Source organism: Streptomyces sp. TLI_55 (assembly GCF_900206255.1).
Taxonomy (GTDB): domain Bacteria; phylum Actinomycetota; class Actinomycetes; order Streptomycetales; family Streptomycetaceae; genus Streptomyces; species Streptomyces aquilus.
Genome location: NZ_OAOJ01000001.1, coordinates 620,127 through 677,797, shown reverse-complemented (window position 1 = coordinate 677,797; position 57,671 = coordinate 620,127). Strand labels below are relative to the sequence as shown.

Here is a 57,671-nt window from a genome sequence, read left to right as displayed (position 1 = left end):
TCCTCGACAACTTCCGCGCCTGGAACGACCGTTCCCGCCGCAACCTCGGCGTCGACCGCCTGGACCTGGTGCAGCTGCACTGCCCCCCGACCCCCGTCTACTCGAGCGACGAGGTCTTCGACGCGCTCGACACCCTCGTCGCGGAGGAGCGCATCGCCGCGTACGGCGTCAGTGTGGAGACCTGCGAGGAGGCACTCACCGCCATCGCCCGGCCGGGCGTGGCGAGCGTGCAGATCATCTTCAACGCCTTCCGCATGAAGCCGCTGCGCAAGGTGCTCCCCGCCGCCCAGGAGGCAGGCGTCGGCATCATCGCCCGGGTGCCGCTGGCCTCCGGTCTGCTGTCGGGCAAGTACACCAAGGACACCGTCTTCCCCGAGAACGACCACCGCACCTACAACCGGCACGGCGAGTCCTTCGACGTCGGCGAGACCTTCTCCGGCGTCGACTACACGACCGGCGTGGAGGCCGCCGCCGAGTTCTCGGCGCTCGCCCCCGAGGGGTACACCCCGGCGCAGCTCGCCCTGCGCTGGATCATCCAGCAGCCCGGCGTCACCACCGTCATCCCCGGCGCCCGCAACCCGGAGCAGGCCCGCGCCAACGCGGCCGCCGCCGCGCTGCCGGAGCTGTCCGCCGAGACGCTCGCCGCGATCCAGGACATCTACGACCGGCGGATCAAGGACCAGGTCGAGAGCCGCTGGTAGCGCCGTGGGGACGGGTGATCCGGCCGTTTGAACGATCAGGTACCGGGTTACCCGTCCCGCATGGTGCAGGCAGCGGAGAGGCGTACCGGCAGAGACGAGACCGCGGACGAGCGAGCCGACCGCATGTGGGGCGAGCTCATGCAGGAGATCCGCGTCGCCCAGATGGGCGTGCAGATCCTGTTCGGCTTCCTGCTGACCGTGGTGTTCACCCCGAAGTACGCCCACCTCGGCGACACCGAGAAGACCATCTACATCGTCACGGTCGTCCTCGGCGCCACCGCCACCGGCGCTCTCATCGGGCCGGTCTCGCTGCACCGCCTGGTCTCCGGGCGGCGCATCAAGCCACGGGCGGTGGAGTGGGCCTCCAGGCTGACCTTCATCGGCCTGGTGCTGCTCCTCGTCACCACCGCCTCCTCGCTGCTGCTGATCCTCCGGGTCGCCACCCACGACGCGTTCGTGCCGTGGCTGGTCACCGCGGTAGTGGCGTGGTACCTCGTGTGCTGGTTCGTCGTCCCGCTGTGGGTGCGGCGCCGCTACACGACGAAGTGACGTCCGGGCGCGGGAGCTTCGCCAGCTGACGGTCGTGCACCCGGGCCAGCATCAGCACCGACACGGTCGCCCCGACGAGCGCGCAGAACATGTCCCACTGCGTGTCCCACACATCCCCCTGCGTCGCGAGGAAGGCGTCGGCCGCCTGACCGCCGACCACCGCCGCCAGCCACTCCAGCATCTCGAACACGGCACTGAAGGCGAGGCACGCGCACACCGTCAGCGGCGCCAGCCAACGGCTCCCGCGCAGCGGCGAGGTGCGGCTGAGCAACTCCCGTACCAGCACGGCCGGTACGAAGCCCTGCATGAGGTGGCCGAGACGGTCGTACGGATTGCGCTCCAGGCCCAGTTCGTCGCGCAGCCAGTTCCCGAGCGGCACCTGCGCGTAGGTGTAATGGCCGCCCACCATCAGCACCACCGCGTGCACGGCCAGCAGGCAGCACAGCAGGCCCGTGAGCGGGAAGCGGCGCCAGGTCAGCACGATCAGCGGCAGCCCCACCAGCACCCACACGGTCTCCAGGAACCAGGTGGCGCGGTCCTTGGGGGCCCACGCGGAGACGACCATGCCCACGACCACGGCCCCCGCGAGGAGGGCGGGCAGCGGGCGGCGGACTGCTGTCATGGTCAGGCTCCTTTTCGTCGGAGCCCCATCGTGCTGGCCCCGTGCCCGCCTGACATGAGTACGGCTACTCAGCCCGGTCCTGTGCGAAGAGCTCGGCGAGGAACTCGTCGACCCCGGTCCGCTCGCTGCCCGGCGGGACCAGTTCCCGCGTTCTGCGCAGGAACGTGGTCACCGCCGGGGCCCACGCGAAGACCACGGCGTGATGCCGGCCGCCGTCGGGGTGGGGGTCGCCGAGGAACTCGATGCGCAGCTCGTGCCCCATGCCCGTGGACACGGGGCGCATGCGTACGTCTCCCAGTCCGACGGGCTTGACCAGCCCCTCGGCGAGCATGTCGCGGTCCAGCCGCCAGCGGGCCAGCACCCGGCCGTCATGGCTGAACACCGCCGTGACGGCGAAGGGGTCGGAGGCCTCGTACGACAGGTGGGCGAGCACCGGGAAGCGGTGTGTGACGCCGGCCTGGAGCTGCACGACCAGGGACTTGTGCACGAGGGGGTTCACCTGAGGGCCTCCGGGGAGAACGGGCTTGGCTCCCTCTAGTACCCCTGTCGCGCACAAGATGCTCACTCCGGAGAGTGATTCCCGTGGGCTCCGCGCAACGCGGTGATGCAGGCGCCGATGGCCTGCTGCAATTCCTCCAGCTGCTGGACCATGTCGTCCTCGTAGAAGTCCTGCGCATCGTCGAAGGTCAGCTCCTCGAAGACCTTCGTCGCCTTGTGCAGGCTGTTGTAGAACTTCGTCCGCCGTTCCTGGACGCGGAGTTCGGGATCGGCCTCCACAGCCTCGACGACGAGGGTCTTCATGGTGTCGTAGGCCTCGGTGGCCCACTCGCCGGTGTCCTCGTCGTCCTCCAGCTCGTCGAGGAGCGAGAGGTGGCGCTCGGCCTCCTGGCGGAGGTCGGCGGGCGCGTCGACGGTCTGGCCGGCGGGGGTCTTGATCTGGCCGGACTCGGCGATCTGGCGGACGTAGCCGATCCGGTCGGCGGCCCGGCTCTCGGTGGCGACGGCCTTCTTCAGATCGTCGGTGCGCACGACGTCCCGGGCCAGCTCGGACTGGAGTTCCGGGTCCTCGCGCACCCGGTCCAGGAGCGCCTGGCGGGCGGCGCGGGCGGTGGAGGGGTCGGCGAGGATCGCGGCCCGCAGCGCGGTCGGGTTCTCGGCGACCTCCAGCGCCTTCGTCGGCCGGATGCCCTCCGCCTCGGCGGCCTCGGCGATGGCGGTGCCGCGCTCGGAGGTGGCGCTGTTGCGGGAGACGTAGTAGCTGAGCCACACGTCGGCGTCCGGCAGCTCCACCTCCTGGCCCGGCGCGAGCGCCTCGAAGTGCGGGACGAGACCGTCGTCGGCGGCCCGGTCCCATGCCTTGTAGTAGCGCATGACACGGTCGGCCGAGCAGCCGGCGAGTTCGGCGAACTCCTTCGCCGACACCTTCGGCCTCTCGTCCGCGCCCTGCCCGCCGGGCCGGACGCTGCGCGCCACCATCAGGCCGAAGGCCCATCCGCCGGTCCGCGCGTAGACGCCGAACTCACGGGCGTCCCGCGCCACGAGGTCGGACAGCGGTGCGGGGGACGTCTCGGCCGACGCCTCGGACGGATCGATCGCTAGGGTCACAGGTGTCTCTCCTGAGCAGGGGCTGAAGGGACTGCACACGTGCAGACCGGCAGCCTATATCGACCCATTGGCGATGCTTTGGCAGACCCTGTGTGTCTAGTCGCCGAAGGCGTCGCGCAGTGCCGGGAGCAGGGTCTTGTCCGCCCAGTCCAGGTACGCCGGCTGCGACTCGCCGCCGATCTGTACCAGGGCGATCTCCGTGAAACCGGCCTCCGCGTACGGGCGTACGGCCTCGACGAAGTCGTCCGGGTCGTCGCCGCACGGGATCGACGCGCTGACGTCGTCCGGCGTCACGAACTGGGTCGCCGACTCGAACGCGTCGGGGTGCGGCAGCTCGGAGTTGACCTTCCAGCCGTTGCCGAACCAGCGGAACTGCGCGTGCGCCCGGTGCACGGCCGTGTCCCGGTCGGGGTCGTAGCAGACCGGCAACTGACCCACGCGCGGCTTGCCCGCGCCGCCGTGCCGGTCGAAGGAGTCCAGCAGGCCCGCCTTCGGCTCCGTCGCGATCACCAGGTCGGCGAGCCGGCCCGCGAGCGCGCAGGACTGCTCACCGGAGACGGCCACACCGATCGGCACCGGCTCGTCCGGCAGGTCCCACAACCGGGCCGACTCCACGTCGAAGTGCGTGCCCCGCCGGTTCACATGGCCGCCCGCGAAGAGCGCCCGGATGATCTCGACCGCCTCCTCCAGCATCTCGTGCCGCACGTCCACGGACGGCCAACCGCCGCCCACCACATGCTCGTTGAGATTCTCTCCCGAGCCGAGCCCCAGCCGGAACCGGCCCTCGGACAGCAACTGCATCGTCGCCGCCTTCTGCGCCACGACCGCCGGGTGGTAGCGGAACGTCGGACATGTCACGTAGGTCATCAGCGGAATGCGCGAGGTGGCCTGCGCGGCGGCGCCGAGCACACTCCACGCGTACGGCGAGTGACCCTGCGAGCGCAGCCACGGAAAGTAGTGGTCCGAGGTCACCGAGAAGTCGAACCCCACCTCCTCGGCGCGCACCACATGCTCGACCAGCTCACGGGGCCCGGCCTGCTCGGTCATCATCGTGTATCCGATTTGCACCATACGGCGCGAGTCCCCTGACTGGGCCACCGAAAACGGCCGACCGACATCTGGATCATGGCGGGGCCGTCGGGGGAGGATGCCCGCATGAGTGTTCGCCCCATGCCCACGAGCACCCCGTCCGCCCAAGGCGTCGACGCGTCCGGCGTCCACGCCTTCCTCGACGCTCTGGAAGCCGCCCCCGACATCGAGCCGCACAGCCTGATGCTGCTGCGCCACGGCAAGCTCGTCGCCTCCGGCTGGTGGGCGCCGTACACCCCCGACCGCCCCCATCTGCTGTACTCCCTCAGCAAGAGCTTCACGGCGACGGCCGCCGCCTTCGCCGTGGCCGAGGGGCTGCTCCGGCTCGACGACACCGTGATCTCGTACTTCCCGGAGTTCGACGCCGACATCACCGACCCGCGCAGCCGCGCGATGCGCGTCCGGCATGTCGCGACGATGGCCAGCGGGCACGCGGCCGAGACCCATGAGCGGGCACTGGCAGCGGACCCCGAGGAGCCGGTGCGCGGCTTCCTGCTGCTGCCGCCGGACGGCGACCCGGGCACGGTCTTCGCCTACAACCAGCCCACCACCTACACCCTCGCCGCGATCGTCCAGCGGGTCACCGGCCAGACCCTCACCGACTATCTGCGCCCCCGCCTGTTCGACCCGATCGGCATCGGCGACGTCGCCTGGCTGACCGACCGGACCGGACGCCAGCTCGGCTTCAGCGGACTGCACGCCACCACCGACGCGATCGCCCGCCTCGGGCAGCTCTACCTCCAGGACGGTGTGTGGGAGGGCGAGCGGCTGCTGCCCGAGGGGTGGGTCGGGGAGGCGACCCGGCCCCACATCGCGAGCGGGGACGAGACCTGGTCGGCGGACTGGCGACACGGGTACGGCTACCAGTTCTGGATGTCCCAGCAGGGCTATCGCGGCGACGGGGCGTACGGGCAGTACTGCATCGTGCTGCCCGAGCACGACGCCGTGATCGCGTTCACCGGGGCCACCGACCAGATGCAGGAGGTCCTCGACCTGGTCTGGCGGCATCTGCTCCCCGCGTTCGGGCGGACGTCGCCGGACGCGGACGCCTCGCTGGCCGAGCGCATGGCCGGGCTCGCGCTGCCGCCGGCCGCGGGCAAGCAGGTCCCGTCGGAGGACGCCGTCACGTTCACGCCGTACGGCGGTGGCTGCGCGGCTCTGCCGAAGCTGACGGCCGTGGAGGTCGCCGCGGACGGCCGGCGGGTGACGTTCGTCGAGGACGGGCAGCGGCTGGAGCTGGGGTGCGGTGAGGCCGGCTGGACGGTCACCGAGGGCCCGGTGCCGGCCGCGGTGAGCGGAGGCCGGACCGGCGAGGACACCCTCGTGCTCGACGTGGCGCTGCTGGAGACGCCGCACCACGTCGACGTGACCTGCTCGCTCACGGACCGGACGTTCACCGCGAGTTGGCGCACACGGCCCCTGCACAGCTCCCGCATCGGGGCGATGCGCGCACCCCGCCCCTCAGTCTGACGGCACCCTGAAGGTCCGCAGGATCGTCTCCAGGGCCTTCTGGTTGGCGGCGTCGTCCCAGTCGGCCGCCGGGGTCGTCCAGCGCAGCGAGTAGCCGCGGCCGCCGCCGATGAGGAAGCCCCGGCCCAGGGTCTGCACGCGGGTGCCGTCGACGGTGGCTAGCCACTCCATGTCGGCGGCCTCGCGGCCCTGGTACGTGGTCGCGCGGATGTCCCCGACGCGCTGGTAGTCGCCGTACTGCTTGAGCGACGGCTCGACGTCGTCCCGCCAGACGGCGACCGGGTCGTCGCCGACGCGCGTGCTGTAGGTGACGGCGAGCGTGCGGGGGTCGCCCTCGGCGCCGAGGATGACCCGGTAGGCCAGGTCGTCCTGCGTCTTCGTGCTCAGCACCTTCCAGCCCCGGGGGAGCGAGACGGAGAAGCCCTGAGGTGCGGTGTAGTGCTGGAACTCGGGGGTCGGGGAAGGGGTCGCGCCGGTCGCTTCGACGGTGGGGGTGGGTGTGGGTGTGGGTGTGGGAGTCGCCGTCGGGGTGGGGGTCGGCTTCGGCGACGGCTGGGCCGGCTGTCCGCCGGGGGCCGAGGCCGTGGGTCTGACCGGCGGGGCCTCCGCCGCGGAGTTGTCGGAATCCGTGGCGAATTGACCGGTCGCGGCGAGGACCGCGGCGGTGACGGTGGCGACGGCCAGTACCGTGCCGACGGCCATCGTGCGCCGGCTGCGGCCCGGTCCGGCGGTGTAGAGGCGGCGCAGCCGGGAGGCGGGGGGCTCGGCCGGCGCGGCGTCCGGGTCCTCGCTGACGACGCGGGCGAGGGCCTCGCGGACCAGCTGACGGCTGAGCCGTTCCCGGGAGTTCTTGCGCAGCAGCCCCTGCACGGTCGGGGTGAGCGGTCCGGCCCGCACCGGGCTGCGCAGCGGCAGCCGGTCCACGCCCTTCAGCGTCGTCGACGGGCTGTCCCGGTCCAGGAACGGCGGCCGGCCCTCGACCATCGTGTAGAGCATCGCGCCGAGCGCCCAGAGGTCCGCGGCCGGACCGATCCGCTCGTCACGGGCCTGCTCCGGAGAGGCGTACGAGGGTGCGCTGACCCGGGGGGCGAGGGTCGCCCCGGCCAGCCCGAAGCCCGTGACGACGAGGGGGCCGTCGTCCCGCACGAACACCTGGCCGGGACTGAGCTCGCCGTGGGTGATGCCCTCGTTGTGCCCGGCTTCCAGCACGTCGAGCAGCTCCAGGCCGATCCGGGCGGCGCGCGCGTAGTCGAACGTGCCCTGGCGTTCCAGGAGTTCGCCCAGCGGGGTGCCGTCGATCCACTCGGTGACGGTCCACAGGGTGCCGTACTCCTCGACGGCGTCGACGACCGCGCCGACCCGGCCCGGGCAGAGCCGGCCCATGGTCTCGGACATCCGCACGACCCGGGCTACGGCCCGGCGCGCGCCCTCCCCGTCGGGGTCGGGCGGCAGCCCTATCTGGGTGAGGAGACAGGGGCGGCCGGCCTCGACGTCCTCGCCGGACCAGCAGACACGGTTGGTCTCGCGGTGGAGGACCTCCAGGAGCCGGTACCGTCCGGCGACCAGCTCTTGTGTGGAGACGTGCGCCTCGCCCATGCTCATCCCTCGCTGAACCCTGGCTCTCACCTTTCCCACAGGTACGAAGGGCGCGACCGGGTGCGTTCAGCCGAAGCGCAACTGCTTTCCTGACATGCGGTCACCGGGCCGGAACTGACGATCGGTCAACGGAGGGTGACGCATGGTCAGAGAAGGCCGAATCGTTCCGCCCAGGCCATGACGTCCCCGGTCGTCGCGTTCCCGCCGCAGACGACCAGTCCCAGCCGGGCGCCGTCCCCGACCCGCTCCAGCACGCGCCGCGCCGCGGGCAGCAGACAGCCCGCGGCGGGCTCGGTCCACACCTTCGCGTGGTCGGCGAGCTGGAGCGAGCCCTGCACGGCCTCCCGGTCGGTGACCACGAGCACCTCGTCGACCAGCGCCGACACATGGTCGTACGTCAGCTGCGAGACGGCAGGGGCGCTGAGCGTGGACACGATCGACGACAGCGCGACCGGCACCGGCCCGCCCGCCGCGAGCGCCTCCGACATGGCCGTGGCGCCCTCGGTCTCCACACCCCAGATCCGCACCCCCGGACGCCGGGCGCGCAGCGCCGCCGCGACCCCCGCGATCAGCCCGCCGCCCCCGATGCTGACGAGGACGTCCGTGAGTTCACCGGCGTCCTGTGCGAACTCCAGGCCCACGGTGCCCTGTCCGGCGATGACCAGCGGGTCGTCGAAGGGGTGGACCAGCGTCAGCCCCTCGTCGCGCAGCCGGGTCACGAGCGAGAACGCGCCGTCCATGTCCTCGGTCAGCCGCACCGCGGCACCGGCCGCCTCGGCGATCTCCACGGCACGGGCGGGCGCCGAGCGCGGCATGACCACCGTGGCCTTCACATGGAGGTCGGCGGCCGTCATCGCGAGCGCGATGCCGTGGTTGCCGCCGCTGACGGCGACCACACCGGCGGCCCGTTCGGCGGCGCTCAGCGAGAGCAGCTTCGCCGTCGCGCCGCGCGCCTTGAACGAGCCGGTGCGCTGGAGGAGTTCGAGCTTGGCGGTGACCGGGGCGCCGAGCAGCGCGGACAGGCCGGGGCTCGGCACGGTGGGGGTACGGACGACGTGTCCGGCGATTTGCTCGGCCGTGGCTTCGATCTCGGAGATCCCGATCAAGGCAGTCACCCTTCCTGGTACGGACGTCCCGCACCGCTCCGACCCTACGTGGCGCGCACCGAGCCCCGCGTCTGCGACCTGATCCGCCGGACGGGCGCTAGTGCTGCTGCGGCTTGTGCGGGGTCGTCTCGCTCGGGCGTACGACGACGTATCCCTGGCCCTGGAGCATCAGTTGGACCGCTTCCCCCGACCCGCCGCGCAGCATCGAGCCGATGGACTGCGAGCGGTGCAGGGAGGTCTGGAGGCCGGCCGTCCAGCCGACGACCGCGTCCGTGTCGACGTACACCGGGAACTGCGCCGAGACCGGGATGACCAGCGGATTGCCCTCGCAGACCAGGCCGAGGCGGCCCTGCCCGGTGAAGACGCTGTTGAACAGGCCGCCCCCGCTGATCCCGGCGCCCTTCACCGTCGCGATCCGGTACGACAACGAGGCGTCGAAACACAGGACGTTGCGCCCGTTGACCGTGAACTCGTCGCCGGGGTCGACGTCGACGACGAAGCAGTTCTGCGCCTCCTGCGCGAACCAGGCCTCGCCCTGACCGCGCACGGCCATCAGCGGCAGGCCCTCGCCGGTGACCGCACGCTTCAGCATGCCGCCCACGCCCTGGCCCTTGCGCTCGAACTGGAGATTGCCGCGATAGGCGATCATCGAGCCCTGGCGGGCGAGCATCTCACCGTTGACCGCGTACCTGATGCACTTGGCGTTCTCGACCGTCATGCCGGGCGCCGTGGCCGGCTGGACCATGTGCTCACTGGAAAACAGATCACCCTTCATGAGGGCATGGTGTCCCGGACGGTTTGGTTCCGTCACGGGGCCGGGGGTGGTGGCGTGTCGGGATCAGGCGCCGAAGAGCTGGGTCCAGTACGTGCCCGCCGGACCGCCGCCCGCGAAGCCGATCCCGATGTGGGTGAAGTCCGGCTTGAGGATGTTGGCGCGATGGCCGGGGCTGTTCATCCAGCACTCGACGACCTCGGCGGGGGAGCGCTGGCCGCAGGCTATGTTCTCGCCGATCGAGCGCCGGCTCGCGCCCGCGGCGGCGGCCCGGTCCCAGGGCTTGCTGCCGTCCGGTGCGGTGTGGGAGTAGAAGGCGCGGGCGATCATGTCCGTGCTGTGGGCCTGGGCGGCGGCGGTGAGACGGGGGTCGACGGTCAGGGGCGGCAGACCGTGGCGGGTGCGCTCGCCGTTGGTGCGGTCGACCACCTCGGAGGCGGTCCGGGCCAGTTCGGCGGGGGTGAGGGGGCGGGCCCAAAGGGCGGTCCAGTAGAGGTCGCCGGAGCGGTGGTCGGCGGCGTACGCCAGACCCGCGTGCGTGAAGGCCGGGTCGCGCAGGGTCTGCCGGGGCTGGGCGGTGCGCAGGCAGTGGTCGACGAACTCGGCCGGGCTGCGCGGGCCGGAGACGAGGTGCTCGCCGACGGTGACGTACGTGAATCCGGTGGCGGTCAGGCGCTGGTAGACGGAGACGCCGTCCGGGGCCTCGACGCCGAGGCGGCCCGACGCGGCCATCGCGGAGGCGTGGGCCTGGGCGGCGGAGGTGAGCCGGGGGTCCAGGGCGACGGGCGGGGAACCGGCGGCGGCGCGGGCGGAGTTGACCAGGCCGAGGAAGCCGGCGGGGGAGGGGGAGGGGGACAGGGATAGGGATGGGGCGGCCTGCGGCGCGGTGGGCGGGGGCGTGTCGTCGGCGACCTCCACGCCGAAGTCCCGTGCCAGACCGGCCAGTCCGTCGGCGTACCCCTGGCCGAGGGCGCGCAGCTTCCAGCCGGGGCCGCGCCGGTAGACCTCCGCGAGGAGCAGGACCGTCTCCTGCCGTGGCCGGGGCGGGGCGAAGCGGGCCAGGAGGCGGCCGCCGGGACCGGTGACGTCGAGGACGGGGGCGGGCAGCCGGCCCAGGGGAGTGCCGGGCTCGGCCGGGCTGACGACGACCGTGACCTTGGCGGCGCCGGCACGCAGTCGGGCCGGGTCGAGGGTCAGGGTGTCGGAGGTGAGCCGGGCTCCGGGGGCGGCGGGCTGGTTGTAGAAGACGAGGTCGGCGTCGCCCCGGACCTTGCCGTCCTCGTCGGTGATCAGCGCGGACACGTCGAACGGGCCGGGAACCCGGACGGTCACGATGCCGCCCGGGAGGGGCAGATTGCCCCCGGGAACCAACTCGGTCATCGGCCGTCCTGCTGGTGTCGAGGTGCGGAGCCCCGGGAGGGGGTGTCCGGACAACGTCCGCCCAACCGCCCCGGTTCCCGCCGACGTGGCCCTCCGGCGGGGTTCCGGCCGACGTGGCCCTCACGGTGGGGTTCCGGCCGATGCGGCCTTCACGGTCCGGTCCAGCCGATGCGGCCGGCGGGGCCGGGTTCTCGCCGATGCGGCCCACGGGGCCCGGTTCTCGTCGACGCGGTCTGCGGGGCCGGGTTCCCGCCGACCCGGCCCAGCTGCCCTGGTTCCCGCCGCCCCGGCCCTCCCGTGGTGCCCGGCTCCCGTCGGCTCAGTCCCTGAGCACCCCCGGCGCGATGTCCTCGTACCGCTCCACCCCCGCCGCCGAGCCGCGCAGTACCTTCGCCCGCTTGCCGCAGAACGCCGACTCCAGGGTGCCGAACATCGTGTTGAGGACCGTCCCGTTGTTGGAGGTGTTCACGGCCGCGCTGAGGCTGCGCTTGCCGTCCTTCGAGGTGAACGCGTACGTGTAGTAGCCCTGGACGGCGCCCGTGTGGCCGTACACCGACACCCCGCAGGACAGCGTCCGGCGGCGCAGCCCGAGGCCGTACGACGTGTTGCTGTTCACCTTCCACCAGCGCTGCATCTGGTCCAGGCTCGCGGCGGACGTCAGCTTTCCGCGCAGCAGCGCGGACAGGAACGTGTTGAGGTCCTTGGCGGTCGAGATGATCGAGCCCGCGCTCTGCGCCCAGGACGTGGTCTGCCGGGTGGCGTCGACCAGGGCCGCGCCGGGCGTGTCGGGGGTCAGATAGCCACGGGCGTAGCGGCCGGGGAGCTTCGTGTCCGGGTGGACGTAGAAGGTGTCGCGGAGTTTCAGGGGCGCGAAGATGCGGTCCTGGTACGCCGTCCGCACCGACTGGCCGGTCAGCTTCTCGATGAGCATCCCGGCGACTACGAAGTTGGTGTTGGAGTACGAGTAGGCGGCGCCGGGCCGGTTGGTGCGGGCGTGCCGCAGCGAGCGCTTGACCAGGTCGCGGTAGGTGAAGACCTTGGTGCGGACGGCCTCGAAGCCCGGGACCGTGCTCGCGAACATGTCGTTGGTGTAGTCGTACAGCCCGCTGCGATGGCTCAGGACGTGCCGCACGGTGATGCCGTCGTCGGGCAGCAGGCCCGGCAGGTAGTGGTTGACCGACGTGTCGAGTGCGAGCTTCTTCTCGTCGACCAGCTGGAGCAGCACCACAGCGGAGAAGGTCTTGGTGACGGAGCCGATGCGGAACCGGTCGAGCGTGCTGATGGTGCGTCCGGTCTTCCGGTCGGCGACCCCGGTGACCGCCCGGTAGACCGTGCCCTGGTCGTCGATCCGGGCCAGTGCGCCGGGCGCACCCTGCCGCCGGGCCGTGCGCAGCACCGCGCGGACGCCTTCGAGGTCCGGCGTCGCCAGGGCGGCGGTGCCGGGGGAGCCCGTGGACGCGGTGTCCGCCGTGGCGTGGGCCGGTACCGCCAGCAGGGAGAGCAGTACCGTCCCCGACACCGTTGCGTTGCGCAGCATTTGTGATGACATCCGACTGTTTCTCCCGTTTCTGGCGGTGAGCCCTCGATGCGAGATCGGTCACACGGACGCCGGGCAACCTTCTCGCATCCCGTCACATCTCCACAGCCGACGCACAGTTGGTCACCCACTGATCACTGCGCGGTGCGGATTTGCAAAGTATTGCCATGAAAAGCCAGAAAACCGATGATTTGGGCTTTACGTGGACATGACTCATCCGTAAGGGTTGCGAACCGGGGCCCGACCAGCCCCCATGGCGCCCAACCGCGCCATGTCTCAGGGCGGTTGGTGATCCCGGCCGCCTTCGCACGAAGGAACCCTCAATAGTGCGTAGACCCCATATACGCAGCCTGGCCGTCGCCGTCACGGTGGCGACGGCCGCCACGGGGCTCGCGGGTACGGCCTTCGCCGGCCCGTCCACGGGGAAGCCCGAGCAGGCCGCGGCCGTGACCGCCGCGACCGTCGTCGACGCGGCCCGTGCCGCCGCCTTCGCCCACGCCTCCGCCACCGGAGTCGCCCAGGGCGACGAACTCCACGCCCAGGACGTGCTGATCGACCCGGAGGGCGCCCGGCACGTCCGGTTCATCCGGTCGCATCAGGGCATGCCGGTCCTCGGCGGCGATCTCGTCGTCCACCTCACCGAGCGGCTGACCTACGCGGGTGTCACCCGGGCGGCCGACCACAAGGTCGCCCCCGAAGCCACGCACGCCCGGCTGAGCGCCGGACAGGCCGAGGAGAAGGCCGCCGCCGTCGCGAAGGGCGACGCCGGACCGGCCGAACTCGTCGTCGACGCCCGCGACGGCGCGGCGGCCCTCGCCTACCAGGTGCGGGTCACCGACAGCGGCACCGTCGAGGCCGGCTCCCGCACGGTCGTCGTCGACGCCCTCACCGGCAAGGTGCGCAGCAACACGCCGGACAGCGACGAGTTCCTGTCGCCCAAGCTCATCGAGACCCTGCGCGAGCGCGGCGAGACGCTCGACCCCGCCACCGGCACCGCCCCGCAGACCTCCGCGCTCGCGGCGACGGCCTCCGGCACCGGGAACTCCCTCTTCGCCGGCAAGGTCCCGCTCACCACCACCAAGACGGGCACCCGCAGCTACCTCCTGAAGGACCCCACCCGCTGGGGCACCGAGACCCGCGACGCCAAGGGCCAGGAGCTGGAGAACTTCGCCCGCGGCAAGAAGTTCACCTCCACCACCAACAAGTGGGGCAACGGCGCCGTCTCCAACCGGGCCAGCGCCGCCGTCGACGCCCAGTACGGCGTCACCAAGACCCTGGACTTCTACAAGAAGACCTTCGGCCGCAAGGGGATCGCCAACAACTCCAAGGGCGCCAAGGCGATGGTCCACTTCGGCAACAAGGTGGCCAACGCGTTCTGGGACTCGTACTGCGGCTGCATGCTGTACGGCGACGGCGACGGTGACTTCTTCAAGAAGCCGCTCGTCGTCCTCGACGTCACCGGCCACGAGCTCACCCACGGTGTCGTGGACGCCACCGCCCGCCTGGAGCCCACCCGGGTCGACCAGGACGGCAACCAGTACGGCGAGGCCGGCTCGCTCAACGAGTCGCTCGCCGACATCTTCGGCTCCAACGTCGAGTTCAGCGCCAACAACCCGAAGAACCCGCCGAACTACCTGCTCGGCGAGAAGCTCGGCCTGGACCAGAAGTTCCTGCGCCGCCTCGACAAGCCGTCCCTCGACGTGCTCGAAGGCGCCATCGACTACTGGTCGCCTGCGGTCTACGACGCCGAGGTGCACGCCGGCTCCGGTGTCTCCTCGCACGCCTACTACCTGCTCGCCGAGGGCAGCGGCCGCAAGACGATCGGCAGCGTCACCTACGACTCGCCGACCTTCGACGGCCTGCCCGCGACGGGCATCGGCCGCTCCAAGGCCACGGCGATCTACTACCGCGCCCTGACCCGCTACATGGTCTCCACGACCGACTTCCACGACGCCCGCGTGGCGACGCTGAAGGCGGCCAAGGACCTCTACGGCGCGGGCAGCACGGAGTACAAGGCGGTGGACCGCTCCTGGGCCGCCGTCAACGTGACCCCGGCGAACGCGCCCGCGGCACGGCACTGACCCACCCCGGCCGCCGGGCACCTCTCGCCCGGCGGCCGGCGTCTCGCCGCGCACCCGTGTCGCCGACCGGCGCGCCCTCTTCGGCGCCGGGACGGGGGCGCGGGGCGGTTTCGGCGCCGATCTACGGTGGGGGGATGGGAAACCGAACGAGGCACGGGTACACAGCGTCGGCGACCGCACCACGACCGTGGAGTTCGGGGGGACGAGTCGCCCGGTGACCCGGCTACGCCGCCCGGTGGCAGCCGTGTTGCTGGCCGCGGTCCTCCAGGTCCCGTCGGCGTCGGCCGCGGAGATCCCGCCCGACGGCGTCATCACCTGGGGCGCGAGTGCCGACCGCACGGGCGAGGCCGTCGCCGACCGCGGCTACCGCATGGTCGTGCACACCAGCGTCGCCGGCCGCGATCTGCGCATCCGGCTCTCCAACGCCTTCGGCGACCGGCCCGTGACCTTCGACAGCGTCTACGCCGGGCTGCGCAAGGAGGGCGCCGAGCTGGTCCGCGGCAGCAACCGGCGGCTCACCTTCGCCGGTGCGGACTCCGTCACCGTCCCCTCCGGGACCAGCGTCTACAGCGACCCGCTGCCCGGGAAGCTGCCCGCCGGCACGGATCTCGTGGTCAGCATCCACAGCCCGGACGCGGCCGGCCCCGCCACCGGCCACTGGATGGCCCTGCAGACCTCCTACCTCACCCAGGGCGACCACACCGCCGAGGAGAGCGGCGCCCGGTGGACCGCGTCGACCGGCTCCTGGTTCTACCTCGACGCGGTCTCCGTGCGGGCCCCCGGCATCGGCGCGGTCGTCGCGCTCGGGGACTCCATCACGGACGGCTGGCACTCCACGGCCGACCTGAACCGCCGCTGGCCCGACTATCTGGCCCGACGCCTCCAGAAGTCCCCGAGCACGGTGAGGGGCGTGGCCGACGAGGGCATCGCGGGGAACAGAGTGCTGACGGACGGCCCCGGCCAGAGCGCCCTGAACCGACTGGACCGCGACGTGCTCTCCCAGCCCGGCGTCCGCACGGTCTTCCTCTTCGAGGGCATCAACGACATCAAGCACCACGCCGGTGCCACCGCCCAGGACCTGATCGACGGCTACCGGCGGATCGCCGACCGGGTGCACGCGGCCGGCAAGTGCCTCGTCGTCTCCACCGTCGGCCCCTTCAAGGGCTGGGCGGGATGGGACCCCGCCACCGAGGCCGTACGACAGGAGGTGAACCGATACCTCAGGGGCAGCCGGGAGTTCGACGCGGTCACCGACTTCGACCGCGTCCTGCGCAGCCCCTACGACCCCGAGCGGATGCTGCCCTTCTTCGACGGCGGGGACCACATCCACCCCAACGACAAGGGCATGCAGGCGATGGCGGACGCCGTCGACCTCGACAGCCTGCAGTGCACCGAGAACTGACGAGTCGTCACTCGGGGGCGATCAGGCCCTCGCGGTAGGCGACGGCCACCGCCTCCGTACGGCTCGCGGCGCCCAACTTGGCCAGGATGTTGGAGACATGGACGCTGGCCGTCTTGCCGCTGATGAACAGCTCCTCGCCGATCTGCCGGTTGCTGCGGCCGAGGGCGAGGAGCCGCAGCACGTCCTGCTCACGGGCGGTCAGCGGAGAGGGCCCGTCCGGTGCCGTCGGTGCCGCCGACAGCCTGCCCCGGCGGATCAGCGTGTCCGTCTGCTCCAGCAGGAGCGTCGCCCCCAGCCTCAGGGCCGCCTCGCGCGCCGCGCCGGCCTGGACCGCCGCCTCCTCGCGCCGGTCGGCCGCCAACAGCGCCTCTGCATACCGCAGTTGGCAGCGCGCGTGCTCGTAGGTGTCGCCGAAGTCGAACGCGGCGACCGCCTTCGCCCAGGCCGCCACGTCCGGACCGGACACGGCCCGTGCCCACTCCGCCTCGGCGCGGGCCAGCCACGCCTGCCCTTCCGGACCCTGCGGATTCCCGTCGTCGCCGCGCGCGGCCGTGTACCGGGCCAGCTCCACCAGCTCGTCCGCCGGGGCCGCCCACCGCATCGCGCCCGCCTCGTCACCGTTCAACCGCAGCCCGGCGGTGGTGTCGGCGACCGCGGACAGCGCGAGAGCGGCGAGCCGGACCGCGACGTCGGGACGGGTGCCCGCGTCGTCGGTGAGCGCCTTCACGGACGAACGCACCTGCTCCACCGCGGCCTCGGCGTCCCCGCGCAGCGACGCCGCCTCGGTCAGCGCGATGGCCGCGACGAGGGTGGCCATCCAGTCGAACGGGCCCCGCAGCAGGGCACGGGCCCGGTCGACGGCCGTGAAGTCGCCGCGCGCGAGGGCGACATAGAGCGCGGGCCCGGCGGCGTACCCGTCGATCGCGGGCAGCATCCCGGCCCCGTTCGCCGCCCGCAGCGCCTCGTCCCAGCGGCCCAGCGTGTAGAGGACCAGGAGCTGGAGGTGGCGCATCGCCTGTGGATACAGCGAGGACAGCAGTCCGGCGCGGCGGGCCCGGTCGATGCCCTCGGACAGATAGGGGAGCGCCTCTTCGAGGTCACCGGACTCGTAGCTGCCGATGGCGAGGTTGAACAGGGCCCGCAGCTCCACGGACGCGTTACCCGAGTCGTGCGCCAACTGCCTGGCCTGGTCGAGGCGTTCGCGCCCCTCGGGGGTGCGCCGGCCGGCGCCCTCCAGGCCGGCGAGGGAGATGAGCAGGTCGGCCCGGGCGTCCGCGGCCCCCAGCTGCTCGGCGACCCGCAGGGCCTCGTGGGCGACCCGCAACGCGGTCTCGTTCTCCCCGACATGACGCGCCGCCATGACATGCGTGGCGGCCGCCCACACCCAGGTCCGGGACGGCGGCTCGGCCGGAATGAGGGCGAGCGCCTCACTGCTGTAGGCGAACGCCGAGGTCAGGTTGTCGACGCTGATCAGGTTCCCGGCGAGCGTGTAGCGGACGCGGGCGGCGAGTTCCGAGTCGGCGTCCTGGTCGATGCCCGCGAGCGCGGCCCGGGTGAGGGAGACGGCGCGATGCGACTCGCCGGCGTGCGCGGCCGCGGCGGAGGCGCGCAGGGTGAGTGTGACCCGGTCCCCGGAGGGGCGGGCTGACATCTCCACCGCCGACCACAGGTCGAGCGCCGTCTCCAGATGCCGCAGCTCCTCGGCGGGCGCCCCGACCCGCTGGGCGTGATCGGCCGCCTCCAGCGAGGCGGCCAGGGCCTCGGCGAGGTCATGGCTCTCGCGGTAGTGGTGGGCCCGCTCCGCCGCCGTCTCGGCGCGATGGCCGCGCTCGGTCAGCAGCCGGGCGAACGCGCCGTGCAGCCGGGCCCGTTCACCGGGCAGCAGATCGGCGTAGACGGCCTCCCGGGCGAGGGCGTGCCGGAAGGAGTACGTGTCCCCGTCGCCCGGCACGAGCAGCTGCCGCCCGATGGCCTCGCGCAGCGCCGACTCCAGCTCGTCCTCGGGGAGCCCGACGGCCTCGCGCAGCAGGTCGTGCTCGACCCGCCGCCCGGCGACGGCGGCCGTGCGCAGCACGAGTTGAGCGGTGTCCGACAGCTGCTCGAAGCGGATCAGCAGGACGTCGGCCAGCCCGCTCGGCACCCCGCCCACCTCGGTGTCGGTGGCCGCGACGAGTTCCTCGGCGTAGAAGGCGTTGCCCTCGGCCCGCTCCACGATCCGCCGGACCGTGGCGTCCGGCAGCGGCCGGTCCCACAGGGCCTGCACGAGCTGCGCCACCTCGGTGTCGGCCAGCGGCCGCAGCTCCAGCCGCTCGACGGCGGGCAGCCGCACCAGCTCGGCCAGCAGCGGCCGCAGCGGGTGCCGGCGGTGCAGGTCGTCGGCGCGGTACGACGCGAACACCGCCAGCCGGTGGGTGGGCGCCCCGCCGGCCGGCCGCTGCAGGATGCCGCGGCTGAGCAGGAACCGCAGCAGATCCCGTGAGGACTGGTCGGCCCAGTGCAGGTCCTCCAGGACGAGCAACACGGGTGCCACGTCCGAGAGATCGGCCAGCAGTCCCGCGATCCCCTCGAAGAGGCGCAGCCGTCCGCCCATGTCCCGCACGTCGTCGGTGCCGCCGCCCAGCAGCCGGTCGACCACCGGATGTGCGGCGAGCACGCCCGCGAACCGCTCGTCGGCGGCCAGCACCCCCAGGATCTCGGTGAACGGCAGATAGGGCAGGCCGACGTCCCCGAGATCGACACAGTGCCCGGTGAGCACGGTCATCCCGTCCCGGGCGGCGCCCTGGGTGACCTCGTCCAGCAACCGGGTCTTGCCGACGCCGGCGTCCCCTCCGATGAGCACACCCCGAGCCGCCCCGCCGCGGGCGCGCTCGAGAACACCGGCGAGGCGGGACAACTCGTCGTCACGCCCGATGAGTGGAGAAGAGAACGAGGTCAGAGGCACGGATACATCCTGTCACTGTGCCGACCCGTTCGGGCGCGGGGGGAGTTCCCCGCTCTCAACCGCGCAGCGTCCTCGCCCAGTCCGCGGGAACCCGGCCCTCGGGCCCCGGAGCGGGCTGGTCCGCGGGATGACTGTCCGGCGGGGTCAGCGCGGGACCGGACTCGAACATTTCCTTGGTCTCGAAGTTCCAGTACCACTCCTCTCCGGGCTCGTAGCTCTGCACCAACGGATGCCCGGTCTCCGCGAAATGGGCCGTGGCGTGCTTGGCGGGGGAGGAGTCGCAACACCCCACATGACCGCACTGCGCGCACCGCCGCAGATGGAACCACCAGCCGCCCGCGGCGTCGCACTCCACACAGCCGTTCCCGCTCGGCGGCACGCTGGGGTCCAGTCCCTGGATGTCGGTCACGCCAACTCCTCGATGGTGTCGTTCTCCTCGGCGGTGAGCGGCAGCAGCACCTGGAAACGGGTGTCGCCCGGCTCCGACTCGACCTGCAGCGTGCCGTGGTGCTTGTTCACGACGATCCGCCACGAGATGTCCAGGCCGAGGCCGGTGCCCTCGCCGACGGGCTTGGTGGTGAAGAAGGGGTCGAAGATCCGGCCGCGGATCTCCTTCGGCACGCCGGGCCCGGTGTCCCGGAACTCCACCAGCAGCCGCTCGTTCTCGAGAGCGGTCCGCACGGTCAACGTCCCTTCGCCGCCCGCCCCGTTGATCGCGGAGACCGCGTTGTCGATGAGGTTCGTCCACACCTGGTTGAGCTCCGCCGGGTAGGCGGGGATCTTCGGGAGCGTGCGGTCGTAGTCCTTGACGACCTTGATCTGCTGCCCGATCTTGCCGGAGAGCATCAGCAGGGTGCTGTCGAGGAGTTCGTGGACGTCGGCGTTCTGGAAGGGGGCCCGGTCGAGCTGCGAGTACTGCTTGGCGGCGTCGACGAGATGCGAGATGCGGTTGGTGGAGTCGTTGATCTCGTCCATCAACAGCTCGGTCTCGACGGTGTAGTTGAGCCAGCCGATCGCGTTCGGCAGCAGCTCCTCGTCCACGGCCGCCGCGACCTGGTCCAGCCAGTCCACGTCGAGCCCGGCCTGCACGAAGGTGGGGGCGAGCCGCCAGCCGTTCTGGATGTCGTGGTCGTCGAGCCAGTCGGTGACCGCGTCCTCCCGGTCGGAGGCCTCCAACGGGCTCAACGTCGGTGCCTTGGCGACGCGTTCGGCGGTGCGGTCCTGGATGTCGATGAGGTTGGCCATCACCTCGGGGGCGTAGTTCCCCTGCGCGATGATGGCGAGCTTGTGCCGCATCTTGCCCACCCGCTCGCGCAGGGTCGCCGTGGCCCGCACCGCCGCCGCGGCCGGGTTGTTCAGCTCGTGCGTGAGTCCCGCGGACAACGAGCCCAGCGCCAGCAGCCGTTCGCGCTGGCCGATGGCCCGCTGGGTGCTCTTCGAGCCGAAGAACAGTCCCTCCAGCAGATGGACCGCCATCGGGAACCACTCCTGCATGAAGTCCGAGAACTTCTCGCCCGGCAGCACGAAGAACCGGGTGGGCTCGGTGACCCGCATGGAGTTGTTGTAGACCTGCGGCACCCGGTCGCCCAGGTAGGCCTGCATCGAGCCCGCGTAGACGCCCCGTTGGGAGGTGCGGCTGACCTCGACGTCGTCCCCGCCGACCCGGCGCGAGAGCACGACCGTGCCCTCGATCATGACGTAGAAGCAGGTGGCGGGCTCACCCTCGGCGTAGACGGGCCCGGGCTCGAACCTCTCCACCCGCCCCGCCTCGCACAACTGCCCCAACTGCTCGGGGGACAGCTTCTCGAACAGGAACAGCGACCCGATCTCCGCGGGGCTGCACGGCACCAACTGCCCGCTCATGACTGCTCCAGATACCGGTGGACGAGCATCACGGCCATGGCTCCCTCTCCGACGGCGGACGCGACCCGCTTGGCGGACTCGGCGCGCGCGTCGCCCGCCACGAACACCCCGGGGATGTTGGTCTCCAGGTGGTACGGCGGCCGGTCCAGCTCCCAGCCCGCCGGCGGCCGCCCGTCGGCGGTCAGGTCGGGCCCGGCCAGGATGAACCCGTGGTCGTCGCGCAGCACCGTGCCGTCCAGCCAGTCGGTGAGCGGGGCCGCGCCGATGAACACGAACATCCACTGCGCGTCGACGAGTTCGGTCTCGCCGGTGTCGACGTCGCGCAGCGTGAGCTGCTCCAGGTGGTCGGAGCCGTGGGCCGCCTCGACGACCGTCCGCGCGCGGACCGAGATGTTCGGTGCCTCGTTGATCTGCTGGATCAGGTAGTGGGACATGGACGCGGCCAGGTCCGGTCCGCGCACCAGCAGCGTCACCGACTTGGCGCCCTTGGACAGGTACATCGCCGCCTGCCCGGCCGAGTTGGCGCCACCGACGATGTAGATGTCCTGCCCCTGGCAGGAGGCGGCCTCGGTCAGCGCCGAGCCGTAGTACACCCCGCACCCGGTCAGATCGGTGCAGCCCGGAGCCTCCAACTGGCGGTAGGACACACCGGTCGCCAGGATCACGCTGTGCGCGGCGATCGCCGAGCCGTCGGAGAACCGTACGACCCGCGCGGCCCCGTTGATCTCCAGCGCCGTCACATCGCGCGCGGTGAGGATCTCGGCGCCGAACTTCGCGGCCTGCCGGCGAGCCCGGTCGGTGAGCTGGGCGCCGGACACGCCGTCCGGGAAGCCGAGGTAGTTCTCGATGCGGGAGCTCTGCCCGGCCTGCCCGCCCGTCGCCGACCGCTCCACCAGCACGGTCCGCAGCCCCTCGGACGCCCCGTACACGGCCGAGCCGAGGCCGGCCGGGCCGCCGCCGATGACGACCAGGTCGTAGAACTCGGCCGTGGGCGTGGTCGCGAGGCCCACCTGCGCGGCCAGCTCCGGCGCCTCGGGCGCCACCAGCGGAGTGCCGTCCGGCGTGACCACCAGCGGCAGACTCTGCCCGTCCGCACCGGCCGCCGCCAGCAGCCGCTGCCCCTCGGGCTCGTCGGCCGAGTACCAGCGGTACGGCACCTGGTTGCGGGCCAGGAACTCGCGGACGTCGGACGAGCGCGCCGACCAGCGGTGCCCGACCACCTTGGTGGCGGGCACGGGCCGGTAGTCACTGCACTTCCAGGCGTCCAGCAGGTCGTCGAGGACCGGGTAGAGCTTCTCCTCCGGCGGGTCCCACGGCTTGAGCAGATAGTGGTCCAGATCGACGACGTTGATCGCGTCGATCGCCGCGCTCGTGTCCGCGTACGCGGTCAGCAGCACCCGGCGCGCGCCCGGGTACACGTCCAGGGCCTGCTCCAGGAACTCGATGCCGTTCATCTGCGGCATCCGGTAGTCGGCGAGGATCACCGCGACCAGGTCGCCGCGCAGCTTCAGCTCGCGCAGCGCCTCCAGCGCGGACTCGCCGGACTCGGCGCGCACGATGCGGTACGACTCGCCGTAGCGCCGCCGCAGGTCTCGGGCGACGGCACGGGAGACTCCCGGGTCGTCGTCCACGGTCAGGATGACGGTCCGCGCTGTTTCGGCGGCCTGTGCCATGCGTTTCCCACCCCGGTTTGTCGGCTGTGGCTGTCGCCCATCGTATGTTCGAACGCCCTGCTTCGCTCAGGTATGCGGGGTCCCGCCGCTCAGCACGCAGAACTCGTTGCCCTCGGGATCGAGGAGCGTGACCCAGGAGAAGCCGCCGTACTCGGGGCCGGCGTGCCGGGCGCCGAGGGCGAGGAGGCGGGCCACCTCGGCCGCCTGGTCGTCGGGGCGGAAGTCGAGATGAAGCCGGTTCTTGATCGTCTTGCGCTCGGGGACCGGGGAGAAGAGCAGTCCCGGCATCCGGTCCTTCTCGGGGCGGATCTCGTACTCCCCGGGGTCGTCGTTGACGACGACCCAGCCCAGCGCCTCGGTCCACCAGCGGCCCAGGGCCACGGGATCGGCCGCGTCCACGTTCACTTGCTCCCACACCAGGCTCATGGCGGCAGCGTAGTGAAGACTGGGGACAGCCGCCTGATCATTTGACGCCGAGGGAGACAGCCGTATGACGCGCCCGATCACCGTGGGTTTCGACGGAACCGAGGAGAGCCTCGCCGCGCTGGACTGGGCGGCGCGGGAGGCGGTCCGCCGGGGGTTGGAGCTGCGGGTGGTGCAGGCCTGGCGGTTCCAGGCGGACGTGGCGATCGACGTGCTGTCCGACCCCGAGACGCAGGCCGGCTGGGTGCGCGACGCGGTGGCCGAGGCCGCCGAGGTCGTCGCCGTGCGCCACCACGGGCTCGTCGTGACCACCGACGTCCTGGAGGGCGGCACCGTCGAGACGCTGGTGGAGGCCGCGGCGGGCGCCCAGCTGTTGGTGCTGGGCTCGCGCGGGCACGGCCCGGTCGTCGGGTTCCTGCTCGGCTCGGTCGGCCAGCAGGTGATCGCGGAGGCGGTACGGCCCGTCGTGCTCGTCCGCGCCGGGGACGACCCGACCGCCGAGGCCGCCGGCCGGGAGATCGTCGTCGGCCAGCAGGGCGAGGACCCCGAGGACAGCGCCGCCGCCCTCGCCGTCGCCTTCGAGACGGCCGCCGCGCGCGGGGCGACGGTCCGTGCGGTACGGGCCTGGACGCTGCCCCCGGTGTTCGCCTACAGCCCCGGCTCGCTGAAGCTCCTCGACGAGGCGGGCGGTCTGGAGCCGCGCGAGAAGCAGGCGCTCCAGACGGCCCTGGAGCCCTGGCGGGAGCGCTTCCCGGACGTCCCCGTCGTCGAGCACATCGAGATGGGCAGCGCCGGTCAGGTGCTGCTGTCGGTGGCGGCGCGGGCCCAGCTGATGGTCGTCGGCCGCCGGGCTCGTCGTACCGCCGTGGGAGCGCGCATCGGATCGGTCGCGCACGGCGTCCTGCACCACGCGGGCTGCCCGGTGGCCGTCGTCCCGCCCGCCTGAGTCACTCCGCCGCGGGCTCGGTGGGCAGCAGGGTCTCGCGGGCCTTCGGGAGGATGTTCTCGATGTAGTCCGCGACGACCGCGTCCAGGGGGATGTCGTGCTGGGCCCGCTCGGACAGGTACCAGCGGTGTTCCAGCAGCTCGTGGTAGATCTCGGCCGGGTCCATCGCACCGCGCAGCTCCACCGGCACGGCGCGCACGGTCGGCCGGAACACGTCCCGGACCCAGCGGTGGGCGAGGACCTCGGGGCGGGCGCCGAGGGGGTCGCCCGGGGCGTAGTCGTCCTGGGTGGCCATCCAGCTCTCCAGGTCGTTGAGCAGTCGCCGGGCCTGGTTCTCCTCGGTGTCCAGGCCCGTCAGCCGCAGCAACTGGCGCTGGTGGTGGCCGGCGTCGACGACCTTGGGCACGAAGGTGACCGTGTCGCCGTTGTTCGCGTGCTCGATCTGCATCTCGGCCACGTCGAAACCGAGGTCGTTGAGGCGGCGGATGCGGCGCTCGATGTAGTGGTACTTGCCCGCCGGGTACACCGAGGTACGGGTCAGCTCCTCCCACAGGCTGCGGTAGCGCTCGCAGATCTCCATGCCGAACGCGATCGCGTCGACGGAGGGGTGCAGCGCCCCCGAGGCCTCCAGGTCGAGGAGCTCGCCGCTGATGTTCACACGGGCCAGGTCGAGGTCGTACTCGCGCTGTCCGTTGCTGAGTTGGGGGTGCAGCTCGCCGGTCTCGGCGTCGACGAGATAGGCGGCGTAGGCGCCCGCGTCCCGGCGGAAGAGGGTGTTGGACAGGGAGCAGTCGCCCCACGCGAACCCGGCCAGGTGCAGACGGACGAGGAGGACGGCCAGGGCGTCCATGAGGCGGTGCATGGTCGCGGGCCGCATCGTCGTCTCGAACATCGACCGGTACGGCATCGAGCCGCCCAGATGCCGGGTGACCAGGACGGACTCCAGCGGGTTGCCGTCGGTGTCGGTGCGGCCCGTGACCACGGCGAGCGGGTCCACGGACGGGATGGCGAGCCGGTCGAGGTCGCGGAGCATGTCGTACTCGTTGAGGGCGGGCCGCTCGGCGAGCTCCTTGACGGCGATGACCTCGTTCCCGGCGCGGGCGTAGCGCACCACGTGCCGGGATATGCCGCGCGGCAGCGGGACCAGGACCTCTTCCGGCCACTCCTCCAGGGGAACGTCCCACGGCAGCTCCAGCAGGAGCACGGGATGCTCCGGGTTCGTCGCGCTGATCTGCAGTGCCATGGGCCGTTCGTCCTCGTCTCGCGGAGACCGTCTCGCGGTGATCGTCTCGCCGTGATCGTCACCTCACCTTAGAGCGCGCGCTCCTTGGCCAGAAGTGCCGCTTCACGGAGTGGACCGCGGTGCGCCGGGCCGTGCCCCGGCAGCATGAGATCGCCTTCCAGCTCCGCGAGGACGTCCAGCGACGCGACGGCACGGGCGCGCTCGTGGTGGAACATGTCCGGCAGCAGCTGCGGGCCCTCGATCCGTGAGGTGGGGTGGCCGCTCACCAGGGCGTCCCCCGAGATCAGCACGCCGGCCTCCGGGAGGTGGAAGGCGACGTGGCCGTCGGTGTGGCCCGGCGTGTGCACCGGGACCGGGCGGCCGGGCACGTCCAGCGGGTCCGGCTCGGGGAACGCCTCCGGCTTGCTCACCGGGACGTGCGCCGTGCCGCCGTTGCGGATCGCGCGCAGCGCCCACGGCACCACGCCCGGCCGCCAGCCGTTCTTCATCACCTCCCCGACGGTGACCTGCTGAAGGAACTCCCGCCGGGCGTGCGGCACTTCGGCCTCGTGCAGCAGCACCGGCGTGCCGTACGCGGCGCGCAGATGCTCGGCGGAGCCGAGGTGGTCGTTGTGGGCGTGCGTGATCAGCACCGCCGTGACCGCCTCCGGTGAACCGCCCACCTGGGTGAGGGAGTCGAGGACCAGCGCGCGGTCCCCGGGATAGCCGGTGTCGACGAGGGTGAGCGCGTCGCCCTCCGTCAGGATCACCCAGTTGGTGTGGGAGCCGTGCACCAGGTAGGTGCCGTCGGCGACTTGCTGCACTTCAGCCCGCATGATCGTCCCGCTCGATGAGGAGGTTCGCTGCCCGACGGGGGCATCACATCAGATGGGTCGGCAGGGGGTCGAGGCGGGGGAAGGGCTGCCTCCGGCACCGTCCGCCGGAGGCAGCCCCCTGCGTGCGCCCGAAGCGGCCGCCTCTCCGCCTCAGTGCACGCCGTGCGGGCGGAACTGGACGCTGATGCGCGGTCCCGCGGCTCGCGTGGTCTTCGGTACGCAGTGCTCCCAGGTCCGCTGGCAGGTGCCGCCCATCACGATCAGATCGCCGTGGCCCAGCGGGCGCCGGACGGTGCCCCCGCCGCCGCGCATCGGGCGCAGCAGCAGATCGCGGGGTGCGCCGACGGACAGGATGGCGACCATCGTGTTCTCACGGGCGCCCCGGCCGATCCGGTCGCCGTGCCAGGCGACGCTGTCCCGGCCGTCGCGGTAGTAGCAGAGCCCGGCGGTGGTGAACGGCTCGCCCAGCTCGTCGGCGTAGTGCGCGGTGAGCGCCTCGCGCGCCTCGGTCAGTGCCGGGTGGGGGAGGACGTCTTCGCGGCCGTAGTACGCGAGCAGGCGGGGGACGTCGACGACGTTGTCGTACATCTTCCGTCGCTCGGCGCGCCAGGGGACCTCGACGGCGAGCTGTTCGAACAGGGTGTCTGAGCCCGCCAGCCAGCCGGGCAGCACGTCGATCCAGGCGCCGGAACCGAGCTCGGTGCGGGTGACTCCGTCGAGGGGGCCGAGGCTCAGGCGGTCGGTCTGGTCGAAGAGGGAGGCCTGGAGGTGCGTGGACATGGAACCAGCGTACGCCTTATTCGAAAATCTGTTCCCATGGGGAGGTGCTGGATTCCCGGGTCTTTCGATACATCTGTGTATCCGATACATTCGCGTATCGAACCGGGGTCGGATGACGGAGGACGGTCGTGGAGACAGCGCGGCGCGTGACGAAGCGGCGGGTGCGCACCCGCGCCAATCTGCTCGACGCCGCCTTCGCGGTCTTCGCGGCCAAAGGCTTCGGGCGCGTCTCCATCGAGGAGGTCTGCGAGGCCGCCGGATACAGCCGGGGCGCCTTCTACTCGAACTTCGACAGCCTCGACGAGCTGTTCTTCGCCCTCTACCGGGAACGCGCCGACCTGATCGCCGACCAGGTGGCCGGGGCACTCGCCCTGGACGGGCCCGACCTCGACGTCCCCGCCGCCGTCGACCGCGTCACCGAGGTGCTGCTCCTCGACCGGGACTGGCTGCTGGTGAAGACGGACTTCCTGGTGCACGCCGCCCGCGAGCCCGCCGTCGCCGAGAGCCTCCTCGAACACCGGGCGCGGCTGCGCGAGGCGATCCGGGAACGGCTCGCCCGCGCGCGGGGCCACACCGCACTGCCCGCCGTCCTCGCCGACCTCGACGGCGCCGCTCACGCCGTCGTCGCCGCGTACGACGGCGTCACCACCCAACTGCTGCTCGACCGGGACGTCGCACACGCCCGCGCCTGGCTCAAGCAACTGCTCACCGCGCTGCTGACCGACGGCAGTACCACTGACACCACCGCATGAGGAAGGGACGGTCGCCATGGATGCCGACGTCATCGTCGTCGGAGCCGGCCTCGCCGGTCTGGTCGCCGCGCACGAACTGACCAGCCGGGGCCGCAGGGTCGCGCTCGTCGACCAGGAGAACGCCGCCAACCTCGGCGGACAGGCCTTCTGGTCCTTCGGCGGGCTGTTCCTCGTCGACTCCCCGGAGCAGCGACGGCTCGGCATCAAGGACTCCTTCGACCTGGCCTGGAGCGACTGGCAGGGCAGCGCCGGCTTCGACCGCGTCGACGACGAGGACTCCTGGGCGGTGCGCTGGGCGCGCGCCTACGTCGAGTTCGCCGCCGGCGAGAAGCGGTCCTGGCTGGAGGGGCACGGCATCAAGTTCCTGCCCACGGTCGGCTGGGCCGAGCGCGGTGATCTGCGCGCCCACGGGCACGGCAACTCCGTGCCGCGCTTCCACATCGCCTGGGGCACCGGCACCGGCGTCGTCGAGCCCTTCGTGAACCACGCCAAGCAGGCCGCCCGCGACGGGCTGCTGACCTTCTACCACCGCCACCAGGTCGACGCCCTCGTCATCGAGGACGGCCACGCCCGGGGCGTACGCGGCACCGTCCTCGCCGAGGACAACTCCGCGCGTGGCGTGCAGTCCAACCGCGACCGCGTCGGCGATTTCGAACTGACCGCCCAGGCCGTCGTCGTCACCACCGGCGGCATCGGCGCCAACCACGACATCGTGCGCCGCTACTGGCCCGAGCGCCTCGGCACCCCGCCCACCGAGATGGTCACCGGCGTCCCCGCCTACGTCGACGGCCGCATGCTCGACATCAGCGCCGAGGCGGGCGTACGGCTGGTCAACCGCGACCGCATGTGGCACTACACCGAGGGCCTGCAGAACTGGGACCCGATCTGGCCCGGCCATGGCATCCGCATCCTGCCCGGCCCGTCCTCCCTGTGGTTCGACGCGCTCGGCCGCCGCCTTCCCGACCCGTGCCTGCCCGGCTACGACACACTCGGCACCCTCAAGCACCTGCGCACCACCGAGGACATCGCCGGATACGACCACTCCTGGTTCATCCTCACCCAGAAGATCATCGAGAAGGAGTTCGCGCTGTCGGGCTCCGAGCAGAACCCCGACATCACCGCCAAGGACCGCGTCGGGTTCCTCAAGACGCGGGTGCTCGGCAAGGGGGCGCCGGGGCCGGTCGACGCGTTCCTGCGCAAGGGCGCGGACTTCGTGACCGCGCCCGGGCTGGAGGAACTCGTCGAGAAGATGAACGCCCTGACGGACAAGCCGCTCCTCGACGCCGCGGAGATCCGCCGTCAGATCGAGGCGCGCGACCTCCAGATCGCCAACCCGTACAGCAAGGACGCCCAGGTCCAGGGCATCCGCAACGCCCGCCGCTACATCGGCGACAAGCTCGGCCGCGTCGCCACCCCGCACCGCATCCTCGACCCCGAGGCCGGCCCGCTCATCGGCGTCAAGCTGCACGTCCTGACCCGCAAGACCCTCGGCGGCATCCAGACCGACCTGGACTCCCGGGCGCTGGGCGCCGACGGCAACCCGATCGAGGGCCTGTACGCGGCCGGCGAGGTAGCCGGCTTCGGCGGCGGCGGCGTCCACGGCTACAACGCCCTGGAGGGCACGTTCCTCGGCGGCTGCCTGTTCTCGGGGCGGGCGGCGGGGCGGGCGGTGGCGAAGCAGACGGGGTGAGACGTCAGTTGTGAGGCGGCTGGGTGGGCGGGGTTGTCGGGGTGGGCTGTGTGACCGGCGACCGCCCCCTCAACCCAACAGCCGTACCAGAACCGCCGCATGACTCTCCTCCGGCGTCTTCGCGGACGTCAGCAGGGTCACCGGCCCCTTGGCTGTCAACTCCCGCACATGGTCCAGGAGTTCTGCCGCCTCCGGCTCCGCCAGCTCCGCCTCGTAGCGCCGTGCGAACTCCTCGTACGAGCCCTCGCCCGCGTGGTACCAGCGGCGCAGCTCCGTCGACGGGGTGAGGGCCTTGGGCCACTCGTCCACCCGGGCCGCGTCCTTCGACAGGCCGCGCGGCCACAGCCGGTCGACCAGGACGCGGACGCCGTCCTCGGGTTCGGGCGATTCGTAGACGCGGCGGACGCGAACGCTCACTGCGGGGCCTTTCTCCGAGGTCGGTGGTGTCCGGAGAGTAGCTCCGCGCGTGTGACGACTTGACCTGATGCTGGGCGAGTTCCGCGGAGATCACCTTTAGTGTGAAGCCGTCCCCGCCCCTCGACCGTTGGAGCGCCCGTGCCCAGAGTCGTCCGACGCACCTTCGTGCTCGGCACCGTCCCCGTCGCCCTCGCCGCACTGATCGGCGCCGCGGCACCCCCGTCGGCGGGCACGGCCGGTGTCGGCGACCCGTACTTCCCGCTGGCCGGCAACGGCGGCTACCACGTCCACCACTACGACCTGACCCTCCGTTACGACCCGTCGAGCAAACACCTCGCCGGCAAGGCCGTCCTCACCGCCCGCGCCACCCAGGACCTGAGCCGCTTCAACCTCGACCTGAACGGCCTGAAGATCACCGGCCTCACGGTCGGCCGAGACAAGGCGGACTTCAGCCGCCACGGACAGGAACTCACCGTCACCCCGCGCAAGGCCCTGCACCGCGGCCAGTGGTTCCGCGTCACCGTCACCTACAAGGGCACCCCGGCGCCGGTCACCGACCCGGACGGCTCCCTCGACGGCTGGATCCCCACCGACGACGGCGCCTTCGTCGCGGGCGAGCCCCAGGGCGCGATGACCTGGTTCCCGGCGAACAACCACCCCAAGGACAAGGCGTCGTACGACTTCACGATCACCGTTCCCGACGGCCGCACCGCCGTCGCCAACGGCGTGCTCCTCGGCAAGCGGAGCGAACACGGGCAGACCACGTTCCGTTGGCGCCAGAGCGAGCCCATGGCCGCCTATCTGGCCACGGCGACGGTCGGGAAGTTCAAGGTCACGCAGTCCACCACCCGCGACGGCATCCGGATCTACAACGCCGTCGACCCGCGCGAGGTGGCCAAGGCGGACCCGGTCCTCAAGCAGCTGCCGTCCGTGCTCGCCTGGGAGAGCAAGCTCTTCGGGCCGTACCCCTTCAAGGCGGCCGGCTCGATCGTCGACCGCGCCCCGAACGTCGGCTACGCGCTGGAGACCCAGACCCGGCCCGTGTACGACCGGGCGCCCGACCTGAGCACGCTCGTCCACGAGAGCGCCCACCAGTGGTTCGGTGACTCGGTCAGCCTCACCTCCTGGAAGGACATCTGGCTCAACGAGGGCTTCGCGACCTACGCCGAGTGGCTCTACGACGAACAGCACGGCGGCGACAGCGCGCAGAAGACCTTCGACGCGCTGTACGCACGTCCCGCGAGCGACGGCCTGTGGGAGTTCCCGCCGGGCGACCCGGGCAGCGGCGCGAACATCTTCGGCACCCCGGTGTACGCGCGCGGCGCCATGGCCCTGCACAAGCTCCGCAAGGCCGTCGGGGACCGGACGTTCTTCCGGATCCTGCACGCCTGGACCGCCGAGCACCGGGACGGGCACGGGACGACGGCGCAGTTCGTGGCGCTCGCGGAGCGCGAGTCGGGGAAGGACCTGGACGCTCTGTTCCGGACCTGGGTGTACGGACAGGGCAAGCCCAGCGCACCCTAGGGAGAGGTGGAGCCGACCCGGCCCTCCGACCTGACGAGTTCCAAACAAGTGTCGGCGAAGGTCGACCCATGATCACTCGCAGACCCCACGTCGTACTGCTGGCCGCCTCCCTCGCGCTCACGGGGTGCGGGGGAGGGGCCGCGGCCACCCCCGAGCGGGCGCCGGTCACCACCACGATCCGGCCCGCGCCGCCGGTCTCCCTGGACGTGGCCCCGCAGCAGCTGCCCGGTCTGGGGCCGAAGACCTGGGCGAAGGTGCCGGGCGACGCCCGGCAGGCCGTCGTCGTCACCGGACGCGGCAAGAACTCCCCGCGGTCCACCGTCGTCCTGTACGAGCGCACCGACGCGGGCTGGGAGGCCGGGGAGACCTGGCCCGCGCACAACGCGCTGCGCGGCTGGAGCGACGACCACCACGCCGGCGACCTGCGCTCGCCCATCGGAGTCTTCGGCCTCACCGACGCCGGCGGACTGCGCCGCGACCCCGGCACCCGGCTGCCGTACGACCAGGGCGGCGGCTTCACGGCGACCGGCACCGGCTTCGAGGGCGAACCCCTGGCCGGCTCCTTCGACTACGTCGTCGCGATCAACTACAACCGCGAGCCCGGCACCTCCCCGCTCGACTGGACCCGTCCGCTCGGCGCGGGCCGCGGCGGCGGCATATGGCTGCACGTCGACCACGGCGGCCCCACCCACGGCTGCGTCGGCATCGCCGAGCGGCACATGAAACAGCTCCTCCGGGCCCTGGACCCGGCCCGTCACCCGGTCGTCGTCATGGGCGACGCCCACTCCCTGGCCCGTTGAGCGGCTTAGGCTTCGCCGGGTGTGCGCACATGTGCTGGTCGCCGAGGACGACGAGATGCAGGCCGAACTCATACGCCGCTCCCTGCTGGCGGAGGGCCACACCGCCACCGTCGTCCACGACGGCGGGGCCGCCCTCGACGCGGTGCGGCGGCTGCGGCCCGATCTGGTCGTGCTCGATCTGATGCTGCCGGTGTTCGACGGGCTCGGCGTGTGCCGGGCGCTGCGGCGGGAGGGCGACGTCCCGGTGCTGATGCTCACCGCCCGTGCCACCGAGGAGGACGTGCTGCTGGGCCTGGACGTCGGCGCCGACGACTACATGACCAAGCCCTACAGCCCGCGTGAGCTGATGGCGCGCATCCGGACGGTGCTGCGACGCAGCGGACGCGGCGCGGTGCCCGTACGGGCCGCCGGGGTGGAGGTCGATCCCGTGCGGCACGAAGTGCGCTGCGACGGGGAGCCGGTGGAGTGCACGCCTGCCGAGTTCGCCATCCTGCTCGCCATGACCGCCGAGCCCGAACGGGTCTTCTCCCGGCGGCAGTTGCTGGAGTGCACCCGCGGCATCGACCGGGCGTCCACCGAACGGGCCGTCGACGTCCACATCATGAACCTGCGCCGGAAGATCGAGACCGACCCGCGCAGGCCGGTGCGGCTGCTGACCGTGTTCGGCGTCGGCTACAAGCTCAGCGGCGGCCGTGGATGAGCCGCCGCATCCCCCTGCGCAAACGCCTGTCGGTCCGGCTGCTCGTCGCCTCGGTGCTGATCGCCGTGTGCTCGGTGGCGGCGACCGCGTGGCTGGCGGTGGAGACGACGACCCGGGCGCTGCGGGAGGAACAGGGGCAGGTGCTCGCCGAGGACATGGACGTCCTCGCCCGGCTGAGCGGGTACGCGGCGACCCACCCGACGTGGAAGGGGGTCGGCGAACTCGTCCGCTCCCTGTCCGAGAAGACCGGCCGCCGGATCGCCCTGACCACCACCGACCGCACCCCCCTCGCCGACTCCGCGCCGGCCGGCACCTCGCTGCCGCCCCGTGCCGCCGCCACCGTCGACCCCCTGCGCACCGACACCTACACCGAGCGCGGCGCGCAGCGCAGCGGCGTCGACCCGCGGGTGGTCGGGCCGTACCGGCTGACCGCCGAGGAACGCGCCAAGCTGGGGAAACTGGCGCTGGTGCGGCAGAAGTGCTTCGCCCGGTTCGGCATCGAGACCGGCATCGTCAAGACACCCAGCGGACGTCCGGTCCTCAGCAACGACGACGACGTGCCCGACGACTGCGCCGACGGACGCCTCAACACCCCGACCCCCACCGAGGAGAAGGCCCTCGCGGACCTGACGGAGCGTGCCCGCGGCTGCCTGGGCCGACAGGACGTGAAGCTGGCCGACGCGCTGTTCGTCGGCTTCGATTTCACCGACCGGAGCCTGGGCGGCCGCTACCAGCTGGGAAAGGTCGACGTACCGCCGGGCTCGGCGTCCGCCCGCAAGTTCCAGGCCTGCGTCGACAGCGCGCGCCGCGCCCAGCTCGACCCCTACGTGGCACCGGCCGCCGAGCTGTTCCTGGGCGGCGGCGACCGCACCGCGGTGCGGTTCGACATGTCACCGGCCAACAAGGCCAAGGTCGTCGGTGCCGCCGGGCTCGTGCTCGCCGTCACCGTCGCGGTGACCGCCGTCGTCGCCACCCGGCTCGTCCGGCCGCTGCGCGCGCTGACCGCCGCCGCCCAGCAGCCGCCCGAACTGCATGTGCGGGTGCCCGTGACCACGCGGGACGAGACCGGCATCCTCGCCGCGGCCTTCAACGACCTCACCGAACGCCGGGAACGCCTGGAGGCCCAGCGCAAGGCGATGGTCAGCGACATCGCCCATGAACTGCGCAGCCCGCTCACCAACATCCGCGGCTGGCTGGAGGTGACCAGGGACGGTGTCGTGGCCCCGGCACCGGAGCTGCTGGCCTCGCTGCACGAGGAGGCGCTCGTCCTCCAGCGCGTCATCGACGACCTCCAGGACCTCGCCGCGGCCGACGCCGGCACGCTGCGGCTGCACCGCGAGCCCGTCGCCGCCGGTGAGTTGCTCGGTCAGGTCGCCGCCGCCCACCGCGTCGCGGCCGACGCGGCGGGCGTCACCCTGCGCACCAGGACGGACGGCGAGCTGTGGCTGGACGCCGACCCGGTGCGGATGCGGCAGGCGCTCGGCAACCTCGTCTCCAACGCGCTGCGTCACACGCCCGCCGACGGCACGGTCACACTGTCCGCGCGCGCCGACGGCGACGACGTGGTCCTCGACGTCACCGACACCGGCAGCGGCATCGCGCCCGAGGACCTGCCACATGTCTTCGACCGCTTCTGGCGCGCCGAGAAGTCCCGCAGCCGCCGCACCGGAGGCAGCGGCCTGGGCCTGCCGATCGTCCGCCACCTGATGGCCGCGCACGGCGGCACGGCGGAGGCGACGAGCGAGCCCGGCACCGGAAGCGTCTTCACCTTGCGGGTCCCCGGCCTACCCGGAGGAACGTCCGGCCCTGGCCCGGCGTCGTTGCAGTGAACGTCGTTCGGTCTCGCTCGTACCGCCCCAGACGCCGATCGCCTGCCCCGTCTCCATGGCCCACTCCAGGCACTGTTCCCGCACCGGGCAACGCCCGCAGACCGCCTTCGCCTGCTCCGTCTGCACCAGTGCCGGGCCCGTGTTGCCGATCGGGAAGAAGAGGTCGGGGTCCTCGTGGCGGCACGCGGCATGGGTTCGCCAGTTGTCCATCGATGTCACCTGCGCTCCAAGTCGTCCGTGCCCTCGCGGATGGCTTACTCGCTTTCGGGTCACCTGTCGATGCGCATGTGAAACAACGGAGTTCGAAGAGACTTGGTTCTACTGCTCGCGCAGGCCCCACGGCGAGCCGTACGCGGTGAGCAGATCCAGGTAGGGACCGGCGGGGAAGGCCTCCGGTCCGAGGACGCCCGCACCCTTCCACGCACCGGTGGCGAGGAGTTCGAGGGCGACGACCGGGTTGACCGCCGTCTGCCACACCACCGCCTGGCTGCCGTACTCCGCCATGGACCACTGGTTGTCGACCACGTGGTACAGGTACACCTCGCGCGGCGCCCCGTCCTTCACGCCCTTCACCCAGGTGCCCGCGCAGGTCTTGCCGTGCATCCGCTCGCCCAGCGTCGCCGGGTCGGGCAGACAGGCCGCCACGACGTCCCGGGGCGAGACCCGCGCGTCCCGGACGGTGACCGGGTCGGTGCGGTCCAGGCCCAGCTTGTGGAGGGTCTTGAGGACCTCGATGAACTCGTCGCCCAGGCCGTACTTGAAGGTGACCCGCCGCGCCCCGATCCAGCGGGGCATCAGCAGCACCTCCTCGTGCTCGACGTTCACGCACTCCACGGGGCCGATGCCCGCGGGGAAGTCGAACACCTCCGGCTCGCTGAACGGCGCGGTGGTGAACCAGCCGTCGGCCTCGTAGACGACCGGCGGGTTGAGGCACTCCTCGATCGTGGTCCAGATGCTGAAGGACGGGGCGAAGTCGTAGCCGTCGACGGTGAGGTTCGCGCCGTCGCGGACGCCGATCTCCTCGATCTCGTCGAAGAGTTCGTCCGCCGCGTACCGCGCGAAGACATCCGACAGACCCGGCTCGACCCCCATGCCGACGAGGGCCAGCAGCCCCGCCTTCTCCCACTCCACGGCGTCCTCGAACTGCGCGTCGCCCAGCTTGACCCCGCACTCCTCGTAGGGGCGCTCGGGGTGCGGACGCGACAGGGACATCGCCATGTCGACATAGGTGGCGGAGGCGGCACGGGCCGCGCGGAACAGCGGCATCACGAAGCGCGGGTCGGTGGCGTTGAGGAGGACGTCACAGGCGTGCCGCTCAAGGAGCGCCGCCACCGCGGCCTCGTCACCCGCGTCGACGCGCTCGGCCCGGAAGCGGGCCCCGTCCGCACCGAGCGCCGCCACGGCCGCCTCGGCCCGCGCCAGGTCGTAGTCGGCGACCACCATCGCCTCGAAGAACGACCTCCGGGCGGCGATCCGGGTGACGGCGGTGCCCACCCCTCCGGCACCCACGAGCAGTACACGCATGACAACACTCCTACGGCTGAAGGTCTACGACGTGAGGGGCCCGCCGTCGATACAACGCCGCCGCTTCCCTTAAGGTCAATGGCGTTGGCATAAGCGAGGAGGTCGTGGCCGTGCCGAAGCCGGTGGTTCCCGAGGAGAAGCGGCGCCGACGCCGCCCCACCAAGAGCGGCACCATCCTCACGGAGGAGCTGATCGTCGAGACCGCGCTGCGCATGCTGCGCGAACACGGCAGCGCCGGCCTGACCGCCCGCCGCCTCGGCCTCGCCCTGGACGCCGACCCGAGCACCCTGTACCGCTACTTCCGCGGCATGGACGACCTGACCCTCGCCATCGGCGACGCGCTCATCGGCCAGGCCCTGCGCGGCTGGGAGCCGACGGGGGAGTGGCGGGCGGACCTGCGGGCCGTCGGCCTGCGCCTGCACGCCGCGTACCTCGCCCATCCGCAGGCCGCCCTGCTGACCACGAGCCGGGTCACCGGCCGCCCCCATGAACTGGCGGCCGACGAGGCGGTCCTCGACGTGCTGCGCACGGCCGGGTTCCCGCTCCCCGACACCGTGCGCATCTACCACGCCTTCATCGACCAGACCCTCGCCTTCGCCGCCCTCGACGCCGCCTCCCTCGCCCTGCCGAGCGCCGCGCTCCACGCCGACGAGGACATGTGGAGCTCGACCTACGCCCACCTGCCCCGCACCACCCACCCCCGCATCGCCGAGGCCGCGCCGCTGCTGGCGAAGCGCATGGTGGACAGCGCCTATCCGACGGCGCTGGAGATGCTCCTGGACAGCGCAGAGTCCCAGCTGGCGTTGGTGGGCGGGGATCGCTCAGCTCCGTAGCGCCTGGGCCGCCGCCGTCGTCACCGCCTCGGCGACCGCGGCAAGGGCGGGGGAGTCCAGCTTCCACTGCTGCCAGTACAGCGGGACGTCGAGCGGCCGCTCCGGCGCCAGCTGGACCAGGTCCCCGGCGCGCAGGAGCGGGCCCGCCTGCACCTGCGGCACCATGCCCCAGCCGAGCCCCAGCGTCACCGCCTCCACGAACCCCTCGGAGGTGGGGATGGCGTGCCGCGCCGGGCTCGCTCCGTCGCTGCCGTGCCCCAACTCCCGCACGAAACGGTCCTGATAGGTGTCCCGCCGGTCGAAGGTCACCACGGGCGCCTTCGCCAGCGCGTCGCCCAGGGGCCCGCCGAGATACCGGTCCACGAAGTCGGGGCTCGCCGCGGCGACGTACCGCATCCGGCCCAGCGGACGCACCGAGCAGCCCGCGACGGCGTCGGGCGACGACGTCACCGCGGCCATCACCAGCCCCTCCCGCAGCAGGGTCGCCGTGTGTTCCTCGTCCTCGCGGTGCAGCTCGAAGCGGAGCGGCGGCTCGTCGGGCACCCGGGTCAGAGCGGGCAGGAACCACGTCGCCAGCGAGTCGGCGTTGACCGCGATCGACACCCGCGTCGGCTCGCCGTCCGCGCTCGCGCCGAGCTCGGCCCACGCGTCCCGCTCGATCCGCGCCAGCTGCCGCGCGAACCGCACGACCACCTCGCCCGACTCGGTCGGCCGCACCGGCTTGGACCGCACCAGCAGCACCCGGCCCGTGCGCTGCTCCAGTGCCTTGACCCGCTGACTGACCGCCGACGGTGTCAGATGCAGCACCGCGGCGGCCGCGTCGAAGGTGCCCTCGTCGACCACCGCGAGCAGGGTCCGCACCTGGTCGAGAGGAAGCTCCGCCATCATGACCACATCACGAGCGCTAATGATACGTAAGAATCTTTAGCTGTACTCCATCCATGCCTCTGACTAGCGTCGATGCCATGACCGCCTCGCTCTCCGCCGCAGCCGCCGGCTTCGGCACCGGACTCTCGCTCATCGTCGCCATCGGCGCCCAGAACGCCTTCGTCCTGCGCCAGGGCATCCGCCGGGACGCGGTCCTCGCCGTCGTCGGCATCTGCGCCCTGTCCGACGCGGCCCTGATCGCCCTCGGCGTCGGCGGGGTGGGCGCGGTGGTGGTGGCGTGGCCCGGCGCGCTGACCGCGGTCGGCTGGATCGGGGGCGCGTTCCTGCTCGGCTACGGCGCCCTCGCCGCCCGGCGTGCGGTCCGTCCCGGCGGGTCCGGCCTGCGCACGGACGGTGACGCGGCCGGGTCCCGCAGGCGGGCGGTGCTCACCTGTCTCGCGCTGACCTGGCTCAACCCGCACGTCTACCTCGACACCGTCTTCCTCCTGGGCTCCGTCGCCGCCGACCGGGGCGACCTGCGCTGGACCTTCGGACTGGGGGCGGCGCTGGCGAGCCTGGTCTGGTTCGCGGCGCTCGGTTTCGGCGGACGCCTGCTCGGCCGTTTCCTGGCCCGCCCGTCCGCCTGGCGCGTCCTGGACGGGCTGGTCGCCACGATGATGATCGCCCTCGGCGCCCTGCTGATCGCCGGCGCCTGAGGCCCCTGAGTCCCGCCCAACGGCCGTTCCACAAGGTGAGATTGTGCGTCCCGCCTGCTCGTACGCAAGTGTCATAGTGAACCCTGGTCCCGAAAGATGTAACGAGCAACCAGGAAGTCCGTGGACACGAGCGAGAGCAGCACCGCACCGCAGACACCGGCCCCGGCCCCGGCCGAGGCCCCGCCGGCCCGGCGCGGCTGGCGCCGCTGGGCGATGGACACCCGCCCGCTGCGCCGCCCCGCCTACCGCAGGCTGTGGAGCTCGACCGTCGTCACGGCCGTGGGCAGCCAGCTCACCGCCGTCGCGGTGCCCAAACAGGTCTACGACATCACCGGCTCCTCGGCCTGGGTCGGCTACGCGAGTCTCGCCGGGCTGCTGCCGCTGATGGTGTTCGCGCTGTGGGGCGGCGCCGTCGCCGACAGCGTGGACCGCCGCAAGCTGCTCCTGGTCACCAACAGCGGCATCGCGCTCACGTCGCTGCTGTTCTGGTTCCAGGCCGTCGCCGGGCTGGAGTCGGTGGCCGCGCTCATGGTGCTGCTCGCCCTTCAGCAGGCGTTCTGGGGCCTGAACGCGCCCGCCCGCACCGCCTCCATCGCCCGCCTCGTCCCCGCCGAGGAGCTGACCGCGGCCAACGCCCTCGGCTCGACCGTCGCCCAGACCGGTCAGGTCGTCGGGCCGCTGCTGGCGGGCGCCCTGATCCCGGTCATCGGGTTGCCGGAGCTGTACCTGATCGACGCCCTGGCGCTGTGCGTCACGCTGTGGGCGGTCTACCGGCTGCCCTCCCTGCCGCCCCTCGCGGCACAGACCAAGCGCCGGGCGGGCCTGCGCGAGATCGCGGAAGGGTTCCGCTACATCGCCCTGCACAAGGTGCTGCTGCTGTCGTTCCTCGCCGACGTCGTCGCCATGGTCCTCGGCATGCCCCGCGCCCTGTTCCCGCAGCTCGCTGGCGAGACCTACGCGCCGTACGGCGAAGGGCTCGCCCTCGGCCTGCTGTTCGCGGCGATCCCCATCGGCGCGGTGCTCGGCGGCCTGTTCTCCGGCACCTTCTCCCGGGCCCGCCGGCACGGCTGGATGGTCATCGGCGCGGTGGTGGCCTGGGGCGTGGCCATCACCGGGTTCGGGCTGAGCGACAGCCTGTGGCTCGCGGTGGCCTTCCTCGCCCTGGCCGGGGTCGCGGACATGGTCTCCATGGTGTTCCGCGGCGCGATCCTGCTGTCCGCGGCCACCGACGAGATGCGCGGCCGGATGCAGGGCGTCTTCACGGTCGTCGTCGCGGGCGGCCCGCGCCTCGCCGACGTCCTGCACGGCACCGCGGGCGCCGCCTTCGGCCCGCGCGCGGCCGTGACGGGCGGCGGGCTGCTCGTCGTCACCGTGATGCTGGGCCTGGCCGCCACGGTCCCGGCACTGCGCCGCTACCGCGTCTGACCCGGCGACCCGGTTCTACAGGATCCGGCACCGCTACGGCGTCCGACCCCGCCGCCCGGTCCTGCAAGACGCGGCGCCGCTACGGCGTCTGATCCAGCGGCCTCGTCCTACAGCGTGCGGCGCCGCTACGGCGTCTGACCCGCAGCCCCGGGTCCTGCCGGGTCCGGCGCCGCCACCGCGTCTGACCCGCAGCCCGGTCCTACCGGGGCCGACGCCACTACCGCATCTGACCCCGCCCCCGGTCCCACAGCGTCCGGCGCCGTCACCGCATCTGACCCGCGGCCCGGTCCCTAGAGGACCCGGCGTCGCATCGAGTACTGCTCCATCAGCTTGCCCCGGGTCATCTCCAGCCGGTGCGCCAGGATCTCGGCGACGCTGCGCACCAGGACCATCCCGAGCGCCGGGTCCTCCTCGCACAGACCGAGCACGGCCGCCGCGTCGAACTCGTAGGCGCGCACGGGACTGAACGCCACCGCGCCGAAGTCCCACTGGTGCGGCGGGAACAGCCAGGACCAGCCGAGGAGATCCCCCGCCCCGAGACTCGCCACGGTCACCCGCTGCACGGACGTCACCTGCTGGTCGAGGGAGACCGCGCCCGAGCGGATGACCCAGAACCGGTCGGCCGTGCCGCCCGCCTCGAAGATCCGGGCGTCCTCGGGGAACGAGACCTCCCGGGCGAGGGTCATCAGGCGCTGCCGTTGCGGCGGGGGCAGGGCGGTCAGCAGTTTCGTCGCTTTGGTCATGACGCGGGGCTCCTCGCCGGCGATTCGGTTCCGGGGCTTTCCCTACGCCCATTTCAGCCGCTGCCGCCGTCTCGGGCACCTCGGCGGACGGTACTGGTTCCGGCACGGAAGCCACGCGGGCAAGGAAAAGCCCTGGCTGGACGGGGGAGGCCAGCCAGGGCAGTTCAGAGGTGGTGAGCGGAGGACCGGCGGGGTCAACTCCACGACCACGTATGAATGAACGGTAAACCATCCTGGGGGCCGGTGCGAAACCAAAAGCCGGTCACGTGACCCGTTTCACTCTTCGTCGGTCTCCAGCACCCTGATCGTCTCCAGTTCCGGGTCGCTCGGGTCGGGCAGGTTCATGCCCGCCGCCTTGCCCGTCCGCAGATACCGCAGCACCGGCTCGGTCAGCCGCTCGCCCGGCAGGACGGCCGGGATCCCCGGCGGATACGGCGTGATCATCTCGGCGGCGATCCGCCCGGCCGCCTTCTTGACCGGCACGTTCTCGGCAGGACCGAAGAACGCGTCCCGGGGCGACCTGGCCTGCGCCAGCCGCAGTTCGGACGGCGCGGGCACCTCCACCCGCGGGGCCGGACGCAGCTTCGGTGCGGCACGCGCGAGATCCCGCAGCGCGGACAGCAGCTCGCCGGTGGTCTCCCGGTCGTCGCCATGGGTGATCTGCGCGCCCAGCCGGCGGTGGTCGGCGAGATGCGCCTCGATGTGCCGCTCGGCCCGCAGCCAGTCGGCGGCCTGGAACCCGGTGATGCCGAGCCCGTCCAAATCGATGATCACCTGCAAGGGGTCGAAGTCGTGGGCCAGCCCGGGACCGCAGAAGTCGTCCCGGCCCTCGACGTGCAGCCCCTCGATCTGCCCGATCGCCGACCGGAGTTCGGTCACCAGGTCCAGGGCCGCGCCCATGAGCTCCTCGCCGTGCAGGGCCATCTGCCGCCGCCAGCCGTCGAGCCCGGCGTACAGCAGCACCGACGGACTGGTGGTCCCCAGCAGGTCCGAGCGCAGCTTCAGCACCTCGGGCGGCACGAGATCGCCCTGGAGATGGAAGACCGACCCCTGCTCCAGACCGCTGCCCATCTTGTGGATGCTCGTCACACAGATGTCGGCGCCCGCGTCCATCGCCCAGGACGGCAGGTCGGGATGGAACGGCAGATGCGCGCCCCACGCCTCGTCCACGATCAGCGGCCGCCCACGCCGGTGGCACACGTCGGCGACGGCCCGCAGATCCGTGCTCGTCCCGTACGGCGTCGGACTGGTGACCAGCGCGCCCCTGGCGTCGGGGTGGTCGGCGAACGCCTTCTCGAAGGCCTCCGCGGACGGCGGGTGCGCCAGATGCCGCTCGGGGTCCCAGCGCGGTTCGATCCAGACGGGTTCGATGCCCGAGAGGATGAGCCCCGACACGACCGACTTGTGGGCGTCCCGGCCGATCAGCAGCTTCTCGTGCGGGCCCGCCACGGACAGCATCGCCGCCTTGACCGACAACGAACTGCCGCACGTGGTGAAGAACGTGTGCTCGGCGTGCACGGCGTCCGCCAGCAACTCCTCGGCGCGCTCCAGCACCCGGCCCCGGGTGAGCCGGTCGTCGAGGCCGCCCGACGCGAGGACGTCGCCGAGGAACACGGCGTCGCCCAGCACCTCCCGCACGGCGGGGTCGGCGCCCCGCGCCTGTTTGTGCCCCGGCGGCGTGAAGGCCAGCAGGCCCTCGCGCCGATAGGTCTCCAGCGCTTCCAGTACCGGTGCCCGGGTGTGATCGACTGCCATGCGGTCCGGGGTTCCCGTACCCCGGGAGTCCAATCGCGACCGCCCGTCATCAGGCCCCGGCCCGCTTGCCCGGCGTGAGGATCTCGTCCAGCACCGTGACGACGGCCTCGAAGGCCAGCGTCCGCACGTCGGCCTCCCGCGCACCGTCCGGATCGGTCGGCCGCAGCTCCTCGCGCCGGGTCCCCCAGGCCCGCTGTTCCTCCAGGGCGCACGCCCGGGCCCGCTGGATACGCCGCAACAGTTCGTCTGAGTCCACCACATCCGTCATGCGCTCCGGGTACCCCGTCCCGGCGCCCGGATGGCCCCCGCGATCGAGGTTTGACCCGTCCCGCAGCGGTCAGCCGAAGAGGAGAGACCTGCGGTGCTCGCGCTGCGTGAGGCAGTCCGCCGCGGCCGGTCGGCCGTGCGCCCGGCAGGTGAGAGTCCGCCCGATCGCGATGGCCCGGAGCACGAAATGGCCAGGCTCTTGCCGAAAACCCTTCAGGGAGCCCAGAACCATGTGTAGGGAGCACAGGACCCCATCCGCCCCGAATCGTCGGTACCCGGCACCGCACGGGTGACCTCGGGCAGCCCACCGTCGACGCCCCTTCGCGAGCCGTCCACGGCCGGCCGCTGCCGGCTGCACTGCCCATGCAAGCCCGCCGAGGCCCGCCGGGCCGTGGAGCGGGCCGTCGCCGACCGCTGCCGTGTCACCGGCACCTCCTGCGACCGGGAGTCCGTGGCGGACGCCCTGCTCGTCGTCTCCGAACTCACCACCAACGCCATCCTGCACGGCGGCGGGGTCACCGACTTCCGCGTCGACGTCGAGGAGCCCGGCGTACGGGTCTCCGTCAGCGACCGCAGCGACGCGCTCCCGGTGACCGAGGAACCCGTCGACCCGCACGGCCGATGGCGGGTGGGTGGCCATGGCTGGCCGATCGTCTGCCGGCTGGCACGCGACGTCCGGATCACCGGCCTCGCCTCCGGAGGCAAGTGCATCACCGCGGTCGTGCCCCTGTCCTGACGCAACGTCTGTCTTCCGTCGCGAAGCGGAGTTTGCTCCCCCGGCGGCAGGGCAGACGCACATTCGTGCTTCGGACCGGAGGCGCGCCGACGGGAGCGACAGGGTTGCTTCCGGGCCCTCCGGGTGTCCGGACCGCGCTCCTCCCACGGTCAAGTCCTTGAAACCATCTGTCAGGAGCGATACAGCATGCTTATCGATACATCGACAAGCCGCCCCAGCATGCCCGACACGTCGGCCGCGGCGCCCCGGCGGCGGCATGACGACGCCCCCGACACCGCGACGCTCTTCGCCCGCCTGGCCGCCCTGGAGGACGGCCCCGAGCGGGACGCCGTCCGCGACGAACTCGTCACCGCCTGGCTCCCCATGGCCCACCGCATCGCCGGCCGCTTCCGCGAACGCGGCGAGTCCCTGGAGGACCTGCGGCAGGTCGCCGCCCTCGGGCTCGTGAAGGCCGTCGACCGCTTCGACCCCGAGCGCGGCGCCTTCGAGAGCTACGCGGTCCCCACCATCACTGGCGAGGTCAAGCGGCACTTCCGGGACCGGATGTGGGCGCTGCGGGTGCCCCGCCGGGTGCAGGAACTGCGCAACAAGGTGCGGGTGGCCCGCCGCGAGCTCACCCAGACGCCGGGCACCCCCGAACCCACCCCGGCCGACCTCGCCGCCCACACCGGTCTGACCGAGGAGGAGGTCACCGCGGGACTCGAGGCGCTGGAGAGCTACAGCGCCCTGTCCCTGGACGCCGAGCTCTCCACCGGCGACGACGGATACAGCCTCGCCGACACCCTGGGCAGCTCCGACTCCTCCTACGACGTCGTGGTCGACCGCGAGTCCGTCAAGGCGGGCCTGAGCAGGCTGCCCGAGCGGGAACGCGCCATCCTCTACATGCGCTTCTTCGAGGACATGACGCAGAGCCGCATCGCCGACCAGCTCGGCATCTCGCAGATGCACGTCTCCCGGCTGATCAGCCGCAGCTGCGCCCGGGTGCGCGCCGAGGCGCTGGGTGAGAGGGCCTCGCTGTGAACCTGGCGCCGCCGCCCGGGTGTGCCGGGCCGCGCCCTGGGCATTCGGAGGGCGGGAGGCCGAGATGAATGCGACTGCCACCGCCCGTGCGGGCCGTAGGGACGCCGAACGCGCGGCCCGCGGCTCGGTGACCGAGGGCGCGGCCCGCGCGGGGCTCGTCGCCCGCGGTGTGATCTACCTGCTGGTCGGCGCGCTGGCGCTGCAGATCGCCTTCGGTGACGGAAAACGCCAGGCCGACCGCGGCGGCGCCCTCGCCGAGCTGTCCGACAAGCCCTTCGGGTCCGTCCTGCTGTGGGCGCTGGGCGCCGGGCTCGTCGGCATGGCCCTGTGGCGGCTGTCCGAGGCGCTGTTCGGCTCGGTCGGACGGGACGGGCGTACGGCGAAGAAGCGGCTGCTGGCGGTGGTCCGGTGTGTCTTCTACGGCTTCGTCGCCTACTCCGTGCTGTCGTTCGCGGCCGGGGCGGGCGGGGGCGGCCAGGGGGCGAGCGACAAGCAGTCCAAGGACGTCACCGCGAAGGTCCTGGAGATGCCTGCCGGTCAGTGGCTCGTGGCGCTGGCCGGGGTCGGGGTCGCCGTGGCGGGGGTGTGGATCGGGGTCCGGGCGCTCATGCGGTCGTACCAGGAGGATTTCAAGCTCGGCGAGATGTCCCCGTGGACGCGGCGTCTGGTGGACGTCACGGGCGTCGGCGGGGGCGCGGCACGCGGTCTGGTGTTCGCGACGGCCGGAGCCTTCGCCGTCCGGGCCGCGGTCGACTACGAACCCGACAAGGCCAAAGGCCTCGACGACACCCTCCGGTCCTTCGCCGACACCCCGCTGGGCCCGTGGCTGCTGGCCTGCGTGGCGGCCGGCCTGGTGCTGTTCGGCCTGTTCTCGTTCGCCCTGGCGAGGTGGCGCAGGGTGTGAGGCCGGCGCCGGCGGCAGGCGTGAGGTGCGACGCTCGTCGGCCTCACGCCTGTGGCCGGGCCACCGGCACCCGTAGGGGGCGGGCCAGGCCCACCACCCCCTCGTCCAGGCGGCCCAGATGCCGCAGCACCCGGTCCGTCACCCGGCCGAAGCGGGGCGCGTCGGGACCACCGGTCTCCAGCAGCGCGGCGATGCTCGGTCCCGTTCTGACCTCGTCGGTGGAGTGTTCGTCGGCGACGTGGGCGGCGATGGCGCGGATGTTGCGCAGGATGCGCTGCCCGGCACCGCGCAGGCGTGGGTCCGCCGCGATCGAGGGATGCGTCGGCAGGAGTTCCGCGGTCGCGGCCAGGGCCCGCGCCTGGTAGGCACAGGTCTCCAGCAGGGCCACGACGTACCGCGCCGTGTCCCGCCGGGCCCGCAACGGCGTGACGGGATGCGTGAGCGGCTGGGTGGCGGCCCGCAGATCGGCCAGCGCCTGGTCCAGGTCGCGCGCCCGGTCCAGCAGATCGGCCGGCGGCCCGCCGCTGAGCTGGTCCACGGCCGTCTCGGTGACGTCCGCGAGCCGGTCAAGGACGGCGACCAGCAGATCGTTGGTACGCCGGTCCGTCCGCACCGGCAGCACCAGCGCCGCCGCGAGCACCCCGCACGCCGCCCCGAGCGCCGTCTCCTCGATCCGCAGCACCAGCACCGAGAAGCTGTAGGTGTGCAGCAGGGTGTACAGCAGCCCCAGCGCCGCGGTCACGAAGAACGACATCAGCGTGTACGACAGCGGCGCCGTGTAGAACATCAAAAACACGCACACCAGCACCAGCGCGAACGCCGTCCAGGTGTGCGGCCCGACCAACGCCGCCAGCCCGATGCCCGCCACCACCCCGAGGACCGTGCCGACCAGCCGCCGGTAGCCCTTGACCAGGATCTCGCCCGTGGAGGCGGTGTTGATGAACACGATCCAGCAGGTCAGCACCGCCCAGTACCAGCGCTGACTGGACAGCAGCTCCCCGCCCACGATGGCCAGCAACGACCCCACCGCCACCTGCACGGCCGCCCGGGTCGTCGGCCGCCGCAGTCCCGTGAGCTCCTCCTCCGTCACCTCCTCGCCCGCGTCGATGGCCGCGTCCTCGGCGTCCAGCTCCTCCCGCGAGCGGGCCGTGGCGGGGCTGTCGTCCGACTCGTCCTGCGGCCCGTCGAGCGCGACCCGCAGCCCCAGCACCGCGCGCGCGGTCTCGCCGACGCCGCGGAAGACGTCCTGGACGGCGGGCGGAGCGACCGGCAGGTTCTCCTCGTCCCGGTAGCCGAGAAGCCGGTTGCGGACCTGCGCCAGCGCCGTGCCGTGCCCCGCGGACACCGGCCGCAGGACGAGCAGCCGCAGCGCCTCCAGATCCCGGCGCAGGGTGTCGGTCGCCTTGTCCCGCACCGGCAGCAGCCCACCCGCGGGCACGGGCGCGCCCGGCAGATGCAGGGTCAGCGTGTCCGCCCGCTCGGCGCTGCGCGCGCTCAGCAGCAACAGGCCCAGCCGCTCGGCGGCCACCTCGGCGTCCGCCACCCGCCGCTGCACGAGCCGGGCCACGCTCTCGTCGGCGGTCCCGGCCTCCAGCCGGCCCTGGATCATCAGCGCGGTGTCGTGCAGCCGGGCGGTGCCCTCGCGGACGTGCCCCAGGGCCTTGTCGACGTCCTCGGGGCCCGCGTCGAGCAGTTCGAGCTGCGCGGTCACCAGCTGGGCCAGCCGGGCGCGGAAGGCGGACCGCAGCCGCTCCAGTGTCCCCGCGGGTGTCTCCGGTACCAGGGCGAACCGCACCAGGGCGCTGCTCGCGAAGGCGACGCCGATCGCCCCGTACAGCGAAGGCAGTCCGGACACCGTCGCGCCGACGAACAGGGACAGGAAGTACACCTGGAACCCGATCAGCCCGAGTGCGGTGCCCCGGTCGCCGAAGCGTCGCCCGTAGACCGCGCAGAAGATCAGCGCGACGAAGAACAGGTCGCCGGCGACCACATGGGAGCCGAGCAGCGCCCCCAGGGTGACGGCGGCCAGCGCGACCGGCAGGCCCAGCGCGAGCGTGCCGGCCTGCGCGGGACGTTCCTTGTCCCGGACGGCGAACGTGGCGACCATCGCCGCGATCGCCCCCGCCACCAGATGCGGCACGTCGGCGCCCAGCGGGGCGAGCACGGCCAGCGTCAGCGCGATGGCACCCACCGTCCGCAGCCCGGCCGTCAGCCGCAGCAGCCCAGGATCGGACGCCACGACAAACTCCCGCACCCGCGCCCGCCCGCTCCTCGTCACGACACGAAACCAACGGCCTGCCCCGTCCCGCGGATCGGGCCGCCTGTGTTGGGCGTCGTTCTCCCGCGTCATGTGCGGCATCGCCCGTCTCCCGCGGCCCGGTCCGCCGGGGCGGCCTATTCCTGGCGCTCCGTTCCGTCCACGTGGGCGCGTACCTGCTCCGGGGTCAGGTACGCGTTCGTGTACTCGAAGTCCTTGAGCTTGGCCGCCCTGCGGGCCTGGAACCCCGTGCGGACGAAATCGTCACCGGCGAGCGCGTTGAGCGTCCAGTTGGTGGCGACGCGGACCTTGGCCACATTGGTGCGCAGCGCCGCCCAGTGGTAGCCGCGGGCCGCGAACTGGGCGGGCAAGCCCCGCAGTTCGATGCCCAGCGGCTTGGACACGGCGTCCGTGCCACCGAGGTCGACGACGAGACCGAGGTCCTTGTGGACGTACGGCGTCGTCGCCGCGCCCCGCAGCGTGGCGATGACGTTGTCCGCGACGTGCTTGCCCTGCCGCATCGCGTGCTGCGCGGTCGGCGGGCAGATCGCGCCCTCCTCGCCCTTGGCCTCGTCCGGGACCGCGGCGGAGTCGCCGAGCGCGAACACCCCGTCCTGTCCCGGCATCTTCATGTCCGCGCCGACCACGAGCCGCCCGCGGAGCGTCTCGGCCCCCAGCGTCGAGATGAGCGGGCTCGCCACGACACCCGCCGTCCAGATCAGCGTGCGCGTCGGGATCACCCGGCCGTCGGTGAAGGTGACCTCCTCCGGACCCGCCTTGGCGATGGACGTGCCGAGGGAGATCTCGATCCCGCGCTTGGTGAGGATGTCCTGCGCGGTGCGGCCCAGCTTGTCGCCCAGTTCGGGCATCAGCTTCGGGGCGATGTCGATCAGATGCCACTTGATGAGCGCCGGGTCGATGCGCGGGTAGCGCTTGACGGCGGCGTGGGTGAGCTTCTGCAGACAGGCGGCGGTCTCGGTGCCCGCGTAACCGCCGCCGACGACCACGAACTGCAGCCGCGCGGCCCGCTCCGCCTCGTCGTGGCTGGCGTCGGCGAGGTCGAGCTGCGCGATGACGTGGTCGCGGATGTAGGCGGCCTCGGCCAGGGTCTTCATGCCGAACGCGTGGTCCGTGAGCCCGGGGATGTCGAACGTGCGGGTCACACTGCCCGGCGCCAGCACGATGTAGTCGAACGGCTCGTCGACGATCTCGTCGGTGATGGTGCGGATCACGCACACCTTCGCCTTGAGGTCCACGCCGATCGCGCCGCCCGGGATGATCCGGGTGCGGTACTTCTTGCTCCGTCGCAGCGACACCGCGATCGACTGGGGTGTCAGCACCCCGGAGGCCACCTGGGGGAGCAGCGGAAGGTAGAGCTGGTAGGCGAACGGCGTCACCAGGGTGACGTCGGCCTCGTCGGCACCGAGTTTGCGCTCCAGCCGGCGTACGCACTCCACGCCGGCGAAGCCTGCGCCAACCACCAGAATCCTGGGTCGTGTCACGTTGTTTCTTCCCTTCTGCGGCTCCGGCGGTCCGAGTCGAACGACGTTCGTCTGCCCTGGATCGCTGCTGCCCATCCCACCGATCCCACCGTGCCCGATGCCGTTCCGCCAGCCGGGTGCGGCAGGCAGACGAACGTGTCGTGACCCACCATGCCCGCACGGGTGCGCGAGTGCACCGATTGCGCGTGAAAGTCGTGTGTCTCACCAGGGCAGGAACACATGCACGTCCTTGCCGTCCCGCTCCGGTACGACGCTCACCTGCTGGCACAGGGTCTGGATCAGATGCCAGCCGACCCCGCCACCGCCGGTGCGCGGATGGAAGGGCCGCGGGGCCGGCGGAGTGGGGTTGGAGTCGTGCAGCGTCACGTGCACACCGTCGAAGGTCCGCCGCATGGTCAGGGAGAACTCCCCGGGCGCGTACTGCACGGCGTTGGCGGCCAGTTCGGTGACGACCAGCAGGATGTCGTGCCAGTACTCGACCGCGTCCGGCGGGCGGGCATCGGCCAGGACGCACAGGAAGTCCTCCGCGGCGAGGCGCGCTCCCGTCACACTCTGCGGCTCGCCCGGGAAGCTCGTGGTGCGGCTCGGGATCTCCACGGAGGCCACTAGGTCGTCCCTACGAGTTCGTCGGCCAGGTCGTTCGGCCGGCGTCCTTCGACGTCGGCGCTTGTGCGAGTTCCCGAAGGCGCCGAGGTCAATCGGACCCAGGGCTACCTCTGTCACCGGAAGACGTTGTCCGAGTCCTCCCAGCCGGCCGGTTCCTCGGGCAGCCGCTGCCGGGTGCCGTGCGAGCGGCCCTGGTACATCGCGTCGATCTCGAACGCGTAGTGCTCGACGATCGCGTCCCGGCGCAGCTTCATCGACGGCGTGAGCAGCGCACTCGTGCGGTCGAAGGGCTCCGGCAGCACCCGGAAGACACGGATGGACTCCGACCGGGACACGGAGCTGTTCGCCGCGGCGACCGCCCGTCCGATCTCCTCCCGCAGCGCGTTCTCCTCACGTGCCTCCCGGCTCGGCGCGTCCCCCGGCAGGGCGAGCGCGGCGCGCCAGTGGGTCAGGAAGTCCGGGTCCAGGGTGATCAGCGCCCCGACGCAGGGCCGGTTGTCGCCGACCAGCACCGCCTGGTGGATGAGCGGGTGCATCCGCAGCCGCTGTTCCAGGAAGGCCGGGGCCACGCTCTTGCCGCCGCTGGTGATGACGATGTCCTTCTTGCGGCCGGTGATCGTCAGATAGCCCTCGGGGTCGAGATATCCCAGGTCTCCGGTGGCCAGCCAGCCGCTGCCGAGCGCCGCCCGGGTGGCGGCCTCGTCGTTGACGTACCCCTGGAACACCGAGGGGCCGCGCACCAGGATCTCCCCGTCGTCGGCCACCCGGATGTCCGTCCCGGGCAGGGCCTGTCCGACGGTGCCGGACTTCTCCAGGCCCACGGGCTGCGCCGTGATGCCGCCGCTCGTCTCGGTCAGTCCGTAGGCGTCGTTCACGTAGAGGCCGATGCCCTCGTAGAACAGGCACAGCTCACGGCCCAGCGGCGACCCGCCCGAGGCCGCGCGCAGCACCCGGCCGCCCAGCGCGGCCCGCAGCCTGCGGTACACCGTGCGTTCGTACAGCGCGTGCTGGAGCCGCAGGTCCAGGCCGGGACCCGGGCCCAGGCCCAGCCGGTGGCGTTCGACGGCCGCCGCGAAGTCCCGGGCGGTCTCCGCGGCCCGCTCGAACAGGGCGCCGCGGCCCGACTGCTGGGCCATCCGCAGGAAGTTCTTGTAGATCTTCTCGAAGAGCGACGGCACACCGCAGAAGTAGGTGGGCCGGAACGACAGCAGGGACGCCGACAGCGTCTCGGGGCTGAGATCCGGCTCGTGCCCCATCAGCAGGCCGCCGCGGATGCACAGGCTCTGCACCAGCAGTCCGTACACATGGGAGAAGGGCAGGAAGGCGAGGACGCTGCCCTGGCCGCCGGGCGGCACCACCGTGTGCCCCCAGCCTTCCAGCAGCACGTCGCAGGCGCTGGCCAGGCCCCGGTGGCTCACCGCACAGCCCATCGGCCGGCCGGAGGTGCCGGACGTGTAGACGACCGCCGCGGTGGAGTCCGGCAGCACGATGCGGCGCAGCGACTCCACCGTCGTGAACGGAATGAACGCGCCCCGCTCCACGAGCTGTTCCAGCGCCCCCGTGTCCAGCTGCCAGACATGCCGCAGCCGGGGCAGCGAGGCGCACACCGAACCGACCGTCATCACGCTCTGCTCGTCCTCGACGAACACGCCGACACAGGCCGCGTCCCGGAGGATCCACTCCACCTGGTCGCGCGACGACGTGGGATAGAGCGGTACGACCTCGGCGCCCACGGCCCACAGGGCATGGCTGAGGACCGTCCACTCGTACCGGGTGCGCGCCATGATCGCCACGCGGTGCCCCGGCGCGATCCCGGAGGCCACCAGTCCCTTGGCCAGGTCCACCACCTCGTCCCGCACCTCGACGGCGGTCACTTCCTCCCAGGGGGCGGAGGGACCGGAGCGGCGCGCGAGCATCGGCAGGGTGGGATTGCGGTCCGCCGTCTCGAAGACACTGTCGGCGAGCCCGCCGGTCAGCGGGGAGACGGACGGGGGAGCGAGGGCCACGTCGCGCATGCGCTGCTCCTGATGTGTACGGGGTGTGACTCCACCGGTGAGAACCGTTATCGGCGGTGCCTGAATGTAGCCCAGGCGGGAGCGGTCGGTGTCCGGATTCGACAAGGAGTGCCGGTTTGGTGATCTCGGCGTTACCGCGGGACACCCCGCCGGGTTCTCACGCCTGGGTGCGGCGCGCACACTCCCTGACGACCTCCCGCAGACTCCCGGTCCGCTCCATCAGCTCCCGCTGGACCCGTGCCCCGTTGCCGTACCGCAGCAGCTCCTGAAGGGCCTCCCGCGCGCAGTCGAGGTCACCGGTCTCCGCCAGCGCCTCGCCGACGTGGTCCAGCAGCGCCCGTACGACGGCCTCCGCGGGCATCCGGCGCATGGTCGCCGGGTGCAGCAGCTCCTCCGTCAGCCCTGAGCGGGCGGCCCGCCACGCGGCCAGCCGCAGCAGGCTCACACTGTGCGGCAGCGGCTCTTGGCCCGCGCGCCACTCGCGGGCCGCGGTCTCCACCAGGCCGCGGGCGAGGGTCGCGACCAGGACGGCGGTCGACGCCTGCAGACAGACGTCCGCGACCCGGATCTCCACCGTCGGATAGCGCTGGGACAGTCGCGCGTCGAAGTAGACCATCGCCTCGTCGAGGAGCACGCCCGTGGCGACCATGCCGGCGACCCGCCGGTGATAGCACTCCGCCGAGCCGAACACCTCGGTCGGCCCGGCCGACGGCCAGCGCTGCCACACCCGGCTGCGATAGCTGCTGTAGAGGGTGTCGCCGCCCTGCCAGAACGGGGAGTTGGCGCTGATCGCGGACAGCACCGACAGCCACGGCCGGATGCGGTCGATCACCGCGACGCCCTCGGCGTCGGACTCCACGGACACATGGACGTGACAGCCGAGGACCAGATCCCGGCTGGTGATGCCGTACTGCTCCGCCATCCACTGGTAGCGGCGTCCCACCCCGATGGAGGGCTGGACCGGCAAGGGCGAGGTCGCCAGGGCCGCCACCGTGCAGCCGAGCCCCTCGGCGAGCCGCGCGCCCTCCTTGCGGCAGCGGACGATCTCCGCACGGAGTTCCGCCATCTCCGACTGCGGGTGGGTGGCGAACTCCAGCATCTCGGTGTGCAGTTCTTTCTCGAACACCTCCCCGTCCGCCTCGTCCAGCGCGGCCCGCGCGAGGACGGCCGCGGACAGAGCCCGGGGCTCGCCGGTCTCCGGATCGACAAGGAGGAGTTCCTCCTCCACTCCGACGGTGCGCACGTGGGGGGCCGCCCTTCTGCCATGACGCGGGGTCCGTACCCCGACTGCCCACGCGGAGGCCAATCACACGGGCGTGAACCAGACCGTGGCGAGCGGCGGCAGCGTGAGCGCGAGGACACCCTCCTCCGGCTTGACCGGATCGGCCGTACCGACCCCGCTGCCGCCGTAGCGCCCGGCGTCCGTGTTGAGGACCTCCCGCCAGGCGGGGACGACGCCGGGGACGCCCAGACGGTAGTCGTGCCGGACGACGGGGGAGAAGTTCGACACGGCGAGGAGAGGGTCGCCGTGGGCGTCGTAGCGCAGGAACGCGAAGACGTTGTCGTCCGCCGCGTCGCCGACCACCCACTGGAAACCGTCCGGGGTGGTGTCGCGCTGCCAGAGGGCCGGGGTGTGACGGTAGAGGCCGTTGAGGTCACGGACCAGGTCCCGGACGCCCCGGTGATCGGCTTCGGCGCCGTAGTCGGGATCGAGCAGCCACCAGTCGGGGCCGTCGGGCTCGGACCACTCCGCGCCCTGGGCGAACTCCTGCCCCATGAAGAGGAGCTGCTTGCCCGGGTGGGCCCACATGAAGCCCAGGTACGCGCGGTGGTTGGCGCGTTGCTGCCACCAGTCGCCGGGCATCTTCGACACCAGGGACTGCTTGCCGTGGACGACTTCGTCGTGGGAGATGGGGAGGACGTAGTTCTCGCTGTACGCGTACACCATCGAGAAGGTCATCTCGTGGTGGTGGTACTTGCGGTGCACCGGCTCGTGCTCGATGTAGCCGAGCGAGTCGTGCATCCAGCCCATGTTCCACTTCAGCCCGAACCCCAGCCCGCCGCTCTCGGTCGGCCGGGTCACCCCGTCCCAGGCGGTGGACTCCTCGGCGATCGTCATGACCCCCGGCACCCGGCGGTACACGGTCGCGTTCATCTCCTGAAGGAACGCCATCGCGTCCAGGTCCTCCCGGCCGCCGAACACATTGGGCGACCACTGGCCGGAGTCCCGGGAGTAGTCGAGGTAGAGCATCGAGGCGACCGCGTCCACCCGCAGCCCGTCGATGTGGAACTCCTCGCACCAGTACACGGCGTTGGCGACGAGGAAGTTGCGCACCTCGACGCGCCCGTAGTCGAACTCGTACGTCCCCCAGTCCGGATGCTCGGCCCGCCGCCAGTCCCCGGGCTCGTACAGCGGCTCCCCGTCGAACCGGCCCAACGCCCAGTCGTCCTTGGGGAAATGAGCGGGCACCCAGTCCATGATCACGCCGATCCCGGCCCGGTGCAGGGCGTCGACCAGATACCTGAAGTCGTCCGGCGAGCCGAGCCGGGCCGTCGGCGCGTAGAAGCCGGTCACCTGGTAGCCCCACGAACCGCTGAAGGGGTGATGGGCGACGGGCATCAACTCGACGTGCGTGAACCCGAGATCCCTGACGTACGCCGGAAGCTCCTCGGCGAGCTGACGGTACGTCAACCCGGGCCGCCAGGACGGCAGATGGACCTCGTACACGGAGAACGGCGCCTCGTGCACCGGGACATCGCCCCGGTGGGCCATCCACTCGGCGTCGTCCCACTCGTAGTGCGACACGGTCACGATCGACGCGGTGTCCGGCGGGACCTCGGCGCGCCGGGCCATCGGGTCCGCCTTCAAGAAGCGATGGCCCGACCGGGAGGTGATCTCGAACTTGTACCGGGTGCCCTCCCCGATCCCCGGCAGGAACAGCTCCCACACCCCGGCCGCACCGAGCGACCGCATCGGGAACGCCGTCCCGTCCCAGCACGTGAAGTCGCCGGCGACCCGCACACCCTGCGCGTTGGGCGCCCACACGGTGAAGCGGGTGCCGGTCACGCCCTGGTGGGTCATCGGCTCGGCGCCGAGCGCCTTCCACAGCTGCTCGTGCCGGCCCTCACGGATGAGATGCAGATCGGTCTCGCCGAGGGCGGGCAGGAAGCGGTACGGGTCGTGGACCTCGTGCTCGCCGTCCTCGTACGCCACCAGCAGGGTGTACGAGGGGATCGTCGCCAGCGGGAGTACGCCGGTGAAGAGACCCTCGCCCTCGGAGACGAGCCGGCTGCGCTTCCCGTCGACGACCACGCTCACCGCGCGCGCGAAGGGACGCAGGGCGCGGAACACGATCCCGCCGGGCACCGGATGGGCGCCCAGCAGGGCGTGCGGGTCGTGGTGGGCGCCCGCCAGCAGCCGGGCGCGGTCGCCGGGGTCCAGGGCGGGCGCGGCACGGCAGGGGACCGGGCCGCCCGCCTCGGGGGGTGAGGTGTCACGCAGGGCCATGGCTTCAGCCTCCCCTTACGGCGAGTCGCTCGATCGCCGCCATCGGTACCGGGAGCCAGTCCGGACGGTGTCTGGCCTCGTACAGCACTTCGTACACGGCTCGGTCCGTCTCGTAGGCGCGGAGCAGACCGTGTTTCTTGCGGGGGTCCCAGCCGGCCCGGGCGGCGTAGCCGGCGCAGAAGGCCTCCCGGCAGCGGCGCGCCCACTCCGGGCGCCAGGGGCGGCGCTGCCGGGCGGCGTAGTCGAAGGAACGCAGCATCCCGGCGATGTCCCGGACCGGGGAGTGGGGGCTGCGGCGTTCGGCGAGCGGACGGGACGGCTCGCCCTCGAAGTCGATCACGAACCACTCGCGCCCGGCCCGCAGCACCTGGCCCAGATGCAAGTCGCCGTGGATGCGCTGCGCGGGAGGCCCGGCGTCGCAGCCCTCCAGCGCGGCGAACGCCGTCCGCAGCCGCGGCACGAAGGGCTGGAGGGCGGGCACGCAGTGCGCGGCGGACGCCAGCCGCTCGGTCATCGCGGCCGCCGTGCGGCTGTTCTGATCGTCGGCGGGTCCGCCGGTCGTGCCCGCCTCGACGGGAAACGCCGCGGCCAGGGCGAGATGGACGTCCGCCATGGCCTGGCCCAGCTCACGGGCCTGCGCCGTGAAGTCGTCGCCGCGGGCCAGCGCCTCCAGCGCCAGCGTCCAGCCGTCGGCGGCGTCGGGCAGGAACGGCTGGAGCACACCGAGCGTGGCCCCGTACGGATGCGTCGTCCGGAACCAGGCCACGGGCGCGGGCACCCGACGGCAGCCCTGCCCGGCCAGCGCGCCCGGCACCTCCAGGTCGGGGTTGACCCCCGGCTGGACCCGCCGGAAGACCTTCAGGATGAACGCGTCGCCGTACACCAGCGAGGAGTTCGACTGTTCGGCGTCCAGCACCCGCGGCACCAGCCCGGTCGGCACGGACGCCGCCGGGTCGGCCTCGAAGCGCAGCGGGCCCGCCGCGCCCGGATGCCGCAGCCGCTCCAGGAGCAGCTGCGCCGAACGCGGGTCCTGCAACGCGTCGAACACCGTCAGCCCGGCCAGCGGTCCGGACTCCGCCCGCCCGATCAGCGCCCGGCCGAGCCGCGGCGACAGATGCTTACGGACGCCGAGGAGCAGCTGGTAGCAGTCCCCGGACCCGGTCGTGGTGCCGCCGGGGGCGGGGACGGGCGTGTGTCCGGTGCGGACCAGCAGATGCAGACAGCCCGGGAACAGCTCCGTCAGGGACAGGAGTACCAGGTCCGTGACGGGCCGGTCCTTGCCCGCGAACCAGCGCTGCCGGGGCAGCCACTCGCGCAGCAGCCCGGCCAGTGAGGCCATGGGCCCCACGACGGCCGTGTCGCTCGGGCTCGGGAATGCGGTCTTCGGCATGGTGACGCGTCCTTTCGTCGGCACGCTCAAGAGCGTCGGCCGATGCGGGATGCGACTCGGGAGAGCCGGAACCAGTAGAAGCCGTGCCCGCCGAGAGTCAGCAGATACGGCAGTTCACCGATGGCCGGGAACCGCACCCCGCCGAACAGCTCGACCGGGTGCCGGCCGTCGAACTCACGGAGGTCCAGCTCGGTGGGCTGGGCGAACCGCGAGAAGTTGTTCACGCACAGGACCAGGTCGTCCTCGTACTCCCGCAGGAAGGCCAGCACAGCGGGGTTGGAGGACTGGAGTTCGGTGTACGAGCCGAGGCCGAACGCCGGGTTCTGCTTGCGGATCTCGATCATGCGGCGGGTCCAGTGCAGCAGGGAGGACGGCGAGGCCATCGATGCCTCGACGTTGGTGACCTGGTGCCCGTAGACCGGGTCCATGATGATCGGCAGGTTCAGACGTCCGGGATCGGCCGTGGAGAAGCCGGCGTTGCGGTCCGGGGTCCACTGCATCGGGGTGCGGACCGCGTCGCGGTCGCCGAGCCAGATGTTGTCGCCCATGCCGATCTCGTCGCCGTAGTACAGGATCGGCGAGCCGGGCAGCGCCAGCAGCAGGGCGGTGAACAGCTCGATGGTGTCCCGGTCGTTGTCGAGCAGAGGTGCCAGGCGCCGCCGGATGCCGATGTTGGCGCGCATCCGCGGGTCTTTCGCGTACTCGGCCCACATGTAGTCGCGTTCCTCGTCGGTGACCATCTCCAGGGTCAGCTCGTCGTGGTTGCGCAGGAAGATGCCCCACTGGCAACCGGACGGAATGGCCGGGGTCTTGGCGAGGATTTCCGAGACCGGGTAGCGGGACTCACGTCGTACGGCCATGAAGATGCGGGGCATGACCGGGAAGTGGAAGGCCATGTGGCATTCGTCCCCGCCGGACCGGAAGTCGCCGAAGTAGTCGACGACGTCCTCGGGCCACTGGTTCGCCTCCGCCAGCAGCACCGTGTCCGGGTACATGAGGTCGATCTCGCGGCGCACGCGCCTCAGGAACTCGTGGGTGGGCGGCAGGTTCTCGCAGTTCGTGCCCTCGGCCGCGTACAGATAGGGGACGGCGTCGAGGCGGAAGCCGTCGATGCCGAGGTCCAGCCAGAAGCGCAGGGCCGCCAGGATCTCCTCCTGCACCGCCGGGTTCTCGTAGTTGAGGTCGGGCTGGTGGGAGAAGAAGCGGTGGAAGAAGTACTGCTGGCGGACCGGGTCGTACGTCCAGTTGGAGGCCTCGGTGTCGACGAAGATGATGCGGGCGTCGGCGTACTGCTTGT

Annotated in this window: 50 protein-coding genes (2 of these 50 cut by a window edge); 18 read left to right on the top strand and 32 right to left on the bottom strand. The window is 72.1% G+C overall.

The features are described 5' to 3' along the window. Positions 1-701, top strand: partial view of an aldo/keto reductase gene (locus CRP56_RS03315; protein ID WP_097259994.1) — the 3' portion only. Its footprint begins 283 nt before the window's first position; only the last 701 of its 984 coding nucleotides appear in the window; its start codon lies off the left edge, out of view; its stop codon occupies positions 699-701. Positions 702-761: 60 nt separating this feature from the next. Continuing rightward, positions 762-1,250, top strand: coding sequence for a DUF6328 family protein (locus CRP56_RS03310; protein WP_097259992.1), 489 nt, complete (start codon positions 762-764; stop codon positions 1,248-1,250). Here CRP56_RS03310 and CRP56_RS03305 read toward each other — a convergent pair. The 4 genes from CRP56_RS03305 to CRP56_RS03290 all read right to left on the bottom strand — a co-directional run bounded on the left by CRP56_RS03305 (position 1,171) and on the right by CRP56_RS03290 (position 4,548). Beyond that, on the bottom strand, positions 1,171-1,872 hold the full coding sequence (locus tag CRP56_RS03305) for a DUF2238 domain-containing protein (protein WP_097259990.1): 702 nt from the start codon (positions 1,870-1,872) through the stop codon (positions 1,171-1,173). The two genes, CRP56_RS03310 and CRP56_RS03305, sit on opposite strands and share 80 nt — an antisense overlap. A 64-nt stretch (positions 1,873-1,936) precedes the next feature. Then, on the bottom strand, positions 1,937-2,371 hold the full coding sequence (locus CRP56_RS03300; RefSeq protein ID WP_097259988.1) for an SsgA family sporulation/cell division regulator: 435 nt from the start codon (positions 2,369-2,371) through the stop codon (positions 1,937-1,939). 62 nt (positions 2,372-2,433) lie between these two features. After that, the gene (locus tag CRP56_RS03295) at positions 2,434-3,477 is read right to left on the bottom strand and encodes a hypothetical protein (RefSeq protein WP_097259986.1); all 1,044 of its coding nucleotides are present in this window, start codon (positions 3,475-3,477) and stop codon (positions 2,434-2,436) included. A gap of 96 nt (positions 3,478-3,573) precedes the next feature. Further along, complete coding sequence (locus CRP56_RS03290) at positions 3,574-4,548, bottom strand: LLM class F420-dependent oxidoreductase (protein WP_097259984.1); 975 nt, start codon at positions 4,546-4,548, stop codon at positions 3,574-3,576. A gap of 84 nt (positions 4,549-4,632) precedes the next feature. Between CRP56_RS03290 and CRP56_RS03285 the strand changes: the two genes are divergently transcribed. Further along, positions 4,633-6,036: a serine hydrolase domain-containing protein gene (locus CRP56_RS03285; RefSeq protein ID WP_097259982.1), complete on the top strand. Its 1,404-nt coding sequence runs from the start codon at positions 4,633-4,635 to the stop codon at positions 6,034-6,036. Here the strand turns inward: CRP56_RS03285 and CRP56_RS03280 are convergent. The 5 genes from CRP56_RS03280 to CRP56_RS03260 form a co-directional block, all read right to left on the bottom strand. Continuing rightward, positions 6,028-7,638, bottom strand: a complete 1,611-nt coding sequence (locus CRP56_RS03280; RefSeq protein ID WP_097259980.1) for a serine/threonine protein kinase — start codon at positions 7,636-7,638, stop codon at positions 6,028-6,030. The two genes, CRP56_RS03285 and CRP56_RS03280, sit on opposite strands and share 9 nt — an antisense overlap. A 140-nt stretch (positions 7,639-7,778) precedes the next feature. Continuing rightward, positions 7,779-8,738: a threonine/serine dehydratase gene (locus CRP56_RS03275; RefSeq protein WP_097259978.1), complete on the bottom strand. Its 960-nt coding sequence runs from the start codon at positions 8,736-8,738 to the stop codon at positions 7,779-7,781. 97 nt (positions 8,739-8,835) lie between these two features. Next, positions 8,836-9,513: an AIM24 family protein gene (locus tag CRP56_RS03270; protein ID WP_097259975.1), complete on the bottom strand. Its 678-nt coding sequence runs from the start codon at positions 9,511-9,513 to the stop codon at positions 8,836-8,838. A 63-nt stretch (positions 9,514-9,576) separates the two neighbouring features. Continuing rightward, complete coding sequence (locus CRP56_RS03265; RefSeq protein WP_097259973.1) at positions 9,577-10,890, bottom strand: CAP domain-containing protein; 1,314 nt, start codon at positions 10,888-10,890, stop codon at positions 9,577-9,579. A gap of 319 nt (positions 10,891-11,209) precedes the next feature. Next, positions 11,210-12,427: a serine hydrolase domain-containing protein gene (locus CRP56_RS03260; protein ID WP_097259971.1), complete on the bottom strand. Its 1,218-nt coding sequence runs from the start codon at positions 12,425-12,427 to the stop codon at positions 11,210-11,212. 326 nt (positions 12,428-12,753) lie between these two features. On the opposite strand from CRP56_RS03260, the gene CRP56_RS03255 reads away from it, so the two are divergent. Beyond that, positions 12,754-14,508 (top strand): M4 family metallopeptidase, encoded by a 1,755-nt coding sequence (locus CRP56_RS03255; RefSeq protein ID WP_097259969.1) that lies wholly within the window; start codon positions 12,754-12,756, stop codon positions 14,506-14,508. 214 nt (positions 14,509-14,722) lie between these two features. Then, positions 14,723-15,910 carry an SGNH/GDSL hydrolase family protein gene (locus CRP56_RS03250; protein ID WP_373559627.1) on the top strand — a complete coding sequence of 396 codons (1,188 nt, stop codon included), beginning with the start codon at positions 14,723-14,725 and terminating at the stop codon, positions 15,908-15,910. Between the two features lie 7 nt (positions 15,911-15,917). On the opposite strand, the gene CRP56_RS03245 is transcribed toward CRP56_RS03250, so the two are convergent. The 5 genes from CRP56_RS03245 to CRP56_RS03225 form a co-directional block, all read right to left on the bottom strand. Next, on the bottom strand, positions 15,918-18,851 hold the full coding sequence (locus CRP56_RS03245; RefSeq protein WP_097259964.1) for a helix-turn-helix transcriptional regulator: 2,934 nt from the start codon (positions 18,849-18,851) through the stop codon (positions 15,918-15,920). A 55-nt stretch (positions 18,852-18,906) separates the two neighbouring features. Further along, positions 18,907-19,260: a UBP-type zinc finger domain-containing protein gene (locus tag CRP56_RS03240; protein WP_097259962.1), complete on the bottom strand. Its 354-nt coding sequence runs from the start codon at positions 19,258-19,260 to the stop codon at positions 18,907-18,909. After that, complete coding sequence (locus CRP56_RS03235) at positions 19,257-20,714, bottom strand: ATP-binding protein (protein WP_097259960.1); 1,458 nt, start codon at positions 20,712-20,714, stop codon at positions 19,257-19,259. Before CRP56_RS03235 ends, CRP56_RS03240 begins: the two co-directional genes overlap by 4 nt. After that, positions 20,711-22,387: an FAD-dependent oxidoreductase gene (locus tag CRP56_RS03230; protein ID WP_097259958.1), complete on the bottom strand. Its 1,677-nt coding sequence runs from the start codon at positions 22,385-22,387 to the stop codon at positions 20,711-20,713. Before CRP56_RS03230 ends, CRP56_RS03235 begins: the two co-directional genes overlap by 4 nt. Before the next feature lie 66 nt (positions 22,388-22,453). Beyond that, positions 22,454-22,813 (bottom strand): VOC family protein, encoded by a 360-nt coding sequence (locus CRP56_RS03225; RefSeq protein WP_097259955.1) that lies wholly within the window; start codon positions 22,811-22,813, stop codon positions 22,454-22,456. Positions 22,814-22,877: 64 nt separating this feature from the next. On the opposite strand from CRP56_RS03225, the gene CRP56_RS03220 reads away from it, so the two are divergent. Then, complete coding sequence (locus CRP56_RS03220; RefSeq protein WP_097259953.1) at positions 22,878-23,756, top strand: universal stress protein; 879 nt, start codon at positions 22,878-22,880, stop codon at positions 23,754-23,756. 1 nt (position 23,757) lies between these two features. Here CRP56_RS03220 and CRP56_RS03215 read toward each other — a convergent pair whose 3' ends face one another. From CRP56_RS03215 to CRP56_RS03205, 3 genes are all read right to left on the bottom strand, one after another. Beyond that, positions 23,758-24,999 (bottom strand): DUF4032 domain-containing protein, encoded by a 1,242-nt coding sequence (locus tag CRP56_RS03215; RefSeq protein ID WP_097259951.1) that lies wholly within the window; start codon positions 24,997-24,999, stop codon positions 23,758-23,760. Between the two features lie 68 nt (positions 25,000-25,067). After that, complete coding sequence (locus CRP56_RS03210; protein WP_097259949.1) at positions 25,068-25,814, bottom strand: MBL fold metallo-hydrolase; 747 nt, start codon at positions 25,812-25,814, stop codon at positions 25,068-25,070. 150 nt (positions 25,815-25,964) lie between these two features. Next, a complete protein-coding gene (locus CRP56_RS03205) occupies positions 25,965-26,594 on the bottom strand; it encodes an alpha-ketoglutarate-dependent dioxygenase AlkB (RefSeq protein WP_097259947.1) in 630 nt (209 codons plus the stop codon). Positions 26,595-26,722: 128 nt separating this feature from the next. Here CRP56_RS03205 and CRP56_RS03200 point away from each other — a divergent pair, with 128 nt between their 5' ends. Then, positions 26,723-27,346: a TetR/AcrR family transcriptional regulator gene (locus CRP56_RS03200; protein WP_097259945.1), complete on the top strand. Its 624-nt coding sequence runs from the start codon at positions 26,723-26,725 to the stop codon at positions 27,344-27,346. A 16-nt stretch (positions 27,347-27,362) separates the two neighbouring features. Then, a complete protein-coding gene (locus CRP56_RS03195) occupies positions 27,363-29,036 on the top strand; it encodes an FAD-binding dehydrogenase (RefSeq protein WP_097259943.1) in 1,674 nt (557 codons plus the stop codon). Between the two features lie 69 nt (positions 29,037-29,105). Here CRP56_RS03195 and CRP56_RS03190 read toward each other — a convergent pair whose 3' ends face one another. Continuing rightward, positions 29,106-29,453 (bottom strand): DUF488 domain-containing protein, encoded by a 348-nt coding sequence (locus tag CRP56_RS03190; RefSeq protein WP_097259941.1) that lies wholly within the window; start codon positions 29,451-29,453, stop codon positions 29,106-29,108. Between the two features lie 138 nt (positions 29,454-29,591). Here CRP56_RS03190 and CRP56_RS03185 point away from each other — a divergent pair, with 138 nt between their 5' ends. The 4 genes from CRP56_RS03185 (at position 29,592) to CRP56_RS03170 (ending at position 34,306) form a co-directional block, all read left to right on the top strand. Beyond that, positions 29,592-30,977: a M1 family metallopeptidase gene (locus CRP56_RS03185; protein ID WP_097259938.1), complete on the top strand. Its 1,386-nt coding sequence runs from the start codon at positions 29,592-29,594 to the stop codon at positions 30,975-30,977. Positions 30,978-31,045: 68 nt separating this feature from the next. Beyond that, complete coding sequence (locus tag CRP56_RS03180) at positions 31,046-31,777, top strand: L,D-transpeptidase family protein (protein WP_097259936.1); 732 nt, start codon at positions 31,046-31,048, stop codon at positions 31,775-31,777. A 19-nt stretch (positions 31,778-31,796) separates the two neighbouring features. Further along, complete coding sequence (locus tag CRP56_RS03175; RefSeq protein WP_097259934.1) at positions 31,797-32,477, top strand: response regulator transcription factor; 681 nt, start codon at positions 31,797-31,799, stop codon at positions 32,475-32,477. Then, positions 32,474-34,306 carry a sensor histidine kinase gene (locus CRP56_RS03170; protein WP_097259932.1) on the top strand — a complete coding sequence of 611 codons (1,833 nt, stop codon included), beginning with the start codon at positions 32,474-32,476 and terminating at the stop codon, positions 34,304-34,306. The genes CRP56_RS03175 and CRP56_RS03170 overlap by 4 nt, the downstream gene beginning before the upstream one ends. Here CRP56_RS03170 and CRP56_RS03165 read toward each other — a convergent pair. Together CRP56_RS03165 and CRP56_RS03160 are read right to left on the bottom strand one after the other, a co-directional pair. Then, positions 34,262-34,516 carry a WhiB family transcriptional regulator gene (locus CRP56_RS03165; RefSeq protein WP_059197130.1) on the bottom strand — a complete coding sequence of 85 codons (255 nt, stop codon included), beginning with the start codon at positions 34,514-34,516 and terminating at the stop codon, positions 34,262-34,264. The genes CRP56_RS03170 and CRP56_RS03165 overlap by 45 nt on opposite strands. Before the next feature lie 108 nt (positions 34,517-34,624). After that, positions 34,625-35,830 (bottom strand): saccharopine dehydrogenase family protein, encoded by a 1,206-nt coding sequence (locus tag CRP56_RS03160; RefSeq protein WP_097259930.1) that lies wholly within the window; start codon positions 35,828-35,830, stop codon positions 34,625-34,627. 110 nt (positions 35,831-35,940) lie between these two features. On the opposite strand from CRP56_RS03160, the gene CRP56_RS03155 reads away from it, so the two are divergent. Continuing rightward, positions 35,941-36,663, top strand: coding sequence for a TetR/AcrR family transcriptional regulator (locus CRP56_RS03155; protein WP_097273677.1), 723 nt, complete (start codon positions 35,941-35,943; stop codon positions 36,661-36,663). Here CRP56_RS03155 and CRP56_RS03150 read toward each other — a convergent pair. Next, complete coding sequence (locus CRP56_RS03150; RefSeq protein ID WP_097259928.1) at positions 36,652-37,551, bottom strand: LysR family transcriptional regulator ArgP; 900 nt, start codon at positions 37,549-37,551, stop codon at positions 36,652-36,654. The two genes, CRP56_RS03155 and CRP56_RS03150, sit on opposite strands and share 12 nt — an antisense overlap. A gap of 77 nt (positions 37,552-37,628) precedes the next feature. On the opposite strand from CRP56_RS03150, the gene CRP56_RS03145 reads away from it, so the two are divergent. Together CRP56_RS03145 and CRP56_RS03140 are read left to right on the top strand one after the other, a co-directional pair. Beyond that, positions 37,629-38,246 (top strand): LysE/ArgO family amino acid transporter, encoded by a 618-nt coding sequence (locus tag CRP56_RS03145; RefSeq protein ID WP_097259926.1) that lies wholly within the window; start codon positions 37,629-37,631, stop codon positions 38,244-38,246. Between the two features lie 120 nt (positions 38,247-38,366). Beyond that, positions 38,367-39,671, top strand: a complete 1,305-nt coding sequence (locus CRP56_RS03140; protein ID WP_097259924.1) for an MFS transporter — start codon at positions 38,367-38,369, stop codon at positions 39,669-39,671. A 290-nt stretch (positions 39,672-39,961) separates the two neighbouring features. Here CRP56_RS03140 and CRP56_RS03135 read toward each other — a convergent pair whose 3' ends face one another. The 3 genes from CRP56_RS03135 to CRP56_RS03125 all read right to left on the bottom strand — a co-directional run bounded on the left by CRP56_RS03135 (position 39,962) and on the right by CRP56_RS03125 (position 42,437). Beyond that, positions 39,962-40,414 carry a Crp/Fnr family transcriptional regulator gene (locus CRP56_RS03135; RefSeq protein WP_097259922.1) on the bottom strand — a complete coding sequence of 151 codons (453 nt, stop codon included), beginning with the start codon at positions 40,412-40,414 and terminating at the stop codon, positions 39,962-39,964. Positions 40,415-40,690: 276 nt separating this feature from the next. After that, entirely contained in the window at positions 40,691-42,169 is a 1,479-nt protein-coding gene (locus CRP56_RS03130; protein ID WP_097259920.1) for an aminotransferase class I/II-fold pyridoxal phosphate-dependent enzyme, read from the bottom strand. Between the two features lie 49 nt (positions 42,170-42,218). Then, positions 42,219-42,437, bottom strand: coding sequence for a hypothetical protein (locus CRP56_RS03125; RefSeq protein ID WP_097259918.1), 219 nt, complete (start codon positions 42,435-42,437; stop codon positions 42,219-42,221). 351 nt (positions 42,438-42,788) lie between these two features. Here CRP56_RS03125 and CRP56_RS03120 point away from each other — a divergent pair, with 351 nt between their 5' ends. The 3 genes from CRP56_RS03120 to CRP56_RS03110 all read left to right on the top strand — a co-directional run bounded on the left by CRP56_RS03120 (position 42,789) and on the right by CRP56_RS03110 (position 45,096). After that, positions 42,789-43,172 (top strand): ATP-binding protein, encoded by a 384-nt coding sequence (locus CRP56_RS03120; protein ID WP_097273674.1) that lies wholly within the window; start codon positions 42,789-42,791, stop codon positions 43,170-43,172. Between the two features lie 186 nt (positions 43,173-43,358). Further along, positions 43,359-44,192, top strand: a complete 834-nt coding sequence (locus CRP56_RS03115) for a SigB/SigF/SigG family RNA polymerase sigma factor (protein WP_097259916.1) — start codon at positions 43,359-43,361, stop codon at positions 44,190-44,192. A gap of 64 nt (positions 44,193-44,256) precedes the next feature. Then, positions 44,257-45,096 (top strand): DUF1206 domain-containing protein, encoded by an 840-nt coding sequence (locus tag CRP56_RS03110; RefSeq protein WP_097259914.1) that lies wholly within the window; start codon positions 44,257-44,259, stop codon positions 45,094-45,096. A 43-nt stretch (positions 45,097-45,139) separates the two neighbouring features. Here CRP56_RS03110 and CRP56_RS03105 read toward each other — a convergent pair whose 3' ends face one another. The 8 genes from CRP56_RS03105 to treS form a co-directional block, all read right to left on the bottom strand. After that, complete coding sequence (locus CRP56_RS03105) at positions 45,140-47,335, bottom strand: FUSC family protein (RefSeq protein WP_373559626.1); 2,196 nt, start codon at positions 47,333-47,335, stop codon at positions 45,140-45,142. A gap of 155 nt (positions 47,336-47,490) precedes the next feature. Continuing rightward, on the bottom strand, positions 47,491-48,855 hold the full coding sequence (locus CRP56_RS03100; RefSeq protein ID WP_179850939.1) for an NAD(P)/FAD-dependent oxidoreductase: 1,365 nt from the start codon (positions 48,853-48,855) through the stop codon (positions 47,491-47,493). Between the two features lie 201 nt (positions 48,856-49,056). Then, positions 49,057-49,461: an ATP-binding protein gene (locus tag CRP56_RS03095; protein WP_373559625.1), complete on the bottom strand. Its 405-nt coding sequence runs from the start codon at positions 49,459-49,461 to the stop codon at positions 49,057-49,059. 113 nt (positions 49,462-49,574) lie between these two features. Then, entirely contained in the window at positions 49,575-51,476 is a 1,902-nt protein-coding gene (locus CRP56_RS03090; RefSeq protein ID WP_097259910.1) for an AMP-dependent synthetase/ligase, read from the bottom strand. 157 nt (positions 51,477-51,633) lie between these two features. Continuing rightward, on the bottom strand, positions 51,634-52,719 hold the full coding sequence (locus tag CRP56_RS03085) for a glutamate--cysteine ligase 2 (RefSeq protein WP_097259908.1): 1,086 nt from the start codon (positions 52,717-52,719) through the stop codon (positions 51,634-51,636). Between the two features lie 63 nt (positions 52,720-52,782). Next, complete coding sequence (glgB, locus tag CRP56_RS03080) at positions 52,783-54,984, bottom strand: 1,4-alpha-glucan branching enzyme (RefSeq protein WP_097259906.1); 2,202 nt, start codon at positions 54,982-54,984, stop codon at positions 52,783-52,785. Positions 54,985-54,988: 4 nt separating this feature from the next. After that, positions 54,989-56,374: a maltokinase N-terminal cap-like domain-containing protein gene (locus CRP56_RS03075; RefSeq protein WP_097259904.1), complete on the bottom strand. Its 1,386-nt coding sequence runs from the start codon at positions 56,372-56,374 to the stop codon at positions 54,989-54,991. Between the two features lie 26 nt (positions 56,375-56,400). Further along, positions 56,401-57,671 carry the 3' portion of a maltose alpha-D-glucosyltransferase gene (gene treS, locus CRP56_RS03070; RefSeq protein WP_097259902.1) on the bottom strand. 448 nt of this gene lie beyond the right edge of the window, so only the last 1,271 of its 1,719 coding nucleotides appear in the window; the start codon falls outside the window, past its right edge — the gene reads right to left on this strand; its stop codon occupies positions 56,401-56,403.

Coding starts and splice junctions, on each gene's coding strand:
- CRP56_RS03260 (WP_097259971.1), bottom strand. CDS start 12,427: ATGCTGCGCAACGCAACGGTGTCGGGGACGGTACTGCTCTCCCTGCTG.
- CRP56_RS03110 (WP_097259914.1), top strand. CDS start 44,257: ATGAATGCGACTGCCACCGCCCGTGCGGGCCGTAGGGACGCCGAACGC.
- CRP56_RS03290 (WP_097259984.1), bottom strand. CDS start 4,548: ATGGTGCAAATCGGATACACGATGATGACCGAGCAGGCCGGGCCCCGT.
- CRP56_RS03145 (WP_097259926.1), top strand. CDS start 37,629: ATGACCGCCTCGCTCTCCGCCGCAGCCGCCGGCTTCGGCACCGGACTC.
- CRP56_RS03180 (WP_097259936.1), top strand. CDS start 31,046: ATGATCACTCGCAGACCCCACGTCGTACTGCTGGCCGCCTCCCTCGCG.
- CRP56_RS03195 (WP_097259943.1), top strand. CDS start 27,363: ATGGATGCCGACGTCATCGTCGTCGGAGCCGGCCTCGCCGGTCTGGTC.
- CRP56_RS03150 (WP_097259928.1), bottom strand. CDS start 37,551: ATGATGGCGGAGCTTCCTCTCGACCAGGTGCGGACCCTGCTCGCGGTG.
- CRP56_RS03270 (WP_097259975.1), bottom strand. CDS start 9,513: ATGAAGGGTGATCTGTTTTCCAGTGAGCACATGGTCCAGCCGGCCACG.
- CRP56_RS03115 (WP_097259916.1), top strand. CDS start 43,359: ATGCTTATCGATACATCGACAAGCCGCCCCAGCATGCCCGACACGTCG.
- CRP56_RS03130 (WP_097259920.1), bottom strand. CDS start 42,169: ATGGCAGTCGATCACACCCGGGCACCGGTACTGGAAGCGCTGGAGACC.
- CRP56_RS03165 (WP_059197130.1), bottom strand. CDS start 34,516: ATGGACAACTGGCGAACCCATGCCGCGTGCCGCCACGAGGACCCCGAC.
- CRP56_RS03075 (WP_097259904.1), bottom strand. CDS start 56,374: ATGCCGAAGACCGCATTCCCGAGCCCGAGCGACACGGCCGTCGTGGGG.
- CRP56_RS03235 (WP_097259960.1), bottom strand. CDS start 20,714: ATGAGCGGGCAGTTGGTGCCGTGCAGCCCCGCGGAGATCGGGTCGCTG.
- CRP56_RS03205 (WP_097259947.1), bottom strand. CDS start 26,594: ATGTCCACGCACCTCCAGGCCTCCCTCTTCGACCAGACCGACCGCCTG.
- glgB (WP_097259906.1), bottom strand. CDS start 54,984: ATGGCCCTGCGTGACACCTCACCCCCCGAGGCGGGCGGCCCGGTCCCC.
- CRP56_RS03305 (WP_097259990.1), bottom strand. CDS start 1,872: ATGACAGCAGTCCGCCGCCCGCTGCCCGCCCTCCTCGCGGGGGCCGTG.
- CRP56_RS03090 (WP_097259910.1), bottom strand. CDS start 51,476: ATGCGCGACGTGGCCCTCGCTCCCCCGTCCGTCTCCCCGCTGACCGGC.
- CRP56_RS03125 (WP_097259918.1), bottom strand. CDS start 42,437: ATGACGGATGTGGTGGACTCAGACGAACTGTTGCGGCGTATCCAGCGG.
- CRP56_RS03265 (WP_097259973.1), bottom strand. CDS start 10,890: ATGACCGAGTTGGTTCCCGGGGGCAATCTGCCCCTCCCGGGCGGCATC.
- CRP56_RS03310 (WP_097259992.1), top strand. CDS start 762: ATGGTGCAGGCAGCGGAGAGGCGTACCGGCAGAGACGAGACCGCGGAC.
- CRP56_RS03280 (WP_097259980.1), bottom strand. CDS start 7,638: ATGAGCATGGGCGAGGCGCACGTCTCCACACAAGAGCTGGTCGCCGGA.
- CRP56_RS03285 (WP_097259982.1), top strand. CDS start 4,633: ATGAGTGTTCGCCCCATGCCCACGAGCACCCCGTCCGCCCAAGGCGTC.
- CRP56_RS03170 (WP_097259932.1), top strand. CDS start 32,474: ATGAGCCGCCGCATCCCCCTGCGCAAACGCCTGTCGGTCCGGCTGCTC.
- CRP56_RS03210 (WP_097259949.1), bottom strand. CDS start 25,814: ATGCGGGCTGAAGTGCAGCAAGTCGCCGACGGCACCTACCTGGTGCAC.
- CRP56_RS03220 (WP_097259953.1), top strand. CDS start 22,878: ATGACGCGCCCGATCACCGTGGGTTTCGACGGAACCGAGGAGAGCCTC.
- CRP56_RS03230 (WP_097259958.1), bottom strand. CDS start 22,387: ATGGCACAGGCCGCCGAAACAGCGCGGACCGTCATCCTGACCGTGGAC.
- CRP56_RS03135 (WP_097259922.1), bottom strand. CDS start 40,414: ATGACCAAAGCGACGAAACTGCTGACCGCCCTGCCCCCGCCGCAACGG.
- CRP56_RS03215 (WP_097259951.1), bottom strand. CDS start 24,999: ATGGCACTGCAGATCAGCGCGACGAACCCGGAGCATCCCGTGCTCCTG.
- CRP56_RS03160 (WP_097259930.1), bottom strand. CDS start 35,830: ATGCGTGTACTGCTCGTGGGTGCCGGAGGGGTGGGCACCGCCGTCACC.
- CRP56_RS03225 (WP_097259955.1), bottom strand. CDS start 22,813: ATGAGCCTGGTGTGGGAGCAAGTGAACGTGGACGCGGCCGATCCCGTG.